Origin of the sequence: Burkholderia sp. HI2761 (assembly GCF_002223355.1) — a bacterium.
In the GTDB taxonomy this organism is placed as follows: Bacteria; Pseudomonadota; Gammaproteobacteria; order Burkholderiales; family Burkholderiaceae; genus Burkholderia.
In genome coordinates this window covers 171,280-227,458 of sequence record NZ_NKFN01000002.1, presented here as the reverse complement: position 1 = coordinate 227,458, position 56,179 = coordinate 171,280, and the positions used below count along the sequence as shown (strand labels likewise).

56 protein-coding genes, 1 tRNA gene and 1 riboswitch (2 of these 58 running past the window's edge) are annotated in these 56,179 nt (G+C 67.9%); of the genes, 16 read left to right on the top strand and 41 right to left on the bottom strand.

From position 1 onward, the window contains the following. A protein-coding gene (locus tag CFB46_RS05230; protein ID WP_089499436.1) for a carotenoid oxygenase family protein crosses the window boundary here: on the bottom strand, positions 1-1,213 show its 5' portion. 119 nt of this gene lie to the left of the window's left edge; the window shows 1,213 of its 1,332 coding nt (coding positions 1-1,213); its start codon is at positions 1,211-1,213; its stop codon lies beyond the left edge, outside the window. Positions 1,214-1,228: 15 nt separating this feature from the next. Beyond that, positions 1,229-1,855, bottom strand: a complete 627-nt coding sequence (locus CFB46_RS05225) for a DUF2239 family protein (protein ID WP_089499435.1) — start codon at positions 1,853-1,855, stop codon at positions 1,229-1,231. 172 nt (positions 1,856-2,027) lie between these two features. On the opposite strand from CFB46_RS05225, the gene CFB46_RS35820 reads away from it, so the two are divergent. From CFB46_RS35820 to CFB46_RS05205, 4 genes are all read left to right on the top strand, one after another. Next, a complete protein-coding gene (locus CFB46_RS35820) occupies positions 2,028-2,213 on the top strand; it encodes a hypothetical protein (RefSeq protein WP_179235042.1) in 186 nt (61 codons plus the stop codon). A gap of 214 nt (positions 2,214-2,427) precedes the next feature. Then, complete coding sequence (locus CFB46_RS05215; protein WP_089499434.1) at positions 2,428-3,768, top strand: MFS transporter; 1,341 nt, start codon at positions 2,428-2,430, stop codon at positions 3,766-3,768. Between the two features lie 62 nt (positions 3,769-3,830). Then, a complete protein-coding gene (locus CFB46_RS05210) occupies positions 3,831-5,222 on the top strand; it encodes an enolase C-terminal domain-like protein (RefSeq protein ID WP_089499464.1) in 1,392 nt (463 codons plus the stop codon). 20 nt (positions 5,223-5,242) lie between these two features. Beyond that, positions 5,243-5,653 carry a hypothetical protein gene (locus CFB46_RS05205; RefSeq protein WP_227789683.1) on the top strand — a complete coding sequence of 137 codons (411 nt, stop codon included), beginning with the start codon at positions 5,243-5,245 and terminating at the stop codon, positions 5,651-5,653. Positions 5,654-5,771: 118 nt separating this feature from the next. Here the strand turns inward: CFB46_RS05205 and CFB46_RS05200 are convergent. The 5 genes from CFB46_RS05200 to CFB46_RS05180 form a co-directional block, all read right to left on the bottom strand. Continuing rightward, a tRNA-Ala gene (locus CFB46_RS05200) sits at positions 5,772-5,847 on the bottom strand. A 64-nt stretch (positions 5,848-5,911) separates the two neighbouring features. Beyond that, on the bottom strand, positions 5,912-6,274 hold the full coding sequence (locus CFB46_RS05195) for a c-type cytochrome (RefSeq protein ID WP_089499432.1): 363 nt from the start codon (positions 6,272-6,274) through the stop codon (positions 5,912-5,914). Continuing rightward, positions 6,271-7,071 (bottom strand): BON domain-containing protein, encoded by an 801-nt coding sequence (locus CFB46_RS05190; RefSeq protein ID WP_027783263.1) that lies wholly within the window; start codon positions 7,069-7,071, stop codon positions 6,271-6,273. The genes CFB46_RS05195 and CFB46_RS05190 overlap by 4 nt, the downstream gene beginning before the upstream one ends. Before the next feature lie 17 nt (positions 7,072-7,088). Beyond that, entirely contained in the window at positions 7,089-7,673 is a 585-nt protein-coding gene (locus tag CFB46_RS05185) for an SIS domain-containing protein (protein WP_027783262.1), read from the bottom strand. Between the two features lie 126 nt (positions 7,674-7,799). After that, positions 7,800-8,228, bottom strand: coding sequence for a YraN family protein (locus CFB46_RS05180; RefSeq protein WP_027783261.1), 429 nt, complete (start codon positions 8,226-8,228; stop codon positions 7,800-7,802). A gap of 46 nt (positions 8,229-8,274) precedes the next feature. Between CFB46_RS05180 and rsmI the strand changes: the two genes are divergently transcribed. Further along, complete coding sequence (rsmI, locus tag CFB46_RS05175) at positions 8,275-9,153, top strand: 16S rRNA (cytidine(1402)-2'-O)-methyltransferase (protein WP_089499431.1); 879 nt, start codon at positions 8,275-8,277, stop codon at positions 9,151-9,153. Between the two features lie 78 nt (positions 9,154-9,231). Here the strand turns inward: rsmI and CFB46_RS05170 are convergent, their stop codons facing one another. Continuing rightward, entirely contained in the window at positions 9,232-9,843 is a 612-nt protein-coding gene (locus CFB46_RS05170; RefSeq protein ID WP_027783259.1) for a septal ring lytic transglycosylase RlpA family protein, read from the bottom strand. Between the two features lie 655 nt (positions 9,844-10,498). On the opposite strand from CFB46_RS05170, the gene CFB46_RS05165 reads away from it, so the two are divergent. From CFB46_RS05165 to CFB46_RS05155, 3 genes are all read left to right on the top strand, one after another. Then, positions 10,499-11,143 (top strand): MBL fold metallo-hydrolase, encoded by a 645-nt coding sequence (locus CFB46_RS05165; RefSeq protein WP_089499430.1) that lies wholly within the window; start codon positions 10,499-10,501, stop codon positions 11,141-11,143. Continuing rightward, entirely contained in the window at positions 11,140-11,799 is a 660-nt protein-coding gene (locus CFB46_RS05160; protein ID WP_027783257.1) for an exonuclease, read from the top strand. The genes CFB46_RS05165 and CFB46_RS05160 overlap by 4 nt, the downstream gene beginning before the upstream one ends. A 79-nt stretch (positions 11,800-11,878) precedes the next feature. Next, a complete protein-coding gene (locus tag CFB46_RS05155) occupies positions 11,879-12,349 on the top strand; it encodes an Lrp/AsnC family transcriptional regulator (protein WP_006477376.1) in 471 nt (156 codons plus the stop codon). Between the two features lie 66 nt (positions 12,350-12,415). Here the strand turns inward: CFB46_RS05155 and CFB46_RS05150 are convergent, their stop codons facing one another. From CFB46_RS05150 to CFB46_RS05140, 3 genes are all read right to left on the bottom strand, one after another. Beyond that, positions 12,416-13,573 carry a cation diffusion facilitator family transporter gene (locus CFB46_RS05150; protein WP_089499429.1) on the bottom strand — a complete coding sequence of 386 codons (1,158 nt, stop codon included), beginning with the start codon at positions 13,571-13,573 and terminating at the stop codon, positions 12,416-12,418. Positions 13,574-13,815: 242 nt separating this feature from the next. After that, positions 13,816-14,109, bottom strand: a complete 294-nt coding sequence (locus tag CFB46_RS05145; protein WP_006491875.1) for an H-NS histone family protein — start codon at positions 14,107-14,109, stop codon at positions 13,816-13,818. 358 nt (positions 14,110-14,467) lie between these two features. After that, complete coding sequence (locus CFB46_RS05140) at positions 14,468-15,127, bottom strand: HugZ family pyridoxamine 5'-phosphate oxidase (RefSeq protein ID WP_089499428.1); 660 nt, start codon at positions 15,125-15,127, stop codon at positions 14,468-14,470. Positions 15,128-15,368: 241 nt separating this feature from the next. On the opposite strand from CFB46_RS05140, the gene CFB46_RS05135 reads away from it, so the two are divergent. Further along, positions 15,369-16,586, top strand: a complete 1,218-nt coding sequence (locus CFB46_RS05135; protein ID WP_089499463.1) for an MFS transporter — start codon at positions 15,369-15,371, stop codon at positions 16,584-16,586. 88 nt (positions 16,587-16,674) lie between these two features. Here CFB46_RS05135 and CFB46_RS05130 read toward each other — a convergent pair whose 3' ends face one another. Continuing rightward, positions 16,675-17,817 carry a branched-chain amino acid ABC transporter substrate-binding protein gene (locus CFB46_RS05130; RefSeq protein WP_027783253.1) on the bottom strand — a complete coding sequence of 381 codons (1,143 nt, stop codon included), beginning with the start codon at positions 17,815-17,817 and terminating at the stop codon, positions 16,675-16,677. Positions 17,818-18,254: 437 nt separating this feature from the next. Continuing rightward, the gene (locus tag CFB46_RS05125) at positions 18,255-19,334 is read right to left on the bottom strand and encodes an NAD(P)H-dependent flavin oxidoreductase (RefSeq protein WP_089499427.1); all 1,080 of its coding nucleotides are present in this window, start codon (positions 19,332-19,334) and stop codon (positions 18,255-18,257) included. Between the two features lie 223 nt (positions 19,335-19,557). Between CFB46_RS05125 and CFB46_RS05120 the strand changes: the two genes are divergently transcribed. Both CFB46_RS05120 and CFB46_RS05115 read left to right on the top strand, forming a co-directional pair. Next, complete coding sequence (locus CFB46_RS05120) at positions 19,558-20,250, top strand: dienelactone hydrolase family protein (RefSeq protein WP_089499426.1); 693 nt, start codon at positions 19,558-19,560, stop codon at positions 20,248-20,250. An 80-nt stretch (positions 20,251-20,330) separates the two neighbouring features. Further along, a complete protein-coding gene (locus tag CFB46_RS05115; protein ID WP_089499462.1) occupies positions 20,331-21,809 on the top strand; it encodes an amidase in 1,479 nt (492 codons plus the stop codon). A gap of 97 nt (positions 21,810-21,906) precedes the next feature. Here CFB46_RS05115 and metF read toward each other — a convergent pair whose 3' ends face one another. From metF to flhD, 24 genes are all read right to left on the bottom strand, one after another. Beyond that, positions 21,907-22,737 carry a methylenetetrahydrofolate reductase [NAD(P)H] gene (metF, locus tag CFB46_RS05110; protein ID WP_027783249.1) on the bottom strand — a complete coding sequence of 277 codons (831 nt, stop codon included), beginning with the start codon at positions 22,735-22,737 and terminating at the stop codon, positions 21,907-21,909. Between the two features lie 34 nt (positions 22,738-22,771). Then, a complete protein-coding gene (locus CFB46_RS05105) occupies positions 22,772-23,125 on the bottom strand; it encodes a phage holin family protein (protein ID WP_027783248.1) in 354 nt (117 codons plus the stop codon). Between the two features lie 96 nt (positions 23,126-23,221). Continuing rightward, the gene (gene ahcY, locus CFB46_RS05100) at positions 23,222-24,640 is read right to left on the bottom strand and encodes an adenosylhomocysteinase (protein ID WP_027783247.1); all 1,419 of its coding nucleotides are present in this window, start codon (positions 24,638-24,640) and stop codon (positions 23,222-23,224) included. 32 nt (positions 24,641-24,672) lie between these two features. Further along, positions 24,673-24,791, bottom strand: a riboswitch (S-adenosyl-L-homocysteine riboswitch). Positions 24,792-24,888: 97 nt separating this feature from the next. Further along, positions 24,889-25,623, bottom strand: coding sequence for an RNA polymerase sigma factor FliA (locus CFB46_RS05095; RefSeq protein ID WP_027783246.1), 735 nt, complete (start codon positions 25,621-25,623; stop codon positions 24,889-24,891). A 22-nt stretch (positions 25,624-25,645) separates the two neighbouring features. Next, a complete protein-coding gene (locus CFB46_RS05090; RefSeq protein ID WP_027783245.1) occupies positions 25,646-26,464 on the bottom strand; it encodes a nucleotide-binding protein in 819 nt (272 codons plus the stop codon). Further along, positions 26,457-28,238: a flagellar biosynthesis protein FlhF gene (flhF, locus tag CFB46_RS05085; protein WP_089499425.1), complete on the bottom strand. Its 1,782-nt coding sequence runs from the start codon at positions 28,236-28,238 to the stop codon at positions 26,457-26,459. Before flhF ends, CFB46_RS05090 begins: the two co-directional genes overlap by 8 nt. Continuing rightward, on the bottom strand, positions 28,235-30,334 hold the full coding sequence (gene flhA / locus CFB46_RS05080; protein WP_089499424.1) for a flagellar biosynthesis protein FlhA: 2,100 nt from the start codon (positions 30,332-30,334) through the stop codon (positions 28,235-28,237). The genes flhF and flhA overlap by 4 nt, the downstream gene beginning before the upstream one ends. Next, on the bottom strand, positions 30,331-31,530 hold the full coding sequence (gene flhB, locus CFB46_RS05075) for a flagellar biosynthesis protein FlhB (protein WP_089499423.1): 1,200 nt from the start codon (positions 31,528-31,530) through the stop codon (positions 30,331-30,333). Before flhB ends, flhA begins: the two co-directional genes overlap by 4 nt. Positions 31,531-32,268: 738 nt before the next feature. Next, positions 32,269-32,775 (bottom strand): VOC family protein, encoded by a 507-nt coding sequence (locus tag CFB46_RS05065; RefSeq protein ID WP_089499422.1) that lies wholly within the window; start codon positions 32,773-32,775, stop codon positions 32,269-32,271. Positions 32,776-32,937: 162 nt separating this feature from the next. Beyond that, the gene (locus CFB46_RS05060; protein WP_089499421.1) at positions 32,938-34,173 is read right to left on the bottom strand and encodes a DUF3443 family protein; all 1,236 of its coding nucleotides are present in this window, start codon (positions 34,171-34,173) and stop codon (positions 32,938-32,940) included. A gap of 16 nt (positions 34,174-34,189) precedes the next feature. Then, entirely contained in the window at positions 34,190-34,693 is a 504-nt protein-coding gene (locus CFB46_RS05055; RefSeq protein ID WP_027783238.1) for a DUF2844 domain-containing protein, read from the bottom strand. A 258-nt stretch (positions 34,694-34,951) separates the two neighbouring features. Further along, positions 34,952-35,683 (bottom strand): protein phosphatase CheZ, encoded by a 732-nt coding sequence (gene cheZ, locus CFB46_RS05050; protein ID WP_089499420.1) that lies wholly within the window; start codon positions 35,681-35,683, stop codon positions 34,952-34,954. Position 35,684: 1 nt separating this feature from the next. Next, entirely contained in the window at positions 35,685-36,080 is a 396-nt protein-coding gene (gene cheY, locus CFB46_RS05045; RefSeq protein WP_027783236.1) for a chemotaxis response regulator CheY, read from the bottom strand. A 67-nt stretch (positions 36,081-36,147) separates the two neighbouring features. Beyond that, positions 36,148-37,239, bottom strand: coding sequence for a protein-glutamate methylesterase/protein-glutamine glutaminase (locus CFB46_RS05040; protein WP_089499419.1), 1,092 nt, complete (start codon positions 37,237-37,239; stop codon positions 36,148-36,150). Further along, a complete protein-coding gene (gene cheD / locus CFB46_RS05035) occupies positions 37,236-38,027 on the bottom strand; it encodes a chemoreceptor glutamine deamidase CheD (RefSeq protein WP_089499418.1) in 792 nt (263 codons plus the stop codon). Before cheD ends, CFB46_RS05040 begins: the two co-directional genes overlap by 4 nt. Further along, positions 38,024-39,007, bottom strand: coding sequence for a CheR family methyltransferase (locus CFB46_RS05030; protein WP_027783233.1), 984 nt, complete (start codon positions 39,005-39,007; stop codon positions 38,024-38,026). Before CFB46_RS05030 ends, cheD begins: the two co-directional genes overlap by 4 nt. A gap of 3 nt (positions 39,008-39,010) precedes the next feature. Beyond that, positions 39,011-40,969, bottom strand: a complete 1,959-nt coding sequence (locus CFB46_RS05025) for a methyl-accepting chemotaxis protein (protein WP_089499417.1) — start codon at positions 40,967-40,969, stop codon at positions 39,011-39,013. Positions 40,970-41,006: 37 nt separating this feature from the next. Then, on the bottom strand, positions 41,007-41,522 hold the full coding sequence (gene cheW, locus CFB46_RS05020; protein WP_027783231.1) for a chemotaxis protein CheW: 516 nt from the start codon (positions 41,520-41,522) through the stop codon (positions 41,007-41,009). 48 nt (positions 41,523-41,570) lie between these two features. Continuing rightward, the gene (gene cheA, locus CFB46_RS05015; protein WP_089499416.1) at positions 41,571-43,838 is read right to left on the bottom strand and encodes a chemotaxis protein CheA; all 2,268 of its coding nucleotides are present in this window, start codon (positions 43,836-43,838) and stop codon (positions 41,571-41,573) included. A 33-nt stretch (positions 43,839-43,871) separates the two neighbouring features. Beyond that, entirely contained in the window at positions 43,872-44,249 is a 378-nt protein-coding gene (locus CFB46_RS05010) for a response regulator (RefSeq protein ID WP_027783229.1), read from the bottom strand. A 16-nt stretch (positions 44,250-44,265) separates the two neighbouring features. Beyond that, positions 44,266-45,285, bottom strand: coding sequence for a flagellar motor protein MotB (gene motB / locus CFB46_RS05005; RefSeq protein WP_027783228.1), 1,020 nt, complete (start codon positions 45,283-45,285; stop codon positions 44,266-44,268). Between the two features lie 13 nt (positions 45,286-45,298). Beyond that, the gene (gene motA, locus CFB46_RS05000) at positions 45,299-46,159 is read right to left on the bottom strand and encodes a flagellar motor stator protein MotA (protein ID WP_027783227.1); all 861 of its coding nucleotides are present in this window, start codon (positions 46,157-46,159) and stop codon (positions 45,299-45,301) included. Between the two features lie 181 nt (positions 46,160-46,340). Further along, positions 46,341-46,895, bottom strand: a complete 555-nt coding sequence (flhC, locus tag CFB46_RS04995; RefSeq protein ID WP_011350591.1) for a flagellar transcriptional regulator FlhC — start codon at positions 46,893-46,895, stop codon at positions 46,341-46,343. Positions 46,896-46,985: 90 nt separating this feature from the next. Next, the gene (gene flhD / locus CFB46_RS04990; RefSeq protein WP_027783226.1) at positions 46,986-47,306 is read right to left on the bottom strand and encodes a flagellar transcriptional regulator FlhD; all 321 of its coding nucleotides are present in this window, start codon (positions 47,304-47,306) and stop codon (positions 46,986-46,988) included. Positions 47,307-47,970: 664 nt separating this feature from the next. On the opposite strand from flhD, the gene CFB46_RS04980 reads away from it, so the two are divergent. Next, positions 47,971-49,035: a glycosyltransferase family 4 protein gene (locus tag CFB46_RS04980; RefSeq protein WP_089499414.1), complete on the top strand. Its 1,065-nt coding sequence runs from the start codon at positions 47,971-47,973 to the stop codon at positions 49,033-49,035. 104 nt (positions 49,036-49,139) lie between these two features. Here the strand turns inward: CFB46_RS04980 and CFB46_RS04975 are convergent, their stop codons facing one another. After that, complete coding sequence (locus CFB46_RS04975; RefSeq protein WP_027783224.1) at positions 49,140-49,436, bottom strand: H-NS histone family protein; 297 nt, start codon at positions 49,434-49,436, stop codon at positions 49,140-49,142. Between the two features lie 298 nt (positions 49,437-49,734). On the opposite strand from CFB46_RS04975, the gene aqpZ reads away from it, so the two are divergent. Beyond that, positions 49,735-50,475 (top strand): aquaporin Z, encoded by a 741-nt coding sequence (gene aqpZ, locus CFB46_RS04970; protein ID WP_089499413.1) that lies wholly within the window; start codon positions 49,735-49,737, stop codon positions 50,473-50,475. Between the two features lie 131 nt (positions 50,476-50,606). Here aqpZ and CFB46_RS04965 read toward each other — a convergent pair whose 3' ends face one another. Further along, positions 50,607-51,431, bottom strand: coding sequence for a Cof-type HAD-IIB family hydrolase (locus CFB46_RS04965; protein ID WP_027783222.1), 825 nt, complete (start codon positions 51,429-51,431; stop codon positions 50,607-50,609). Between the two features lie 258 nt (positions 51,432-51,689). After that, on the bottom strand, positions 51,690-52,571 hold the full coding sequence (locus tag CFB46_RS04960; RefSeq protein WP_089499412.1) for a BadF/BadG/BcrA/BcrD ATPase family protein: 882 nt from the start codon (positions 52,569-52,571) through the stop codon (positions 51,690-51,692). 142 nt (positions 52,572-52,713) lie between these two features. Here CFB46_RS04960 and CFB46_RS04955 point away from each other — a divergent pair, with 142 nt between their 5' ends. Continuing rightward, positions 52,714-53,316: a DNA-3-methyladenine glycosylase I gene (locus CFB46_RS04955; RefSeq protein WP_089499411.1), complete on the top strand. Its 603-nt coding sequence runs from the start codon at positions 52,714-52,716 to the stop codon at positions 53,314-53,316. Positions 53,317-53,559: 243 nt separating this feature from the next. Here the strand turns inward: CFB46_RS04955 and rpsU are convergent, their stop codons facing one another. Then, positions 53,560-53,772: a 30S ribosomal protein S21 gene (rpsU, locus tag CFB46_RS04950; RefSeq protein WP_006401410.1), complete on the bottom strand. Its 213-nt coding sequence runs from the start codon at positions 53,770-53,772 to the stop codon at positions 53,560-53,562. Positions 53,773-54,293: 521 nt separating this feature from the next. Here rpsU and CFB46_RS04945 point away from each other — a divergent pair. Both CFB46_RS04945 and fliD read left to right on the top strand, forming a co-directional pair. Then, positions 54,294-55,112, top strand: a complete 819-nt coding sequence (locus CFB46_RS04945; protein WP_027783219.1) for a flagellin domain-containing protein — start codon at positions 54,294-54,296, stop codon at positions 55,110-55,112. Between the two features lie 193 nt (positions 55,113-55,305). Then, positions 55,306-56,179, top strand: the 5' portion of a protein-coding gene (gene fliD, locus CFB46_RS04940; protein WP_089499410.1) for a flagellar filament capping protein FliD. The gene runs 542 nt beyond the window's last position; only the first 874 of its 1,416 coding nucleotides appear in the window; it begins with the start codon at positions 55,306-55,308; the stop codon falls past the right edge of the window.

Below are 56,179 nucleotides of genomic sequence, written 5' to 3'. Positions count from 1 at the left end.
AATCCGTCGCCGCGCGGTAGACCATCACCAGCAGCCAGCCGTCGTCCTCGTCGGTGCCGCCCGGACGCGGCACGAACACCGGCTCGCCGTTCTGGTCGCCGGCCGGCACCGCGTAGTGCATCGTCGTGCCGCGCACGTGATCGAAACGCATCACGCCGCGCATTTCCGCGGGGTTCGGCTGCTCGGCCGCATACAGGTAGCGGTAGCTGCGCCCGGTCCGGCTTTCGTTGATGCGCGGCAACTCGATGCCGCCGTCGGCGAGCGGCCCTTCGTCGATCAGCCCGTTCGCCATATCGATCACGTAGCGCCACGGCTCGCCGACCGGGTTGTCGGCGAAGCGGCCCGTGCGCGCGTCGAGCCGCAGGAACGACGGATAGCGCACCGCGTCGAGCACGATGCACGACGCGTCGCAGTCGTACGCGTTCACGACGTGCTGGATGAAGCACGGCTCGACGTCGAACCAGCGCACGGCGCCGCCGTGGCGCGCGATCACGCCGATGCGCGCGGGCCGGTCGTCGTGCCAGCGCAGCGGCATCCGGTGGCCCTGCTTCAGCAGCGAGAAGTCGTAGCCGACGTTCAGGTCGAGCAGCAGGCTGCGGGTTTCGGTGATCGCGAAGTCGTGCATCATCGACGGCGCGTTCAGCTCGATCTCGAGATCGACGCGCGGCACGCCTTGCGCATCCGCGACGCCGTAGCGCAGCCACGGCGCACGCCAGTCCGCGCGGAACATGATCAGCTCGCCGGTCACCGGATCGACTTTCGGATGCGCGGTCATCCCGCCGTCGAAGCCCGCGTGCCGCGTCGGCATGCCGAACGAATCGAGCGCGGCGGCGATCGCGAGCGGCGCGCCGCCCTCGGCCAGCGCGAGCAATTCGCCCGCATGCTGCAACACGTTCACGTTCGGATTGGTGTCGGGCAGATGCGGCACTTGCCCGGGTGCGTGCACGGCGGCCCAGCGCTGCGTGCGCGCCCAGCGGTTCCGGTAGCCGGCCGCGCGGCCGTCGTCGAACGCGATCGCATGCAGCATCGCGGCCTCCGGCCACCACGACAGCATGTCGTTGCCTTCGAAGCGGCCGCCCGGCGGGTTCGGGCCGTTGCGCAGCAACGTGCCGTCCAGTTCGCGCGGAATGGCGCCCGTCACGCGCAGGTCGACGATGTCGACTTCGTCGGCGACCGGCGCGATCGCGCCGCGGTTCAGGTCGAATACGGTCATCGCGTCGGCGCTCCGTCAGCAGCCTTCGGCGGACGGCGGCAGGTCGCCGCGCGCCAGTGCGAGCGCATGGTCGCGCACGTCGGCCGGCCAGCCGGCAACCTGTTCGGCCAGCCGCGCCGGATCGTTCGCATACAGCGCCCGCGCGGCTTCCTCGAAACCGGGCAGGTCGCCTGCCATCGCCGACATGAAGTGGTAGGCGCGGGCCTGAGCGTCGCGGTGCAGGTCGGCCGCCGCATGCGTGCGCCGCGCGTCCTCGACGAGCTTGCGCAGCGCGACCGACGCGCCGCCCGGCTGCGCGCCGAGCCACTCCCAGTGACGCGGCAGCAGCGTGACCTCGCGCGACACGACGCCGAGCTTCGGCCGGCCCCGGCCGCGCTGTTCGCCCGCGCCTGCCGGCTCGCCGCCGCCGCCGGATGCATCGCCCGACGGCACCGCATAGCGCGCGCGAATGTCGTCCGCCGTGCCGCGCAGGTCGAGGTCGATAGAGCGGCCCGTCGCGTCGTCGAAGACCAGAATCGAACCGGGCATCGCGTCGCCGGCCGCCTGCCGGACCGCCAGCGCGACCGTCGCGAGCGGGCCCGACGCGAGCCGCCGGTGGCCGTCGAAGGCCGTGTACGAAGGAAGGAGCGTGGAAGTCGTCATGGGGGTCGCCCGCAGGCTGGAATCGGAATGACGCTATTTTTATCCGGGTATTAATTGGATGTCAATATTATCCGGGTAAAAATATTGCAGATGGATTCCACTCTGTCGGGCGACCGGCGTGCGCCGGCGCCACGATGCCGCGCGCGCTCGCCGGCACGTAGTCGAGCGATATATGCCCTTCGAACGCCGACGACGCCCGCCGCGGCAGCTTCTCCTCGATCGCATGCGCGAACTGCACGGCGGCATGGTCGGCGAGCCGCGTGCGCAGTGCGGCGATACTCCCAGTGCCGCCATCGCGTTTCTCGCGCGGCACGTGGCGCGCCACCCCGGCGGCGACACGGACGACGCGCGCGCATGACCATGCACCGGTTCGATCGATTCAAATACTGAATCGATCAAGTCAGCAATTGGCATGAAAGCGCAAATTTCGACATGACAGAATGGGCCGGGACGCTCCGCCTGCATCGGCGTCCGGTGCCCGGCCTCCCGCCGGCGGCATCTACACACACAACGCGCGCACCCGACGCGCCTGCCGCACGACGGCACCTTCCGCCCTTCGGAGGAGACAAGTCATGAATCCGCTTCACGCGCTGCCGGCGTCCGCGTCGGCAACGGCCCGGCGCACCCGCGTACGCTGGCTGGTGCTGGCCGTCCTGTTCGCGATCACGACGATCAATTACGCGGATCGCGCCGCGATCGCGATCGCGGGCCCGGCGCTCGCCCGCTCGATGCACTTGAGCCACGTGCAGATGGGCTTCATCTTTTCCGCGTTCGGCTGGTCGTACGTGATCGCGCAACTGCCGGGCGGCTGGCTGCTCGACCGCTACGGCTCGCGCATCGTCTACGCATTCAGCATCTTCTTCTGGTCGCTGTTCACGCTGCTGCAAGGCGGGATCGGCTTCTTCGGCGGTGCGGCCGCGTTCGCGCTGCTGTTCGGGCTGCGCTTCCTGGTCGGCGCGGCCGAGGCGCCGTCGTTCCCCGCCAACAGCCGGATCGTGTCCGCGTGGTTCCCGGCGCCCGAGCGCGGCACCGCGTCGGCGATCTTCAACGCCGCGCAGTATGCGGCGACCGTCGTGTTCGCGCCGCTGATGGGCTGGCTCGTGCACGCGTTCGGCTGGCAGTCGGTGTTCGCGGTGATGGGCGTGCTGGGCTTCGCGTTCGTGCTGGTGTGGAACCGCACGATGTACGACCCGAAGGACCACCCGAACATCAACCGCGCGGAACTCGACTACCTCGCCGAAGGCGGTGCGCTCGTCAACATCGACCAGGCGACGGGCGCGCGCGACGGCGGCCCGTCGATGCGCCACGTGAAGGCGCTGCTGAGAAACCGGATGCTGGTCGGCGTGTACGTCGCGCAGTACTGCATCAACGCGCTCACCTACTTCTTCATCACGTGGTTCCCCGTCTATCTCGTGCAGGCGCGCGGGATGTCGATCCTCAACGCGGGACTCGTCGCGTCGATCCCCGCCGTATGCGGGTTCCTCGGCGGGATTCTCGGCGGCGTCGTGTCCGATGCGCTGCTCAAGCAGGGGCGGTCGCTGTCGGTCGCGCGCAAGGTGCCGATCGTGATCGGCATGCTGCTGTCGATGTCGATGATCGTCTGCAATTACACCGATTCGCACGTGCTCGTCGTGGTGTCCATGGCGCTGTCGTTCTTCGGCAAGGGGCTCGGCGCGCTCGGCTGGGCCGTCAACGCCGATACCGCGCCGCGCCAGATCGCGGGCCTGAGCGGCGCGCTGCTCAACACGTGCGGCAATCTTTCCAGCATCACGACGCCGATCGCGATCGGCTATATCGTCGACCGCAGCGGCTCGTTCAACGGCGCGCTCGTGTATGTCGTCGCGCATGCGCTCGTCGCCGTGATCTGCTACCTGTTCGTCGTCGGCGAGATCCGCCGCGTCGAGCTTCAATGAACGGCGCGGGCCGCGCCGGCGCGTCCGGCGGCCCGCACGCCACCGGAACCAGGAGCGAACCGATGTCCGAACCCAGCCGTGCCGGCACCCCGCGCGTCACGCGCATGCAGGTGATTCCCGTCGCCGGCCGCGACAGCATGCTGCTCAACCTGTGCGGCGCGCACGCGCCGTACTTCACGCGCAACCTCGTGATCCTCGACGACAGCAGCGGGCATACGGGCGTCGGCGAAGTGCCGGGCGGCGAAGGCATCCGCCAGGCGCTCGAGCGCATGACGGATCTCGTGGTCGGGCAGTCGATCGGACGCTATCAGGCAACGCTCAACGCGGTGCGCGCGGGGCTGTCGGGCGCGGGCGCCGGGCGCACGATCCGCCACGAAGTGACCTCGGCCGGCGAGGCCGCGGTGCTGCGCCAGCCGCACGAGATCAACCTGCGGCTCGACAACGTGATCACCGCGATCGAGGCCGCGCTGCTCGATCTGCTCGGCCAGCACCTCGACGTGCCGGTCGCGGCGCTGCTCGGCGAAGGCCAGCAGCGCGACGCGGTGCCGATGCTCGCGTATTTGTTCTATATCGGCGACCAGCGCCGCACCGATCTGCCGTATCGCGACGAAGCCTCTGCGTCGGACGCCTGGTTCCGGCTGCGCAACGAAGCGGCGATGACGCCGGCCGCGATCGCGCGGCAGGCCGAAGCCGCCGTCGAGCGCTACGGTTTCGCCGATTTCAAGCTGAAGGGCGGCGTGATGGCCGGCGCCGACGAGATGGAAGCGATCGCGGCAATCAAGGCGCGCTTTCCCGACGCGCGTGCGACGCTCGACCCGAACGGCGCGTGGTCGCTCGACGAAGCCGTCGCGCTGTGCCGCGGGCAAGGCCACCTGCTCGCGTATGCGGAAGATCCGTGCGGGCCGGAAGGCGGCTATTCGGGCCGCGAGACGATGGCCGAATTCCGCCGCGCGACGGGGATCCCGACCGCGACCAACATGATCGCGACCGACTGGCGGCAGATGGATCATGCGGTGCGGCTGCAGGCGGTCGACATCCCGCTCGCCGATCCGCATTTCTGGACGATGCAGGGCTCGGTGCGGCTCGCGCAGCTGTGCCGCGACTGGGGGCTCACGTGGGGTTCGCACTCGAACAACCACTTCGACGTGTCGCTCGCGATGTTCACGCATGCGGCGGCGGCCGCCCCCGGCACGATCACCGCGATCGATACGCACTGGATCTGGCAGGAAGGCGATGCGCGGCTTACGCGCGAGCCGCTCAGGATCGTCGGCGGCAAGGTGGCCGTGCCGGAACGGCCGGGGCTCGGGATCGAGCTGGACATGGCGCAGGTCGAGGCCGCGCATGCGCTGTACAAAGAGGTGGGCGGCACGGCGCGCGATGACGCGGTCGCGATGCGCTATCTGGTGCCGGGGTGGACGTACGATCCGAAGCGGCCGAGTTTCGGGAGGGTTTAGGGCGGGGTGACGGGAGGCGGTTGTCAAACGCGGAAAACGGCCGCATCCTGCCGGCTGCCCGGATCGGTCCGCGCGGCGGACGGTCGGGCGCCGTCGCCCACCCGCAAAGAACGCTCTCCATGACGTCATCCGATCCGACACCGCGGCAAGTCATCGTCTTCGTGCTGTATTCGGTGCTCTGTCTGCCCGCGAGCATGACCGTCGCCGGCTATGTCGCGACCCGGATCACGCGGAACGTATCGAATTTCGAAGGCGGTGCGGGTTATACGACGCTCTGGTGGCTGATCCTGCTGACCGGCGCGTTTTGCGCGCTGTCGATCGTCGTCTGCGCGCTGCTGCGGAGGAGAACGGCGGTTCTCGCGGCCATCACGGTGGGGCTCGCCGCGCTGTCGGTGCCGACGTTCAGGTTTGTGCAGGGGCTGGTGACGTAGTCACCGTCGATCGTCGCGCCGTGCCGTGCCGAGCGCAGTGTGCAGGCGCTGCCTGTCGTCACAGATTCCGCAAAAAACAAAAGGGCCCGATCTTGCGATCGAGCCCTTCGAATTCCGTTGGTGGAGCGGAGGAGGATCGAACTCCCGACCTTCGCATTGCGAACGCGACGCTCTCCCAGCTGAGCTACCGCCCCAACAGTCGACCATCATACACACGCATTTCCACGCCTGGCAATAGGGTTCCCCCTAGCTCACGCATCACTTCGACGGCGCCCCCGCCAGCACCCATTCGACCACCGAACGGACGTCGGCGTCGCTCATGCGCGGATGCGCAGGCATCGGAATCGCGCCCCAGACACCCGAGCCGCCGTCCTTCACCTTCTTCGACAGCTTCGCGACGGCCTGCGGATCCGACTTGTAGCGCGCGGCGATATCCTTGAACGACGGGCCGACGAGCTTGCGGTCGACCGCGTGGCAGCCCATGCACGCGTTGCTGCGGGCCACCTTCAGGCCGTCGCCGACGTCCGCGTGCGCGACACCCAGCGTGCCGGCCACGAGCGCCGCAGCCGCGGCGCCCCGCACCGTCCATCGTTTCATCTGCTTCGTCTGCATGCCCGTCATTGCGCCTTCGCCTTCGGATTGCCCGGATGCACGTTCGACGAATTCGAGATCGGCGCGGGCGGCTGCAGCGGCGCGGACTGCACCGACGCGTCAGGCACCGCGCCGACCGTCGCGCTGTCCGACGGTGCGGCGGCCGCCTGCGCGGCGGATGCGCCGCTCGCGGGCGACGCGTCCTGCAGCGCCTGCGCGTCCTGCGGCTTCACGTACTGGAACACCTTCACGACCTTCTCGACGCCCGGCACCTGGCTCGCGGCTTCCGCACCGCGATTGCCTTCATCCACCGTCACGAGGCCCATCAGATAAAGATTGCCGCGTTCGCTGACGACCTTGTAGTAGTTCGCCGAGATGCCCTTCGTCGCGATCAGCTCCGACTTCACGCGCCCTTCGAGGTACGAATCGTTCGCACGCGACGACAGCGACGACGCCGGCTCGACCGACAGCTCGTTGACGATGCCGTTCACGTTGTTGATGCCGCGCACGATTTCCTCGGCGCGCTGCTTCGACGCATCGTTCGGCACTTCACCCGTCAGCAGCACGCGACGATTGAACACCGTCACGTTCACGTGCGACTGGTCCGGCAGCCCGTTGTTGATCTGCGTGAGCGACTTGACCTGGATCTCGCGATCCTCGGTCTGCGCGCCGAGCGTACGGCGATCGGTCGCGATCAGCGCGCCGCCGCCGGCCGCTGCGCCCACGACCCCGAGCACACAACCCTGCAGCGACACGGCGAGGCCCGCCGTCAGCGCGGCGAGCAGCGTGGTTCTGACGAGCGTCTGTTTGACGCGGCTTTGATTCATCGACGGCTCTCCTTCGTTCAATCCTCACCCAGCAGCATCGCGTCGATGCCGTCGCACAGGCAGTGGATGGTCAGCAGATGGACTTCGTGGATACGCGCCGCGCGAACGGCGGGCACGCTGATCGGAATATCGGTGTCGGACAGCGCGGCCGCGACCGTGTGGTCGCTGCCGCCCGTCAAGGCGACGACGGTCATCTCGCGCTCGTGCGCCTCGTCGATCGCGGCGAGCACGCGCGGCGACGCGCCGCCCGCGTCGAGCACCAGCAGGATGTCGCCCGTCTGGCCCAGCACGCGCACCTGCTGCGCGAACAACTGCTCGACGGCTGCCGCGCCCGCGAGGCCGGCCTGCGACGCGTCGGTGGCCAGCGCGATCGCGGGCAGGCCCGGACGCTCGCGCTCGAAACCGCCGACCAGCGACGCGGCGAGATACTGCGCGGCGGCGGCCGATGGGCCGTCACCGCACGCGATGATCTTGTTGCCGTTCGCCAGTGCGGCGAACATCGCATCGACCGCGGCTGCGATCGGCAGCGACAGCGCGTCGGCCGCTTCGGCATGAAGCGCGGCGCTGTCGCGGAATTGTTGCTGAATACGTTCGACTGACATCGATTCCTGGTGAACTGGGCGCGCGGCACAACTCGCGCGACATCGTGGGTGCGGCGAGTTTACCGTACTCCGGCGCCCTCTCCGGGGGTCCGGCAAGAACTCTTTACATCTCGTCACAGCTCGCGGCTACGCATCGTCGGTACGAAATGCGTCACGCAGCCACGCAAGCCGCCCGGCCTCGAACGCGACGACGTCGAAACGGCACGCGGCGCCGGCGCCGTGTCGCGCCCAGAACTGCAACGCGGCCGCGACCAGACGGCGCCGCTTGCGCCAGCCGACGCTCGCGGCCGCGCCGCCATGCCGGGTGCTGCGCCGTGCGCGCACCTCGACGAAGACGAGCATGCCGTCGGGCTCGCGCATCACGAGATCGAGCTCGCCGCCGCGCATCGTCACGTTCGCGGCGACGAACCCGAGGCCACGGCGCTCGAGAAACTGCCGCGCGCGCTGCTCGAACGCCGCGCCGACCGGTTTGGATCGCGCCGCGCCCGAAAAGTTGTCGCCCGAACGCAGCCGGCCGCGCGCGCCATCCGGCCGGGCCGGCGCCGCGTGGCACAATGCCGTCCTTGTTCCGTTCGTGCCGCGATTGCGTGCATTGCCTGCCATGACTGCCCTCCTCGAACTCGCGCATACGCAGCACTACCCGGACGCCGCGCTCTACGTGGTCGCCACGCCGATCGGCAATACGGCCGACATCACGCTGCGCGCGCTGCACGTGCTCGGCCTCGCCGACCGCATCGCGGCCGAAGACACCCGCAACACGGGCCAGCTGCTCGCCCGCTACGGGATCTCGAAACCGCTCGTCGCCGTGCACGAGCACAACGAACGCGAAGCCGCGCAGCGCGTGATCGAACTGCTGCGCGGAGGCGAACGCGTGGCCTACGTGTCGGACGCCGGCACGCCCGGCATCTCGGACCCCGGCGCACGGCTCGTCGACGCCGTGCGTGCCGCCGGCTTCACGGTGGTTCCGCTGCCGGGCCCGAGCGCGGCCGTGACCGCGCTGAGCGTGGCCGGCGACTGGGCCGGCGCGTTCACGTTCGCGGGCTTCCTGCCGCCGAAGGCGAAGCAGCGCGCGACCGCGCTGCAGGCGCTGGCGTCGCACCCGTACGCGCTGGTGTTCTACGAAGCGCCGCACCGGATCACCGAAACCGTCACCGCACTCGCCGACGCGTTCGGCCCCGCGCGCCGGCTGCTGATCGCGCGCGAGCTCACCAAGCTACACGAGCAGTTGTTCCAGGGCACCCTGGCCGAAGGACAGAGTTGGCTCGCCGGCGATCCGAACCGGCAGCGCGGCGAGTTCGTGCTGGTCGTCGAAGGCGCGCCGGCGGCAAGCGGCGAAGCCGACGACACCGCGCACGACGCGCTGCTCAGGCTGCTGCTGGGGGAAGTGCCGGTGAAGAGTGCGGCCAAGCTCGCGGCCGCGCTGACGGGCGCGTCGCGCAACACGCTGTATGCACGTGCGCTCGCGCTGAAGGAAGGCTGACGCGCGCCGCCGGCGCGCGAAAACGACAAAGGGCTGCCGGAAGGCAGCCCTTTGTGCACGAGCGGACGATCCGCCGCGTTACTTCGCCGAGATCGACGCGAACATTTCGTCGCGCGCCTCGCGCGCTTCCTGCGGCGACAGCCCTTCGATCTTCACGCGGCCCGTGCCGGCGTGCACGAGGCCGATCACCTTGGCCGCCGCATACGACAGGTCGAGCACGCGGCCGCGCTTGAACGGCCCGCGATCGTTGACCTTCACGACGACCCACTTGCCGGTCGATGCGTTCGTCACCTTGATGTACGACGACAGCGGCAGCGTGCGGTGCGCGGCGGTGAACGCGTTCATGTTGAAGCGCTCGCCGTTCGCGGTGCGGCGGCCGTGGAAATCCCGCCCGTACCACGATGCGCGGCCGGTCTGGCGGAAATCGGACACATCCTTGCCGTCGATCGGCTCGGCGTCCGCCAGCGACGACTTCTTCGCGTCCTTGCTGTCGGCAGCCGGCATCGATGCCAGCGCGGAATCGAAGCTGAGCGGCTGCTTGTCGTCGTCCGCCTTCGCGGCAGCGGCCGTCTTGTCGACCGCCTTCTTCTGGCTCACGCTGCCGGTGGTCTGGCTGGGTGGCACCGCACAGCCCGTCAGCGCAAAAAACAATGCAATGGTTCCGAATCGGCTCGGAAAACGTAAATTCATCGACGTGTCGCCTTCTGGTTCGGGCCGCATCGATACAACGCTGCTTCACAACGCAGAGATGCGCCCCGGACGGCAAATGCGTGCACGCCCGGCTCGAGTGCGAGCAGGCGGCTAGCATGGGCGCGGCATTCGTCTAGGCCGCAACCGTCCTGATTAGCTTTCACGTCTGGCGCAACCTGTCCCCAACAGCCTGACCAGACCCCACATGCCGCCATCGAACATGGCTTCACGTTCGCGCGCGTCGATACGACCAACGCACAGGAACGGCGGCACAGGCCTCATCCGGCGGCGCGGCAGCAGGGCCGCAGGCGGGCGCGCAGCGCCCGGCCGGACAAGACGTGAGCACCGAATGCTCGGTGCTGGATACACCGCCGGACTTCCCGGCGGCCGATGCTTGACGGTGAATCGGATGCCTCGTTTAACGGGGCCGAAACACCAGCGAATTGCGTGAAATTCACGCGCAATGGGGCGCATTATACATAAACCAAAACCTTGTCTCGAAAAGCGCCCCCGGCGGACCATTGATTCTCGCTATGGCTGTAACAATCGGCATGCTCGGGGAAAGCCCTCATCGGCGCGCCGCGCCATGCATCGCACGCACGGCAGGCCGCGCGCTCGACCGGTACAATCGCTCCTTTTAGCCGCCGGTGCTCCCATGAAAGTCACGCTCATTCCGGTCACGCCGTTCCAGCAGAACTGCTCGCTGCTCGTCTGCGAGAAGACGGGCCGCGCCGCCGTCGTCGATCCGGGCGGCGATCTCGACCGGATCGAACAGGAAGTCGTGCGGCAGAACGTGCAGGTCGAGAAGGTGCTGCTCACGCATGGGCACATCGATCACTGCGCGGGCGCGAAGACGCTCGCGACGCGCTACGGCGTGCCGATCGAGGGGCCTCAGGAAGAGGAACGCTTCTGGATCGAGAAACTGCCGACGCAGAGCGAACGCTTCGGCTTTCCGGCCGCCGACATCTTCGAGCCCGACCAGTGGCTGAACGACGGCGACACCGTGCAGTTCGGCGACGAGACGCTCGAGGTCTATCACTGCCCGGGCCACACGCCCGGCCACGTCGTGTTCTTCAGCCGTGCACATCGCGTCGCGATCGTCGGCGACGTCCTGTTCGCGGGCTCCATCGGCCGGACCGATTTCCCGCGCGGCAATCACGAGGATCTCGTCCGTTCGATCAAGGAAAAACTGTGGCCGCTCGGCGACGACGTCACGTTCGTGCCCGGTCACGGTCCGGTATCGACGTTCGGCGACGAGCGCCGCACGAACCCGTTCGTGTCCGACAAGGTATTTGGATGAACCAGACCGCCATCCCCGAAATCTACGTCAGCACCGACGTCGAGGCCGATGGCCCGATTCCCGGCCCGCACTCGATGCTGAGCTTCGCCTCGGCCGCCTATACCGAGGACAAGCAACTGATCGCGACGTTTTCGGCAAACCTCGAGACCCTGCCCGGCGCGCACGCGCACCCGGTGCAGGAAGCCTGGTGGAAGACCGAACCCGAAGCCTGGGCCGCATGCCGGCGCGACCTGCAGACGCCCGAGGCGGCGCTGGTCGCCTACGTCGAATGGGTCGAGGCGCTGCCCGGCAAGCCGGTGTTCGTCGCGATGCCGGCCGGCTTCGATTTCACGTTCATGTTCTGGTACATGATGCATTTCGCGGGGCGCTGCCCGTTCTCGTGGTCGGCGCTCGACATCAAGACGCTCGCGTTCGCGATGACGGGCCTGCCGTACCGCAAGGCGATCAAGCCGCGCTTTCCGAAGCATTGGTTCGACGACCATCCGCACACGCACGTCGCACTCGACGATGCGATCGAGCAAGGCGCGCTGTTCTGCAACATGCTCGCCGACCTGCGCCGTCAGCAGGCCGCGCTCGCGGGCCTGGCCGTGTCGGATACCGATCGGTCGGAAAGCGCGGGGGCGGGACAAAATCCCACGGATCCGCGAGCAAATTAGCGAATCCCGCTCAACAGCGCGTCGCCAGATTGCCTTTCCTTCCCCGGCCCTCTAACATTCAGCGTGTTGTAGCTGCCGCATGGAGGCGCAGGTGACGCTCGATTCCTTTTCGCAAAAAATCCTTCGCCTGTTGCAGCTCGACGCGCGCCGTTCCGTTCAGGAAATCTCCGACCAGGTCGGGCTGTCGAGCACACCGTGCTGGCGCCGCATCAAGGACATGGAACAGTCAGGCGTGATCCAGCGCTACACGGCGCTGCTCGATCGCGAGAAGCTCGGCCTGCACGTCTGCGCGCTCGCGCACGTGCACCTGACGCGTCACAACGAAGGCGGCGTCGAGCAGTTCGAGCGCGAGATCGCGACCTGCCCGGAAGTCACCGAGTGCTACAGCACGACCGGCGAAGCCGATTACATCCTCAAGATCGTCGCGCCGGACATCAAGGCCTACGACGTGTTCCTGCACGAACGCATCTTCAAGATCCCGGCCGTGTCGCAGGTGCGCACGAGCGTCGTGCTGCGCGAAATCAAGTTCGACACGCAACTGCCGCTGTAACGCGCGGGCCTGCCGCCTGAGGCCGACCGCGCTCGCGGTTGTCGGCTGCCGGCCGCCGGCCGCCGGTCACGTCTGCACGGGCAACGTGCGCGTGAAGCCGATCCGGCGCGCGCCGAACTCGCGCTTCAGCGTCTCGACGTCGAGCCGGCCGGCCAGCGCCGCATCGGTGTCGCGCGGGTCGCTGTCGAGCGTCACGTCGACCTCGAGGCCCGTACTCAGGTAATGCAGATTGATCGCCGCGGCGCGCAGCCCGCGCTGCGCGAGCGCGGCCTCGAGCCGGGCCACGAGTTCGTCGCGCGGCGGCAGCGCGAGCGCCGGACGGCGCGCCGCGTCGTTCTCCGGGTCGACATGGATCAGCGCATCGAGCACGCGCGGGTCGGACAGCACGCGCGCCCGCGCGGTCTCGGCGATGTAATGCCCTTCGGAGACGGAGATCTTCGGATCGACGATGATGTGCGCATCGACGAGCGCGGCATCGCCCATCTTGCGCGTGCGCAGGTCGTGCACGTCGCGTACGCCGGGCGTCGCGGCGAGCAGCGCGCGGATCTCGGCCGTGTCGGCCGTATCGAGCGCGCGGTCGGAGAGGTCCTGCAACGCGTCATAGCCGAACGTCCAGCCCATGCGCGCGACCATGAAGCCGACGATCGCCGCGGCGATCGGATCGAGCAGCCGCACACCGGCCAGGCTGCCGACGATGCCGATCGCGACGACGAGCGACGACGCGGCATCCGAACGCGCATGCCACGCGTTGGCGACGAGCATCGCCGAGCGCACGCGCCGCGCTTCGCGCAGCATGTAGCGAAACAGCGCTTCCTTCGACACGAGCACCGTCAGCGCAACGATCAGCGCGGAAAAATGCACGGCCGGAATGTTTTCGAGATTAACGAGGCGGTCGCCGGCGCGCCAGAGCATGCCGATACCGACCGCAATCAGGATCGCGCCGAGAAACAGCGACGCGACCGTCTCGTAGCGGCTATGGCCGTAATTGTGGTCGGCGTCCGGCGATGCGCCGCTATGCCGATTCGCAACCAGCACGACAAAATCCGAGATCAAATCGGAAATCGAATGCACACCGTCAGCAATCAATGCCTGCGAATGCGCAATCACGCCGACGGCGATCTGAAATGTCGCAAGCACGACATTCAGGACAATACTGACGAGCGTGCTCTTGCGCGCAACTGCGTGCTTATCTGCGCTCTGCGCGTCGGCGGAAAACGTGGACATGAAATATGAGATATCGGTGTGCGGGACGTAATTCTATCAAAGGCGCCCCGCGAGCCCTTCCAGTACCCACAAATTTCTCATTTAAATCAATCGCTTATGCGAACGTGTCGCATTTTCATTCACATGACACACTTACATTTTCATGACGGCACAGCGGCCTTGCCGGCGTCCGGAAAACAAAAAAGCCGCGCTCCTCGACGGACACGCGGCTCTTCTGAAGAGCGGGCAACCTAAACGAACGTTTAAATCGCAAACTGTTCGCGGTTCTTGCCGGCGATCCAGCGCGGCGGCTTGCCACGACCCGACCACGTCGCGCCCGTTTCCGGATCGCGGTATTTTGCCGCCACGCCTGCGCGCGGGCGACCGACCTTGCCGGCCTTCGCGCGGCTGAGACCGAGTTCGGCGAGCGAAAAGCCGTAGTCGGCAATTTTCTGCTTCACGTCATTCAGCACTTCAGCGTATTCACGCGACTTCGCTTCTTCGATTTGCTTCTCCAGCTTCTCCCGCTGGGCCAGCAGGTCCTTGTAAGAAGACATAGTTTCCCTTTCTATCTATCTGACCAATGGCGCCGGTCTGAGCCAGCTCACCATTCATGAAATATATGTGCCTCGGATTTTCGAAGGCAGAGATTAGCACAAAAAAGATTTGATAGAAGCGAGATTCACGAAAATCCCGAGACCAATTGTAATTCGCACATGTCATTTTGACCGGCCGCGGCCTTTTCTCAAATTTTTACGCTCCTGCATAGAGATTAGGACATTAGCGATTGGCTATTAGGTCTATCAATATACGCAATTACCCTGCTTTCAAAAAATCAAAGCTTTCATCGGACGACAGTTTTGCGAAAACCACATGACGCGGTTTGCTAAACGGACAAATCACTGAACCGCGACGTCACGTCACATTCTTCGCGCAGGCGATCAGCCGCTCGCGCAGCACACCGATATCGGCCGACGGCGACTCGAACGGCGTGCGCACGCGGCGCCCGTCGCATCGCCAGTCCGCGCCATGGCGATCGACGCCGAGCAGGTCGAGCCCGTCGCGGTGTGCGTGGCCCGCTTCGTAGGCACGCCACAGCGCCTGTTCGTCGTCGAACGCGAGCGGCGGCAGCGCATCGAGATGCGTGCCGTCGACCCAGCCCATCCGTCCGAACCCGCCGATATAGCGCAGCCGCTCGATCTCGAGCGCCCAGAACGCGAAATCGCCGAGCGCGAGATAGCGCGCGGCGTCCGGTTCGTAGCGCAGGTAACGCGCGGTAACGTGCGGATCGTCGCCGAGCGGCACGAACCGGCCCAGCAGCGTCGCGCGCTCGGCGTTCAGGACATCGCCGTCATTGGCATCGACGACGAGGAAACCCGCATGCGGATCGGCGGCGAGATTGCGCGTGTGCTCGGCCAGGCCGCTCACCAGGATCACGGGCCGATGGCTTGCATCCGGTGCAAACGGCACGACCGTCGGATACGGGAACCCCTGCGGTTCGCGCGCATGGGTGGCGAGCGTGCCGAGCGCGCAGCGGTGCAGCAGATGCAGGGCGAAGGCGGGATCGATGTTCAAGAGGAACTCCTGCGGTCGAAAGGCGGTGCCTCGGGCATGGCTTCGATGTTACCCGCGCTCGCCGCACGCGTCGCATCGGCCGAACGGCCAATGCGACACCGGGCCGCCGCCGCGGGATGGCTCGACCGCCCGAGCATCGACCGAACGGCCATCGCCCGGCAGAAACGTAAGCGGTTCGATAGAATCGGACAAATCCGCCGGGCGCCGTGTGCGCCCGCGCATTTTCCCGACGAGCCTTCCCGTGTCCGAATCCTCCTCCCCCGAATCGTCGTCCCCGTTCGCCGCGCCGCCCGACGCGCATCGCGTGCTGCCGCTGCCGGCCCGCCAGCGTGCGCGCACGGCGTCGATGGCGCTGTTCTTCGTCGCCGGCATGATGTACGCGTCGTGGGGCGTGCACGTGCCGACCGTGCGCGACAAGTTCGCGCTGAGCCCCGGGCTGCTGTCGATCGCGCTGTTCGCGGTCGCCGGCGGGTCGATCGCCGCGATGCTGACCATCGCGCGCTGGATCGCGCGCGTCGGCTCGCGCACCGCTTGCCTCGTCGGCGGGCTCGTGATGTCCGCGTGCGCGGCGCTGATCCTCGTCGTGCCCGACTACTGGATGCTGCTCGCGGTGCTCGCGCTGTTCGGCTTCTCGATGGCGACGCTCGACGTCGCGATGAACGCCGAGGCCAGCGCGGTCGAAATCGCGCTCGGCAAGCCGATCATGTCGTCGCTGCACGGCATGTTCAGCATCGGCGGGATGGCCGGCGCGGCGGCCGGCGGCGCACTGCTGTCGGCCGGCATGGCGCCGGTCGCGCATCTCGCGCTCGCGGCGGCGGTGTGCGCCACGGTGCTCGTGGTCGCGAGCCCGGCCGTGCTGCCGCACGTGCCGCATCACGAACAGGCGCACGGCGGCGGCAACCGCTGGCGCTCGCCCGCGTTGTGGATGCTCGGCGGCATCGCGCTCGTCGCGCTGATCGCCGAAGGCGCGATGTACGACTGGGCGACGGTCTACATGCGCGACGTCGTCGCGGCGAGCCCGGCGCTCGCGAGCGCCGCGTACGCGGCGTTCTCGGGCGGGATGGCCATCGCGCGCTTCGCGGGCGACGCCGTGCGCGCCCGCTTCGGCGCGCCGCAGCTCGTGTTCGCGAGCGCGTCGCTCGCGTGCGCGGGGATGATCGGCGCGCTGCTGCTGCCGAATCCGGTCGCGGTGCTGACCGGTTTCACGCTGATGGGCCTCGGGCTGGCCAACATGATGCCCGTGCTGTTCGCGGCCGCCGCGCGCGTGAAAGGCATCCATGCGGCCGAAGGGCTCGCGCACGTGGCCGGGCTCGCGTATTTCGGACTGCTGTTCGGTCCGGTCGTGATCGGCGCGGTCGCGCAGGCCGCGAACCTGACGATCGGCCTGTCGGTCGTCGCCCTGTGCGCGGCGCTCGTCGCGTTCGTCGCACCGAAGGTGCTCGCGCACCTGAAGATCTGACGGCGCGGCGGCGCACGCCGGCCCAAAAAGAAAGCGCGCATGCGTTGCCGCATGCGCGCTTTCACCCTCCTGTCGACCGCTCGTTGCGTTACATCTTCACTTCGTCGAGCAGCGACTTCTTGCCGCTCTTGTAGTTGTACAGCGAAATCACGCCGTGCTGCAGGTCGCCCTTCGAATCGAAGGTCGTCGTGCCGATCACGCCCGTGTATTTCGTCGCCGGCATCGCCGCGAGGATCTTCGCCGGGTCCGTCGAGTTCGCGCGCTTCATCGCGTCGGCGATGATGTACACGGCGTCATACGTGAACGGCGCGTAGATCTGGATCGGCTGGCCGAAGCGCTTCTCGTACTTCGCCTTGAACGCGCTGCCGCCCGGCATCTTCTCGAGCGAAGCACCGGCTTCCGAGCACACGATGTTGTCGGTCGCGTCGCCGGCCAGATCGGCCAGTTTCTCCGTGCACACGCCGTCGCCCGCGAAGATCTTCGCGCGCAGGCCGAGCTGCTTCGCCTGCTTCGCGAACGGGCCGCCGGTGGCGTCCATGCCGCCGTACATGATCGCGTCCGGGTTCTCGCCCTTGATCTTCGTCAGAATCGCGCGGAAGTCGACCGCCTTGTCGTTCGTCGCGTCATGCGACATCACCTTCAGGCCGAGCGCCTTCGCCTTCTTCTCGAATTCGTTCGCGAGACCCTGGCCGTAAGCGGTCGAATCGTCGACCACCGCCACGCTCTTGATGCCCTTCGAATGCGCATAGTTCGCCAGTGCCGGGCCCTGCTGCGCATCGGTCGCCACCACGCGGTACGTGGTCTTGAAGCCTTGCTGCGTGTACACCGGGTTGGTCGCCGACGGCGAAATCTGCACGATGCCCGCATCGCTGTAGATCTTCGAGGCCGGGATCGACGTGCCCGAGTTCAGGTGGCCGACCACCGCGACGACCTTGTCGTCGACGAGCTTCTGCGCAACCTGCGTCGCCTGCCGCGGGTCGGCGGCGTCATCCTGCGGGTCGAGTTGCAGCGTGATCTTCTGGCCGCCGATCGTGAGACCCTTCGCGTTGATTTCCTCGACCGCGAGACGTGCGCCGTTTTCGTTGTCCTTGCCCAGGTGTGCAATGCCGCCCGTCAACGGCGCGACGTGGCCGATCTTGACGACTTGATCGGCGGACGCGTTGCTTGCAGCTGCAGCACACAGCATCGCCGCTGCGGTGATCGGCAACAGCTTTTGCATCTTGATATTCATGTAAGTCTCCAGTTCGGTCCCAAAAAACGCCATCGCCCGGTGCCCCGCTGCCATCCCCGTGTTTGCCATCACTGGACGATTCGCCGGTTGCATCGTTCATGCACTTGGCCTCAAGTACGTGAAAACCGCCGCTTTTAGCAGCTGCCCGCCCGTACTTGCGCGCAAGTGTAGGTGATCAAATTAATTTGTGGGACTTTTTTGGGGTAGTGGTAACACTACCGATATGCATGCTTTGGAAGGATGACTCGAATAACGCTGCAAGCCCCGGCGGATAAGGGTTTCCGCTAATTCCCGGCATACTTTCGAAAGGTCGTTTCGACCTATTCACGGGGCATTTCGATTCGGTATTTTATGCCCGTGATCATTGAATGAAACGCGCGTGACACCACGCGCGTTTCGCCGCCCGATATCGACGGTTGCGGCGGATGAAGCAGCGTTCAGGCGGCCGATGCACGCCATTCCGCGTCGAGCGCGGCGACCAGCTGCGACGTCGTCAGCGCATCGCCGCGCCGCCGCGCGAGCGGCGCGCCCTGTCCGGCCCACAGCGACAGGTAGTCGCCGTCGTTCGCGCGCGCGGCGGCCTGGCGCAGCGGCTGGGTCAGCGCATTCTGCACCGGATACGGTGCGGCGTCGGCCACGTGCTCGCCGAGCCGCGCCATCAGCGTGTTGCGCAGCCCGCGTGCATGACGGCCGGTGATCGCGCGCGTGACCTGCGTCGACGTATCGGCGCTCGCGAGCAGCCGCGCCTTCCAGTCCGCCGCGATCGCGCTTTCCGCGCACGTGAGGAACGCGGTGCCGAGTTGCGCGCCCTGCGCGCCGAGCGCGAGCGCGGCCGCGATGCCGCGGCCGTCCATGATCCCGCCCGCGGCAAGCACGGGCAGGCCCGTCGCGTCGGCGAGCTGCGGGACGAGCGCGAACGTGCCGATCAGCGCATCGTCGGCGCAACCGATGAAGGTGCCGCGATGGCCGCCCGCCTCGGCGCCCTGCGCGGACAGCGCGTCGGCGCCGGCCGCCTGCCACGCGAGCCCTTCGGCCACGTGCGTCGCCGTGCCGATCACATACGTGCCGACGGCTTTCAGGCGCGCGACGTCGGCCGCGTCGAGCACGCCGAACGTGAAGCTCGCGACCGGCACGCGCAGCGCGACGAGCGCATCGAGCTGCGCGCGGAAATCGGGTGCGTAGCGCGCCGGCGCCGTGCCCGGCGGCAAGCCGAGCGTCGCGTTCAGCGGGTCGATCGCCGCCAGTGCGCGCGCGAGCGTCGCCGCATCGGGCGCGACGTCGGGCAGCACGAACAGGTTGATCGCGAACGGGCGATCGGTCGCCGCGCGGATCGCGGCGACTTCGGCCGCGAGGCGCTCGGGCGCGAGCGCGCCGGCGCCGAGGCTGCCGAGCGCACCGGCATTCGACGCGGCCGCGACCATCGCGGTCGTGGTCGCGCCGACCATCGGCGCCTGCACGAGCGGCAGGCGCAAGCCGAAGCGTTCGGAAAAGGGCGTGGAAAACGAGCGGGAAGACATGGCGAATCCTTCGATGACGATGCGCGAAAGCGCTTTGTAAAGGCCGACACATCGACTCTATCGAAGCGGCGCGGCGCCGAAAAATGAATAATCGAGATCGAAACGATCGCTGCGCGAGAAGCGGCCGCGCGCGCTGCAGCACAGCACGATTGGTGGCACACTAGGCCGCCCTCTTTTTACCCCCGGGGCGCCTCGCGCACCCCGCACGCCAGGAGTTCAGAACGTGACTGCCCAATGGATCGACATCCCGACCGGTAACGACAGCTTCGGCGGCTATCTCGCACTGCCCAAGCGCGGCAAGGGCCCTGCCGTCATCATCATCCAGGAGATCTTCGGCGTGAACTCGCACATCCGTGCGGTCGCCGACCAGTACGCGGCCGACGGCTTCGTCGCGCTCGCGCCGGACGTGTTCTGGCGCACGCAGCCGCGCGTCGAGCTGACCTACGAGGGCGCGGATCGCGACAAGGGCATCGAGCTGATGAAGAAGACCGACGTGGGTCTCGCGGTCGCGGACATCGGCGCGGCGGCCGACGCGTTGCGCGCACGCCCCGAAGTGAGCGGCAAGCTCGCCGCGATCGGCTACTGCTTCGGCGGCCAGATCGCGTACCGCGCGGCGGCGACCGGCAAGCTCGACGCGGCGGTCGCCTATTACGGCGGCGGCATCCAGAACGCGCTCGATCTCGCCGGCCAGGTCACGCAGCCGATCCTGTTCCACTACGCGGAAAACGACCACGGCATTCCGCTCACCGCCGTCGACCAGGTGAAGGCCGCGTTCGCCGGCCACGGCGATGCGTCGTTCCACGTCTACCCGGGCGCCGAGCACGGCTTCAACTGCACGGACCGCGCCTCGTACAACCAGCGCGCGGCGGCGCTCGCGCACGGCCGCACGTTGACCTTCCTCGCCGAGCACCTTTAAAAAGGCACGGCCGCGGGCTCGCCACGCCGGGCCCGCGTTATGCTCGCACCATCGCCACGAGTCACACGGGGGTGACCGCGATGCACTCGGACTATCTCGCGCACGACGCAATCGGCCTCGCCGCGCTCGTGCGCGACCGCCACGCCAGCCCGCGCGAACTGCTCGACGCCGCGATCGGTCAGGCCGAAGCGGTCAACGGCGCGATCAACGCGATCGTGCTGCAGGACTACGAAGCCGCGCGCGAGCGTGCGGCGGCCGCGCCCGAGCCGGGCGCCGACGCGCCGTTCGCGGGCGTCCCGTATCTCGTCAAGGATCTCGGCGCGGCGGTCGCCGGGCTGCCGCTGTCGATGGGCAGCCGGCACTACCGTTACTTCGTGCCGGCCGACGATTCTCCGGTGATCGCGCGCAGCCGCGCGGCGGGCCTCAACGTGTTCGGCAAAACCAACACGTCCGAGATCGGCCAGATGCCGTACACGGAACCGGAACTGTTCGGTGCGTGCCGCAACCCGTGGAACCTCGATCACACGCCCGGCGGTTCGAGCGGGGGCGCGGCGGCCGCCGTCGCGGCCGGCATCGTGCCGCTCGCGCATGCGTCCGACGGCGGCGGCTCGATCCGCATTCCGGCGTCGTGCTGCGGGCTGTTCGGCCTGAAGCCGAGCCGCAACTCGGTGCTCGTCGACCTGCCGTCGAACGGCGAACTCGTCGTCCAGCACGCGGTGTCGCGCAGCGTGCGCGACAGTGCGCTGCTGCTCGACGTGACGACCGGTCAGACCCTGCCGCCCGGCGCGCCCGGCACCTTCCTCGGCGCGCTCGACACACCGCCCGGCCCGCTGCGGATCGGCCTCGTCGTCGATCCGATGCTCGCGCCGGCGCTCGCCGACGATACGCGCGCGGCGCTCGACGACGCAGCCGCGCTGCTCGAATCGCTCGGCCATCACGTCGAGCCGGCGACGCTGCAAATCGACTACGCGCGCGCGGCCGAAACCTTCCTGACGCTGTGGGCGACGATCGCCGAGGAAATGGTGCTGGGCGCGCGCGAACTGACCGGCCGCACGCCGCGGCGCGGCGAATTCGAGGCCGCGACGTGGGCGATGGCCGTGGTCGGCCGCCGCCTTGCGCGCACGCGGCTGCCCGACGTGCTCGAATGGCAGCGCCAGCTCACCGTGCAGGTCGCCGGTCTCGTGTCGCGCTACGACGCGATCCTGTGCGCGTCGCTCGCCGGGCCGCCGGTGAAGATCGGCGAATTGCAGCCGACGCCGTTCGAATCCGCGCAGATGAAGCTGCTCGCCGCGCTGCCGGTGAAGCCGTTGCTGAAGGAAATGCTCGCGAAGTCGTCGGAGAAGGCGTTCGCCTGGGCCGGCTGCACCGAGCTGTTCAACCTGACCGGCCAGCCGGCGATGTCGGTGCCGCTGTACTGGAATGCGCGCGGGCTGCCGATCGGCGTGCAGTTCGCCGCGCGCCACGCCGACGAAGCGTTGCTGCTCAAGCTTGCGCGGCAGCTCGAACAGGCGCGGCCGTGGTTCGACCGCCGCCCGCCGCTGATGCAGGCGCAGCGCTGACGCGCGCACGTTTTCGCCGCGCGTCACGCTTCACGATAAAAAAGCCCCACCGGCACGAACCGGCGGGGCTTTTAAGCATGCAACCGCGTGACGGCGCTTACACCGCGAGCCGTTCGCAGATCGTGCGCGTCGCGACCGCTGCGTTCAGCGTGTAGAAGTGCAGCCCCGGCACGCCCGCGTCGATCAGGCGCTGGCACAGGCTCGTGACGACGTCCGCGCCGAACGCACGGATCGACTCGCGATCGTCGCCGAAGCTCTCGAGCCGGCGCGCGACCCAGCGCGGCACTTCGGCGCCGCACATCTCGGAGAAGCGCATCAGCTGCGAGAAGTTCGTGATCGGCATGATGCCCGGCACGATCGGCACGTCCACACCCAGCTTGCGCGCATCGTCGACGAAGCGGAAATACGCGTCCGCGTTGAAGAAGTACTGCGTGATCGCGGAATTCGCGCCGGCTTTCACCTTGCGCGCGAAATTCTCGAGATCGGCTTTCGGCGAGCGCGATTGCGGGTGGTACTCCGGGTAGCCCGCGACCTCGATGTGGAACCAGTCGCCATGCTCGGCGCGGATGAAGCTGACGAGCTCGGACGCATAGCGCAGCTCGCCGACCGCGCCCATCCCCGACGGCAGGTCGCCGCGCAGCGCGACGATGTGCCGGATGCCGTGCGAACGGTACTGGTCGAGAATCGCGCGCAGGCTGTCGCGCGACGAGCCGATGCACGACAGGTGCGGGGCGGCCTCGAGGCCGTCCTTCTGCATGTCGAGCACGGTGTCGAGCGTGCCCTGCTGCGTCGATCCGCCGGCGCCGAACGTCACGGAGACGAATTTCGGCTTCAGCGGCAGCAGCTGCGCGCGCGTGGCGCGCAGCTTTTCGACGCCGTCCGCCGTCTTCGGCGGGAAGAATTCAAACGAGAGTTCGATCGGTTTCATGATTCGATGGGGTTGGGCCTCAACCCGCCCGCCCTCAGCCGATGTCGCGCTGGCCGAAGATCAGGGCGGACAGCAGCCACGACACGATGCTGTACAGGATCGAACCGAAGAACGCGGACCAGAACCCCGACACCTCGAAGCCCTTCAGCAGCGACGACGCGAACCAGAAGCACAGCGCGTTCACGACGAGGATGAACACCCCGAGCGTGACGATCGTGACGGGCAGCGTCAGCAGGATCAGCACCGGCCGGATCACCGTGTTGATCAGCCCGAGCACGACCGCGATGATCAGCGCGGTGCCGAAGCTCTTGATGTGGATCGACGGCACGAGGTACGTGATGATCAGCAACGCGAGCGCGTTGATGACCCAGGTGAGGATGAGGCTCATGGAGGGCTCCGGTTCGGTTGTCGATCGGTACGATCGGGGAGCGCCGCCGCGCCGTGCGCCCGCCACGGGCGCGCACGACACGGCGGCGGCCGCGCATCAGTAGCGGTAGTGGTTCGGCTTGAACGGGCCGTCCTTCTGCACGCCGATGTACGAAGCCTGCTCGTCCGACAGCACCGACAGGTTCGCGCCGATGCGCGCGAGGTGCAGGCGCGCGACCTTTTCATCGAGATGCTTCGGCAGCACGTACACCTTGTTCTCGTACTCGTTGCCGCGCACGAACAGCTCGATCTGCGCGAGCGTCTGGTTCGCGAACGAGTTCGACATCACGAACGACGGGTGGCCGGTCGCGCAGCCGAGGTTCACGAGGCGGCCTTCCGCCAGCAGGATCACGCGCTTGCCGTCCGGGAAGATGATGTGGTCAACCTGCGGCTTGATGTTTTCCCACTGGTACTGGCGGGTCGACGCGACGTCGATTTCCGAGTCGAAGTGGCCGATGTTGCAGACGATCGCGTTGTGACGCATCGCCTTCATGTGATCGTGGTTGATCACGTGGTAGTTGCCGGTCGCCGTCACGAAGATGTCGGCCTTGTCCGCCGCGTATTCCATCGTCACGACGCGGTAGCCTTCCATCGCCGCCTGCAGCGCGCAGATCGGATCGATTTCGGTGACCCACACGGTCGCGCCCAGGCCGCGCAGCGACTGCGCGCAACCCTTGCCCACGTCGCCGTAGCCCGCGACGACCGCGACCTTGCCCGCGATCATCACGTCGGTCGCGCGCTTGATGCCGTCGACGAGCGACTCGCGGCAGCCGTACAGGTTGTCGAACTTCGACTTCGTGACCGAATCGTTCACGTTGAACGCCGGGAACGGCAGGCGGCCGTCCTTTTCCATCTGGTACAGGCGGTGCACGCCGGTCGTGGTTTCTTCGGTCACGCCCTTGATGTGCGCGAGGCGCTTCGAGTACCAGTTCGCGTCGACGTCGAGGTGCGCCGCGATCGACTTGTACAGCGCGACTTCTTCCTCGTTGGTCGGCTTCGCGATCACCGAACGGTCCTGCTCGGCCTTCGAGCCGAGGATCAGCAGCAGCGTTGCGTCGCCGCCGTCGTCGAGGATCATGTTCGCGAATTCGCCGTTCGGCCATTCGAAGATGCGGTGCGAGAACTCCCAGTATTCGTCGAGCGATTCGCCCTTGAACGCGAACACCGGCGTGCCGGCTTCGACGATCGCGGCCGCGGCGTGATCCTGGGTCGAGAAGATGTTGCACGACGCCCAGCGGACGTCCGCGCCGAGCGCCTTCAGCGTCTCGATCAGCACGCCCGTCTGGATCGTCATGTGCAGCGAGCCGGCGATGCGCGCGCCCTTCAGCGGCTGCTGCGCCTTGTATTCGTCGCGGATCTGCACGAGACCCGGCATTTCGGTCTCGGCGATGTTCAGTTCCTTGCGGCCCCAGCCGGCCAGCGCCATGTCGGCGACGACGTAATCGTGGGAAGCCTTGGAATCGATAATGGCGTTCATCACGCCCTCCTTTCTAAAAAGTTTCTAGATTGGTGACGTGAGCGCCGTTCAGGAAGCGGGGCCGGCGCGAAAAAACCGCTGCACGGCTGCTTGGTGAAGCCTTCCGAGCCTGGCGGACGCTGGATGGTCCGTCGCAACGCTCCTCGGAAAACGGAGGGGATTGTAGCAAATCGGCGCGCGAAATGCGCAAGCGCCGCGCAACCGCGGCACGGGCGCGCGGCGTCGGCGCGCGCGGCCGCGGTAAAGGGTCAGGACTCGGCGCCGACCCACGCCTGTTCGCGCAGCCGCGCACGCAGGCGCGCGACGGCCTGGCTGTGCAACTGGCACACGCGCGATTCGCTCACCTCGAGCACCGCGCCGATCTCGCGCAGATTCAGACCCCGTTCGTAGTACAGCGACATCAGCAGCTTCTCGCGCTCCGGCAGCCGCTCGATCGCCTCGACGAGCGCCTCGCGCAGATGGTCGTCGAGCAGCGCCGACAGCGGATCGGCATGATCGACGCGATAACGGTCGAGGAACGGCTCGTCGTCGGCCGCGCGGTCGAAATCCTCGTAGTAGATGAGCTGGCTGCCGTGCAGGTCCTGCAGCATCCCCTGGTATTCGTCGAGCGGCATGTTCAGGTGCTGCGCGATCTCGGTCTCGCTCGCCGAGCGGCCGAGGTGCTGCTCGACCTGGTGCACCGCGTGCTCGACCTCGCGCGACGTCTTGCGCAGGCTGCGCGGCAGCCAGTCGTTGCTGCGCAGCTCGTCGAGCATCGCGCCGCGGATGCGCTGCGTCGCGTAGGTCTCGAACTGCGCGCCCTGGTCTTCCTTGTAGCGGCCGGCCGCATCCATCAGTCCGATCATGCCGGCCTGGATCAGGTCGTCGAGATCGACGCTCGCCGGCATCTTCGCGACGAGCTGCAGCCCGAGGCGACGCACGAGCGGCGCGTATTGCGCGAGCACGTCGGCCTGGGACATCTTTCCTTGAGCGTTGTACATCATGGCTCCCTCCTTCGGGTGGCGCTCACGCGGCGTGTGCCGCGCCCGCCTCATACGACGGCTTGCCGCCGGCGTGGACCGCGCGGCCCGCACCCGAACGCGGGCGCATCGGCCAGTACAACAGGTCGGCGGCAATCTGCCGGTAATCGCGCGCGGCAGCCGACGACGGAAACGCGTCGACCACCGCATGCATCAGTTCTCGGGCGTGCTCGACGAGCGGATCGGCGCTCACGCAGCCCGCGTCGGCGATCGACACGGTCAGGTAGCGGCTCGCGACGCCCGCGAGGTTGTCGAAGGCCGTCTTCGCGTCCGCGTGGCTGCCGACCTGATTGGTCAGCACGCGGAACTGCGCGAGCGCGTGCGCGAAATGCAGCCGCTTCATGCACGCATACGCCTCGGTGATCGCCTGCGCGGCGACTCGCGTGACGATCAGCACGTCGTGGGCTTCGCGCGCGAGCGCCGAGAACGACCCGTCGGCGCCGAGCTGCGCGTCGACGAGCACGATGTCGGCCGGGCCGTCGATGAAGTCGCTCAGTTGCGCGTCGCTGTAGCCGGCGCGCGCGAGCCGCGCGGCGCCGCACAGGCCGAAGCCGGCCGCCACCCGCGTGCGTTCGCCGTCGCGCAGCCACGCGCCGGCGAGCGTCGCGCTGGCCGAATGCACGTCGGCGCGTTCGTCGACGACGAGCACGTCCTTGCCGAGCGACGCGAGCGCCGCCGCGAGGTTCACCACGGTGGACGTGCAGCCGACGCCCACCGGGCCGCCCGTCACCGCGACGATGCGCGACGCGCGCCCGGCCAGCAGGCGTCGCAGCCCTTCGGCCTGGTCGATGATCCGTTTATCCAAATCGCACCTCGTGCAGCTCGGCGGTGGAACGTGCGGTCAGGGCGGAAAGCAGCGTCGGCATGTCCTCGTCTTGCGGCACGAAGGGCGAGCCGTCGCGCGGCACACAGAACGCGCTCTTCAGCAGGAATTTGGTCGATGCGACGTACAGGTTCTCCGGCACCTTCTGGCCGGTCGACACGTAGTGGACCGGCAGCTTGTAGCGGATCACCGTGTCGAGCACGCCGCCGAGGTGAGTTGCCTCGTCGAGCTTGGTGAGGATGCAGCCGGCCAGATCAGGATGCTCGCCCGCGCTGCGGTACGCCTGCACGACTTCGTTCAGCGTGTCGCCGTGGCTCGTCGCGTTGAGCAGCAGCAGGCGCTGCACCGGCGCGTTCGCGCCGTGCAGCATCGCGATCTGGTCGGACACCGCGCGGTCGCGCTGGCTCATGCCGATCGTGTCGATCAGCACGATGTGCTTGTTGCGCAGCTCGGACAGCGCGAGCGCGAGGTCGCCCGCATCCTTCACGGCGTGAACCGGCACGCCGAGAATCTTGCCGAAGATGCGCAGTTGCTCGTGGCCGCCGATCCGGTAGCTGTCGGTGGTCAGCAGCGCGACCTTGCTCGCGCCGAAGCGCATCACGCAGCGCGCCGCCAGCTTCGCGGTGGTGGTCGTCTTGCCGACGCCGGTCGGCCCCATCAGCGCGAACACGCCGCCGCGCTCCATCAGCGCGTCCTCGCTGTCGAGCACCGGCAGGTTCGACGCGAGCACCGACTGCGCCCATTCGGCGGCCTGCTCGAAGGTCTGCGCGCCGTCGCCGGACGGCAGGTTGTCGACCAGCATCCGCACGAGCTGCGCGGAGAAGCCGGCCGAGAACAGGTGCTTCGTCAGCGCACCGTGGACGGCGCTGCGACGCTGGCGATCGTGCCACATCAGGCTGTCGAACTGCTCTTCCATCATCCCGCGCAGCTCGCCGAGCTCCTGCATCACGGTATCGTTGACGATCCGCTCGATGCGCGACTTCACCGCATCGGCCACCGCGGCGGCCGTGTCGGCGGACAGGCGCGTGCGCTCCGTCGCCTTGGCGGCGTACGCGGCGCCCGTCTCGGGGGCGCGGTTCGCGGCGGCCGGCGATCCGGCGGCCGGCATCCGGCGTTCGGCGTCGCGCACGATGTCGCGCGCCCAGTCGGGCGGCGGCGCTCCGGCCGCGGCTTGCGGCGCGGGCGCGCTCGCCCGCGGCTCGGCAGATGCCTGCGCACGGGCCATCAGCGCGTCGCGCTGCTGCATCAGGCGTTTCGCGTGCTCGACCAGCCACGGCGCGGGTTCGGAAGGGGCGGCCGGCGTACCGGCGGCCGGCGTACCAGCGGCAGGCGCGCCTGCGGCCGCCGCGGCGATCGACGACGCTGCTGCCGGCTCGTCCGCATCGATCGACGAAGCATGCACGTCGAGCTCTTGCGCGTCGGCGCTCGCGCCGAACACGGACGAGAACACGTCCGGCAGGCCGCCCGCGCCCGCCGCATACGGATTGACGGCCGGGCGCGGCGCACTGCCCGGGCGCGACACGATGCCCTGCACGGCGGCCGCCGGCACGGATTCCGGCAGACGCGACGTCGCGAGACGCGGACGCGCGGCCGGCGGCGCCACCGCGGCGAGATCCGAATCGGCGAGTGCAACGATTTCCACACTGCCGTCATCGAGCGTGCGGTTCGACAGCACGACCGCGTCGGCGCCGAGCGCCTCGCGCACGAGACGAAGTGCGTCGCGGCTCGTTGCGCCGGTGAATTTGCGAATGTTCAAGCGGAACCCCCGATGACGTTAACGACTTTGATCGTGCGTGTGTCCGGCACTTCGGCATACGACAGCACTTTCAATTGCGGCAGGCTGCGGCGCAGGAAACGCGCGAGCATCGCGCGCAGCGCGTGCTGCACGAGCAGCACGGGCGGCAGCCCGAGATTCTGTTGACGCAGCATCGCTTGCTGCGTGCCGGTCAGAAGGTTGTGCGCGAGGCCAGGCTCGAGGCCCGGGTTCGCGCCGGTGGCGAGCGCCTGCGACAGCACGCGCTCCAGATTCGCGTCGAGGCCCATCACCTGCATTTCGCCGGCGCCCGGATACCACTGCTGCGTGATCGCGCGGCCGAGCGAGAGCCGCACCGCGGCCGTGATCTCGTACGCGTCGCCGCGGCCCGCATGCTCGGACACGGCCTCGAGGATCGTGCGCATGTCGCGGATCGGCACGCCTTCCTCGAGCAGGTTCTGCAGCACTTTCTGCAGCGTGGTGAGCGAGATCGTCTTCGGCACGAGGTCCTCGACGAGCGACGGCGCGTCCTTGCCGGTGCGCTCGACGAGCGCCTGCACTTCCTGGCGGCCGAGCAGCTCGGCCGCGTGCTGGACGACCAGATGGTTCAGGTGCGTCGCGACGACCGTGCTCGCGTCGACCACCGTGTAGCCGTACACCTGCGCCTGCTCGCGCATCGCGACGTCGATCCACACGGCCGGCAGCCCGAACGCGGGATCCTGCGTGACGGCGCCCGGCAGCGCGGCCGTGACCTGGCCCGGGTTGATCGCGAGCCACTGGCCCGGGAACACTTCGCCGACGCCGATCTCGACGCCCTTCAGCGCGATCCGGTACGCGTTCGGACGCAGTTCGAGGTTGTCGCGGATATGGATCACCGGCGGCAGGAAGCCGATTTCCTGCGCGAATTTCTTGCGGATGCTCTTGATGCGCTTGAGCAGCTCGCCGTCGCTGTTCTTGTCGACGAGCGGAATCAGCCGGTAGCCGACTTCGAGGCCGAGCGGGTCGATCAGCTGCACGTCGTCCCAGGTCGCTTCGTGGCTGTCGGCCGGCAGCACGGCGGGCGGGGCGATGTCGGTCACGTCGCCGGCCGCCTTGCGGGCCGCCGCGCGCTTGGTCAGCGTGCGCGCCAGCCAGATCGCGCCGCCGCCGAGCGCGAGGAACGCGAAGTGCGGCATCCCGGGGATCAGTCCCATCAGCACGATGATCGCGCCGGTGATGTTCAGCACGCGCGGGTTCGTGAACAACTGGCCGGTGATCTGCGTGCCGATGTCCTCGTCGGTCGCGACGCGCGACACGATCACGCCGGCCGCGGTCGAGATCACGAGCGACGGGATCTGCGCGACGAGGCCGTCGCCGATCGTCAGCAGCGTGTAGTTGGTGCCGGCCGCCGCGAAGCTCATGTCGTGCTGGACCATCCCGACGATCAGCCCGCCGATCACGTTGATCGCCATGATGATCAGGCCGGCGATCGCGTCGCCGCGCACGAACTTCGACGCGCCGTCCATCGACCCGTAGAACTCGGCTTCCTGCGATACCGCAAGGCGCCGCTTGCGCGCCTGTTCCTCGTTGATGAGGCCCGCGTTCAGGTCGGCGTCGATCGCCATCTGTTTGCCGGGCATCGCGTCGAGCGTGAAGCGCGCGGATACTTCGGCGATCCGCCCCGCGCCCTTCGTGATCACCATGAAGTTGATGATCATCAGGATCACGAACACCACGATGCCGACCGCGAAGTTGCCGCCGACGAGGAAGTGGCCGAACGCCTCGATCACCTGGCCGGCCGCGTCCGGGCCGGTGTGCCCTTCGAGCAGCACGACGCGCGTCGACGCGACGTTCAGCGACAGGCGCAACAGCGTCGAGAACAGCAGCACGCTCGGGAACGCCGCGAAATCGAGCGGCTTCATCGTGTACATGCTGACGAGCAGCACCATCACGGACAGCGCGATGTTGAACGTGAACAGCAGATCCAGCAGCATCGGCGGCAGCGGCAGGATCATCATCCCCAGGATCATGCAGATGAGGATCGGGCCCGCGAGCGCGCGCAGATTCGTGCCCGCGAACGGGTTCGGGCGCTTCGCGAACAGGCCGGTCGGGGTGCTCATGCGGAAGCTCCTTGCGTGCCGAGCGTGTCCTCGGCTTCCTCGCGTTCATCGTCGGCGGGCACCGACGTGCCCTTGTCGAGTTCGGCCGGCACGTCGAGATCGACCGGCACCGCGGGGAACGCGCCGCCTTCCGAACGGAAGCGCTTGAGCTGGTACACCCATGCGAGCACTTCGGCGACGGCCGAGTACAGCGAGCCGGGAATCTCGCGTTCGATTTCGACGTTGTGATACAGCGCACGCGCGAGCGGCGGCGCCTCGAGCAGCGGCACGTTGTGCTCGGCCGCGAGTTCGCGGATGCGCGCGGCGACGAGGTTCACGCCCTTCGCGACGACCTTCGGCGCGCGCATCTCGCCGTCCGTGTATTGCAGCGCAACCGCGAAGTGCGTCGGGTTCGTGACGACCACGTCGGCCTTCGGCACGGCCGCCATCATCCGGCGGCGCGCGATCGCGCGCTGCTGCTGGCGGATTCGTCCCTTCACGTGCGGATCGCCTTCGTTCTCGCGATGCTCGCGCTTCACTTCTTCCTTCGTCATGCGCAACTTCTTGTTGTACTGCCAGAGTTGGTAAGGCACGTCGAGCCCGGCGACCACCAGCATCCCGGCGACCGTCGTGCCGCAGCACACGGCGACCAGATGCAGCGCATCGGGCAGCGCGGCGCCGAGCGGCTGCGTCGCGAGACCGAGCAGTTCGTCCTTGCTGCGCCAGATCGCGATGCCGCCGATCCCGCCGACGACCAGCGTCTTCGCGACCGACATCCCGAGCTGGATCGGCCCCTGGATCGAGAAGATCCGGCCGAGGCCCGAGATCGGGTTCAGGCGGTCGAACTTCAGCTCGAACGTCTTTTGCGAAATCAGCCAGCCGCCGAGCGCCATCGGCGCGAGCAGCGCGGCGACGCCGGTGAGCGCGAGCAGCGGCAGCAGCGCGGCGAAGCCTTCGAGGCTCGCGCTGCCGGCCGCCGACAGCATCCGGTTGGTGTCGAACGCGGTCGCGCGATCGAACGTGAACGCGCCGCGCAGCATCGCCTGCAGATGCCCGCCCGACGGGCCCGCGAGCAGCCATGCGCCGTAGAACCCCGCCGCGAGCAGTGCGAACGAAGCCAGTTCGCGCGAACGCGCGACCTGCCCCTCCTCGCGCGCCTTTTCGCGACGCCTGGGAGTGGCGGCTTCGGTCTTGTCGAGATCGCTCTCGTCTGCCACGGGGCCTCCGGTCGGGTACGGCGGAATGCCGCTTTCCAGTGACACCGATTATTCATGGAGGCGTCAAACGCCGATCGGTCGAGCAAAGCCGGGAAAGGGGGGTATTTCGGAGAATCGGGCGAGCGCCGCAAACCAAGCCGGATCGGGGCGCGGAACGATGCGCGGCGCGGCGAAAAAACGGTCCGGGCGGCGCATGCGCGAAGCGGCGGCTCCAAGCGGGACGGCAGCGATGTGATGCCGGGGGAACGGTGAAACGACGGGCGGGGAAGACGCGGGAAATCGGCCCGACGCAACGGCGTCGTGCGTCGTGCGTCGTGCGTCGTGCGTCGTGTGGCGAGCGGCGGGCGTCGTGCCGCAGGTGGCGGATGGTGGGTGGCGGGCGTCGTGCCGCAGGTGGCGGGTGGCGGGTGGCGGGCGGTGGGCGGTGGGCGGTGGGCGGTGGGCGGTGGGCGGGGGCGGTCTCGGGTCTCGGGTCTCGGGTCTCGGGTCTCGGGTCTCGGGTCTCGGGTCTCGGGTCTCGGGTCTCGGGTCTCGGGTCTCCGGCTTCGGGCTTCGGGCTTCGGGCTTCGGGCTTCGGGCTTCGGGGCTTCGGGCCCCGCGCGTCGCGCGGCGGGCGGCGGGCGGCGGGCGGCGGGCGGCGGGCAGCGGGCAGCGGGTGGCGGGCGTCGTGCCGCAGGCGACGGGTGGCGGGACGGGCCGGCCGCCGCCGGCCTGAGCCACCTATATGACCTACGCGACCTAAGCGGATTCGCCTGCCGCCGCCCGCTGCAGCGCGCCGAGATCGAGCTTCTTCATCGTCATCACCTTCGCCATCACGCGCTCGGCGCGGGCCGCATCGCCCGTCATCAGTTCGGCCATCTGCACGGGCACGACCTGCCACGACACGCCGAAGCGGTCGCGCAGCCAGCCGCATTGCTGCGCGCGCTCGTCGCCGCCTTCGGACAGGCGCGCCCAGTAATGGTCGATCTCGTCCTGGTCGCGGCAATTGACGACGAACGACACGGCCGGCGTCATCTGGAACACGGGGCCGCCGTTCAGCGCGACGAACGCCTGCCCGTCGAGCTCGAACGCGACGGTCATCACCGCGCCCTCGGCGTTGCCGGACGCGTGCGCGCCGGCCTTGCCGTAGCGTGCGACGTGCACGATGCGCGCGTTGTCGAACACCGATACGTAGAAACCGGCCGCCGCCTCGGCGTCGCGGTCGAACCACAGGAACGGCGTGATGCGCTGGATACGCGAGTTCATGGCGTTGTCTCCTCGATGTCGTGCCGGCACCGTTGCCGGTCTTACATCGTAGGCGCTATGCCGGCGCCCGGCAGCGATCCGGTCCGTAGCGCACGCCCGGCGCACCGGAATAAAAAGGGGGCGATCGCTCGCCCCCTCGTTCCTGCGTCCGGCCGTGCCGCGTCAGAACGCGACGAACGGCTGCGCGCCGCCGCTTGCGGTCTTGTCCATCCCGAAGTAGATCGTCTTGCCGTAGAAGTGCGGCATGCCGATGTCGAGCCAATTGGACGAGCCGAACGGACCCGCGATGTCGTTGAACGCGAACGTCGACGAGTTCGAGAACAGCGCATCCGCGTTCGCGACCGGCATCGACACGGCGCCCGACGCGCCGTTCTGGCCGGTCAGCGTGGCCGAATAGGCGGTCGTGGCCGATGGGCAGTAGAACTCCGTATTCCTCGAGCAGACCGTCTGCGCCGAATCGTTGAAGAAATACGCGTTCGAGCCCGTATCGAAGAACGCGGTCACGTTGCGCCCCTGGAACGTCGCGCTGACGTCGCCGGTCGTGGTCGACGTCAGCACCGTCTTGCCGCTCAGGTTCGGCAGGCCGAACGTCAGCGTGCCGGTCGCGCTCCCCTGCCCGTTGCTCGAGATGTCGGGCATCTGCACGCTCACGCCGTCGTTGTTCACGAAACGATGCACCGGGTTCGCCACCTGCTGCGCGAGCGGCACCAGCGCGACCGTGCAGCTCGCGTTGTCGCCGTTCGGGCACGCATAGTAGTTGTTGCTCGTCGAGGTCGACGTCGCGCAGGTCGTGCCGCAGTCGTACGGCGCCGGCCCGATGCCGAGGATCCCGTTCGCGCCGAGCGCGCCGGTCGAGTTGGCCGACGCGCCGCCGTTCGTGCACGAGCTCGGCACGTTCGTCGTGCCGAGGTCGCCGATGATCTGCACGGGCAGCGAACTCGCCTGCTCGGTGCCGATCGACAGGTCGACGGTGCGCACCGACCCCCACGTGTAGCTCGACACGAACTTGCCGCATTCGGCGACCGGCGCGCCGCCGCTCGTCACCTGCGGCAGGCTGTCGTGCACGCCCGCCACCGCGCTGCCGACGAGCCGCAGCCCGTAGGACGCGGTATCGACGAGCACGTTGTTGACGATCTGGCAGTTCGACGTGCCGGGCACGCAGACCTTCACGCTGATCGTCGGGATGTTGATCACGTTCGCGGCGCCCGCGCCGACCGTGATGACGGCCGTGTTGCCGCTGTTGCCGTCGGACCCGCCCGAGCCGTTGCCGCCCGTGTTGCCGTTGTTGGCCGAACCGCCGCCGCCATCGCCGCCGCCGCATGCGGTCACGAGCACGGCCGTTGCGGCCAGGAGGCCCAGCACGCCGAGCCAGCGCTTGAATGTACGAGGAATGCTCAAGATCGCTCTCCCGCTGTCACTGGATATCGGTGCCGGCCACGCCGGCAGGCAGCGCCGACGGCAGCCATGCCTGGCCGGAGAAGGCGCCCATGTGGCCGCCCGTCCGGATCACGAGGCCGCTCGTCTCGACGGCCACCGGCGCGCGCCAGCCGCGCGCCTGGTGCGCCGCCTGGACGCCGGCCGTGTACTGCGGGAAATAGCTGCCGAGCAGCGACGCGAGATCCGGCATCGTCGGCCCGTGCCACGCGAGGCCGAACACGCTGCCGGCGGCCGACGTGTATTCGTGGATGACGGTGCCCGATCCGAGCGTGATCTCGCGCACGGTATAGGCGGCCGTGCTCGGCTGCACGCCGTCCGCCGAGCGCATCGCGCGCTGCAGCGCGCGCACGGTGGCGGCCTGATCGTCCGCTGGCGGCGACATCGGCGCGCCGCCCAGTTCCGCGTGTGCGTGGACGGCCCACAGCACACCCATTGCAGCCGTCGCATGCGCGACGGTCCCGCCCAAGCGTTTCAGCTTCACGTTCCCCCCCATGGGACTGGCTTCGTTGCCGACGGCGCCGCCCTCGGCCCGCGCCGCCTGCCAACTTATGAATCTTACGAATGACGCTACGTTGCTGCTGACGCGTAGTATGCCTGCGGAGTGTGGCGAAGTGTCAATTCGACGCAGGATCACGCCGCGCCGCGCAGGGGCGGCGCGCACGGGAAAACGAGGCGGGGACAGGGAATGCGCGCCTCGGGCGGCCCCGCGGAACGGGGCGCCCGGATGCGCCGCGGCAGGTCAGAAGCCGAGGCTCGCGAGCAGGTCGTCGACCTGCCCCTGGTCCTGAACGACGTCGGATTTGCCTTCCGGCGCGATCTGCGGGCCGTTCAGCAGCGATTCGGGGCTGCCGGTCGCGCTGATCTGCTCGGCCGCGAGCGCGGCCGCGGTGGCCGCGAACTGTTCGCGCCGCTCCGGCGCGATGTTCTCGACGAGCACGGTGAGGAGCTGCTGCTCGATCAGGTAGACCATGTCCATGATCTTCTTGATCACCTGCCCGGTCAGATCCTGGAAATCCTGCGCGAGCATGATCTCGAGCAGTTGCGCGCGGGTCGCCGACGTCGACTCCGGCAGCGTGCGCAGGAACGCGCGCGTATCGTCCATCAGCTCGCGCACTTCCGCGTGCTCGATCGGCGCCGCGTACCACTGCGCCCAGCGCGCGTCGAGCGCCTCGGCCTCGTTCTCGATGCGCTCCTGCATCGGCTTCGCGATCTCGATCGCATTCAGCACGCGCACCGCGGCCTGCTCGGTCATCGTCGCGACGTAGCGCAGCCGGTCGCGCGCATCGGGCACGGCTTCCGCCGCACGCTCGACATGCTTGTCGAGCCCGAGCTCGCGCATCGAATCGCGCAGCGTGCGCGTGACGTGGCCGATGCGCGCGAGAATGCGGTCGCTCGGGAAGTCGGCGCCTTCGGGGTGGCTGTCGGCGCTGAACCCCGCGCCGGCGAGCGCCGCATGGATCGGCTCGTTCACGTCAGCTCCCGGCCTTCGCCATCTTGTCGATGATCTTGTTCAGCTTCTCGTCGAGCGTCGCGGCCGTGAACGGTTTCACGACGTAGCCGCTCGCGCCGGCCTGCGCGGCCGCGATGATGTTCTCCTTCTTCGACTCGGCCGTGACCATCAGCACCGGCAGGTGCGTGAGCGTCGCGTCCGCGCGGATTTCCTTCAGCATCGCGAGGCCGTCGAGGTTCGGCATGTTCCAGTCCGAGATCACGAATTCGAAGCCGCCGCCGCGCAGCCGGGCGAGGCCGGCCGCGCCGTCCTCGGCTTCGTCGACGTTCGTGTAGCCCAGTTCCTTGAGCAGGTTGCGGACGATCCGGCGCATCGTCGGGAAATCGTCCACCACCAGGATTTTCATGCTCTTGTCCATCGTCGTTCCTTTCCAGATTCGTTTCGGTCGGGACGCGTATCGTGGCACGCGCCCCGTGACATTCCCTTCACACGCGCTGCACGCGGTCGCCCATCGTCGCCAGGCGCGCCATCACGCGGCGGCTCATGTCGGCGAGCGGCGCGATCTCGTCCGCGCCGCCGAGCGCGATCGCCTCGCGCGGCATCCCGAACACGATGCAGCTCGCTTCGTCCTGCGCGAACGTGTGAGCGCCCGCGCGTTTCATTTCCAGCAGCCCGGCCGCGCCGTCGCGGCCCATCCCGGTGAGGATCACGCCGATCGCGTTCTTGCCCGCGTGCGTCGCCGCCGAGCGGAACAGCACGTCGACCGACGGGCGGTGCCGGTTCACCGGCGGCTCGTCCGACAGTTGCGCAATATAGTTCGCGCCGCTTCTCGCGAGCAACAGGTGCGCGTGGCCCGGCGCGATGTACGCATGGCCCGGCAGCACGCGCTCGCCGTGCTCGGCTTCCTTCACCGCGATCCGGCACAGGCCGTTCAGCCGCTGCGCGAACGACTTCGTGAAGCCCGGCGGCATGTGCTGCGCGATCAGCACGGCCGGCGCATCGGGCGGCAGCGGCGTCAGCACTTCGCGGATCGCCTCGGTGCCGCCCGTCGACGCGCCGATGATGATCAGCTTCTCGGTACTGACGAGCGGGTTGTTGATCATCGGCGCGGCCGCGGCGCTGTCCGCCGTGCGCGCGGCGGCCTGCGGCTGCGGCGCCTGGCGCACGCGCGCCCGCGACGCCGCGCGGATCTTGTCGGCGAGCTTTTCCGCGTAGTCGAGCATCCCGTCGCGAATCCCGACGCGCGGCTTCGTGACGAAATCCACCGCGCCGAGTTCGAGCGCGCGCAGCGTGATTTCCGAGCCGCGCTCGGTCAGCGACGACACCATCACGACCGGCATCGGCCGCAGGCGCATCAGCTTCTCGAGGAAGTCGAGCCCGTCCATGCGCGGCATTTCGACGTCGAGCGTGAGCACGTCGGGGTTGTGCTGCTTGATGAGATCGCGCGCGACGAGCGGATCGGGCGCGGTCGCGCACACCTCCATGTCGGGCTGGCTGTTGATGATCTCGGTCATCAGGCTGCGGATCAGCGCCGAATCGTCGACGCACAACACTTTGATCTTCTGCACTGCGGTCATGCCTCCTGCTTTCTTGATAGGGTCGCCGCGTACGGGGCGGCCGGGCTCCCGGCATGCGGGTTCGCCGTCCGCGCGCCGCCGGCGGCACCGGCCGCGCCGCCGCTGCCGGCCGGCGCGGCGCCGCGCGCACCGAACAGCTCGATGCGCGGGCGCGCCGGTTGCGGCGCCGCAGGCCGCTTCGCGGCGAACAGCTCGACGTGCGCGCGCGTGCGCGCGGCGCGGGCGCGATCGGCCTCGCGCGCGAGCGCGGCTTCGCGCTCGGTCACGCCCGGCACCTGCAGCCGCAGCTTCTTCACCATCGCGCGCCCGCTGTGCGGCATGAACGCGACCTTGCGCGGATGCACGCCCTGCAGGTCTTCCGCGGTGATGCGGATGCGCTCGAGCGCCAGATAGCGGCGCACGAAATCCGCGTTGCGATCGCCGATGTTGATCGTCGTCATCCCGGCCAGCACGGCCGCGCCGCCGAACACCTTCGCCTCGATGCGCTCGCGGCGCCCGCCGGCCTTGATCAGCTCGTTGATCAGCACTTCCATCGCATACGCGCCGTAGCGCATCGATTCCGACGCGGCCGCGCCCGGATCGGCGCCGTCGTCCGGCAGCATGAAGTGGTTCATCCCGCCGATGCCCGCGTACGGATCGTGCAGGCACGCGGCGACGCACGAGCCGAGCACGGTCATCAGCACCATGTCCTCGGACGTCGTGTAGAACTCGTTCGGCAACAGCTTCACGCCGGGGCGCTCGAAGTGGTTGTCGAAGTAGCGATTGGTCGCGATCGGCAGTGCGCTCATCCGCGCTCTCCATGGGCGGGCACGCCGCCCGCGGCCCGCGCGCGCACGGGCGACGGCATCGCGGCCGCCGGCGTGCCGCGCGGCCGTGCACCCTGCGCGGCGTCGCGCGTCAGTTCGTACACCGTCTGCCCGCGCAGCCGGAACGCCGGCGTCACATACGTGAAGTTCTCCGAATGGCCGGCGAACAGCAGCCCGCCCGGCTTCACGAGCGGCTCGAAGCGCGACAGCACCTGCCCCTGCGTCGGCTTGTCGAAATAGATCATCACGTTGCGGCAGAAGATCGCATCGAACGGCTTCGGGATCCCGTAGTCCGCATCGGTCAGGTTCAGCTGCTCGAAGCGGATCATCGCGCGCAGCTCGGGGCGCACCTTCACGCGGCCGGCCTGCGCGCCCGTGCCCTTCAGGAAGAAACGCTTCAGCCGCTCCGGCGACAGGTGCTTGACCTGGTCGTACGTGTAGATGCCGGCTTCGGCCTTCGCGAGCACCTGCGTGTCGAGATCGGTCGCGAGGATCGACGCGCTGCGCGCGGCCGTGTCGCCGAGCGCCTCGATCAGCGTGATCGCGATCGAGTACGGCTCCTCTCCGGTCGACGCCGCCGAGCACCAGACCGATACCGGCGCCGGCCGCGATTTCACGAACTCCGACAGGATCGGGAAATGGTGCGACTCGCGGAAAAACGCCGTCAGGTTGGTCGTCAGCGCGTTGGTGAACGCTTCCCACTCGAGCGGATCGTCTTCCTGCTCGAGCAGGTCGAGGTAGTCGCGGAACGTGTCGAGGCCGCGCGCCCGCAGCCGTCGCGCGAGACGGCTGTAGGCCATGTCGCGCTTGTGCTCGGACAGCGAGATGCCCGCGCGTTGGTGAATCAGCGCACGGATGCGGGCGAAATCCGCGCCGGTGAACGCGAAGTCGCGCCCCGGCTCGCCCGCGCGAGGCGAGGCATCCGGTGCATCGGGTCGAAACGGCGCGCGCGCGTGCGACATGGTTTAGAAGGTCTCCCAGTCGTCATCGGACGCACCGGCGGCCGCCAGCGCCGGCTTCTCGCCGTTCAGCGCCGGGCGCACGAGCGCGGGCTTCGCGCCCGGCTTGTCCGCCGGTGCGGCCGTCTTCGCGAGACGCGGGCCGTAGCCGCCCGCGGCGGCACCGCCACGGGGAGCCGGTGCATCCTTCGGCGTACGCGCGGCGGCATCGGCCGCACGCTTCGGTTCGGGAGCGGCGCCCGCGGCAGCCGCGCGCGACGCCGGCGCGGCGCGCCGTGCCGCCGGTTGGGCCGCGGCCTGCGGCGCCGGCAGCGCGGCAACCGGCGCAGGGTGACGCGATTCCGACGGCAGCGCCGCCGGTTCGTGCGCGACCGGCCGCGCGGCGCCGCGCGCCGGCGCGAGCGCGATGCCGCCCGTGACGCGCCAGCCCGACACGATCGCCTTCATCTGGCGCGTCTGCTCCTCGAGCGACGCGGCCGCGGCGGCCGCCTGCTCGACGAGCGCCGCGTTCTGCTGCGTGACCGCATCCATCTGGCCGACCGCGCGGTTGACCTGCTCGATGCCGGTCGACTGCTCGTCGGACGCGGCGCTGATCTCGCCCATGATGTCGGTCACGCGGCGCACGGCCTGCACGATCTCGTCCATCGTCGAGCCGGCGCGCGCGACGAGCGCCGAGCCGCTGTCGACCTTCTCGGTCGAATCGCCGATCAACTGCTTGATTTCCTTCGCGGCGCTCGCGCTGCGCTGCGCGAGCGAGCGCACCTCGCCCGCGACCACCGCGAAGCCGCGGCCCTGCTCGCCGGCCCGCGCCGCTTCGACGGCCGCGTTCAGCGCGAGGATGTTGGTCTGGAACGCGATGCCTTCGATCGTGCCGATGATGTCGACGACCTTGCCCGAGCTCGCCGCGATGTCCTGCATCGTCGCCACGACCTGGCCGACCACGTCGCCGCCCTGCGTCGCGATGTCCGATGCGTTCACCGCGAGCTGGCTCGCCTGCCGCGCGTTTTCCGCGTTCTGCCGCACGGTGCCCGTCAGTTGCTCCATGCTCGACGCGGTTTCCTGCAGCGACGCGGCCTGCTCCTCGGTGCGCTGCGACAGATCGGTGTTGCCGGTCGCGATCTCGCGCGCGCCGACGTCGATCGACTCGGTGCCGCGATGCACGGCCTGCACCATCGTCGTGACGGCGTCCTGCATCCGCTTGATGCCGCCGAACAGGCGGCCGATCTCGTTGGTGCTGAACACGCCCACCGGCTGCGTGAGATCGCCGCCGGCGATGCGCTCGAAGTGCGCGATCGCGTCTTCCAGCGGCTTGATGATCAGCCCGCGCAGCGCGAAGCGGATCGCGATCACGACGACGAACGCGATCGCGATGCCGGCCGCGATCAGCGCGATCATCATCGAGATCCGCGACTGCGTCTCGGCCTGACGTTCTTCCGCGCGCTTCTGCAGCGCCGCGATCACGGCCGCCGCCGTCTGGTCGAACGCGACGAACATCGGGCTGATCTTCGTGTCGGCGATCGCGTGGTACGCCGCCATGTCGCCCGCGCGCGCCGCGGCGACTTCGGGCTCGACGCCTTCCTTCACGATCGTCGTGTACCGTGCGCTGAGCTCGTCGACGAGCGCCTGCTCGATACCGGGCTTCGGCGTCGACTGGAACGCCTGCCAGTTCTGGTTCGACTTCGCATACAGCTCCTGCGCGCGGTCGAGCACCTTTGTCGCCTCGGCCGCATTGCCGGCTTCGGTCAGCGTACGGAAGCGATCGAGCGCCACGCGCGAGCGCAGCAGGTGCGCGGCCGTGTCGTCGAGCGTGTGGATCGCCGGCAAGTCGACGTGCGCGATCTCGTCGAGCGAGCGGCTCGCGTGATCGAGCGCGTAGAGGCCGAGCCCGCCGACCGCGGCGGTCAGGCACACGAGGATGAGTCCGACCGCCGTGAGCGTCGTGCGGATCGACCAGTTATGCAACATTGCAGATTCTCCCGAAATTGCTGCGCGCGCGGCGCGCTTACCCGCCGAGCGTCTCGATCAGCGCCATTTCACGGCTCGACATCAGCTTCTCGATGTCCATCAGGATCAGCATCCGGCCGTCGACCGTGCCGAGGCCCGTCAGGTACTCGGTCGTCAGCGTCGCGCCGAATTCCGGCGCCGGCATGATCTGGTCGGTCTGCAGCGTCAGCACGTCCGACACGCCGTCGACCACCATCCCGACCACGCGGTTCGACACGTTCAGGATGATCACGACGGTCTGGTGGTCGTACTCGACGCGGCCGAGATGGAACTTGATCCGCATGTCGACGATCGGCACGATGATCCCGCGCAGGTTGATCACGCCCTTGATGAACTCGGGCGCGTTCGCGATGCGCGTGACGCTGTCGTAGCCGCGGATTTCCTGCACTTTCAGGATGTCGATCCCGTATTCCTCGTCGCCGAGCGTGAACACGAGGAATTCCTGGCCCGTTGCGTCGCCGTGTTCCGCAGCGCGGCGGCTGGTTGCCGCGTTCGCCGCGGCCGGATTGATCATTTGGACTTCAGCAGACACGTTTGCCCCCAAATCGGTTGATGGCGAGAGTCAGAACATCGCGAGCTCGGCGCCGGCACGGGCGCCGTGCATCGCACGGGTTTCTCGGTTCAGCGCCGCGACGTCGACGATCAGTGCGACGCTGCCGTCGCCGAGGATGGTCGCCGCCGAGATGCCGTGCACCTTGCGGTAGTTGGTTTCGAGGTTCTTCACGACCACCTGCTGCTGGCCGACCAGCTCGTCGATCAGCATCGCGAAGCGGCGCCCCTCGGTTTCCATGATCGTGACGATCCCCTGCGTCGGGTCGGTGCGCGCTTCCTGGACCGAGAACACCTCGTGCAGCGCGACCAGCGGCAGGTATTCGCCGCGCACGCGCACCACGCGCTCGCCGTTGCCGACCGTGTAAATGTCGTCGTTCGACGGCTGCAGCGACTCCATCACGAAGTTCAGCGGCAGGATGAAGATCTCGCTGCCGACCTTGACCGACATCCCGTCGAGGATCGCGAGCGTGAGCGGCAGCACGATCCGCGTGGTCGTGCCGCGGCCGGCCAGCGACGTGATCTCGACGTGGCCGCCCATCGACTGGATGTTGCGCTTCACCACGTCCATCCCGACGCCGCGGCCCGACACGTCGGTCACCGTCTCGGCGGTCGAGAAGCCCGGCGCGAAGATCAGCTGCCACACTTCGTCGTCGCTGATGTTCTCGGAGATCTGCATACCCTGCTTCGCGGCCTTCGCGAGGATCCGCTCGCGGTTCAGGCCCGCGCCGTCGTCGCTCACCTCGATCACGATGTTGCCGCCGTGATGCGCGGCCGACAGCACGAGCTGGCCGACCGCGTCCTTGCCGGCGGCGACGCGCCGGTCGACGGTTTCGATCCCGTGGTCGAGGCTGTTGCGCACCAGGTGCGTGAGCGGATCGATGATCCGTTCGATCAGGCTCTTGTCGAGCTCGGTCGCCTGGCCGAACGTGACCAGTTCGACCTGCTTGCCGAGCTTGCCGGCGAGGTCGCGCACGAGCCGCGGGAAGCGGCTGAACACGTAGTCCATCGGCATCATGCGGATCGACATCACCGCTTCCTGCAGGTCGCGCGCGTTGCGCTCGAGCTGCGCCATCCCGTTGAACAGGCGGTCGTGCAGCGCCGGATCGAACGCGGTCGCCGTCTCGGCCAGCATCGCCTGCGTGATCACCAGTTCGCCGACGAGGTTGATCAGCTGATCGACCTTCTCGACGCCGACGCGGATCGAGCTGCCTTCGGCGCCGGCCGCGGCCGCCGCGGCCGGGCGTGCGCGCTTGTCGTCGTGATGCGCGGCGACCGGCGCCGCGGGTTCGGCCGGTTGCGGTTGAGCGTGTTGTTGCGGCTGCGGCTGCTGCGCGACCGCGGCCGGCTCGGCCGGCGCCGGTGCCGGAGCAGCCGGTTGCGGTGCGGCAGCCGGCGGTGCGAATACCTCGACGCGTGCGGGCTGCGGGGCGGCCGGCGCTTCAGCCGCGTCGGCAGCCACGGCGGGGGCGCCCTGCGCGACGGCCGGTGCCGCCTGCGCGGCCGGCGCCGTGCCGCGCGCGACGCGGATCTGGCTTTCGTCGATCACGAAGCAGCACACCGCGACGATATCGTCGGACGGCACGTCCGATTCGACCCACAGCGACAGGTCGGCGCCCGCTTCCTCGCGACCGACGATCCGGCCGAGGTTGCCGAGTTCTTCGGTGAGCAGCGCCTGATCCTTCGCGTCGACGCCGACCAGCGTGATCTTCAGGTGCGGGCCGCCGGCGCCGGCGTCGGCCACCGGATGCGCGGCCGCGACGGCCTGCTCGACCACATGGTCGGGTGCGCGGTCGCCGCCGGCGGCGAGCTCGGCGGCCGGCGCCACGGCTGCGGCAACCGGAGCGGCCGGGGCAATCGGCGCCGGCTCGGCTGCGGCAGCAGGCGCACCGCTTTCGGCCTTCAGCCGTTCGAGCTTCGCGCAGATCGTCGCGGCGGCCGCCGCGTCGGGTTCGGCGCTCGCGCGGTAGTCGACGAGCTGGTCGGACAGCACGTCCTTGGTCTCGAGGAACGCATCGACCATGTCCTTGGTCAGCGTCAGCTCATGGTTGCGTGCGCGGTCGAGCAGCGATTCGAGGATGTGGGTCGTATCGGTCAGCGCGGAAAAGCCGAACGTCGCCGCGCCGCCCTTGATCGAATGCGCGGCGCGGAAGATCGCCGCCAGATCCTCGGGATCGGGCGAATCGACGTCGAGATTCAGCAGCAACTGCTCCATCTGCGCGAGCAGCTCGTCCGCTTCGTCGAAAAAGGTCTGGTAGAACTGAGTGATGTCGAGAGTCATGCCCGGTCACCGGTTGAATTCGTCGCGTTCATGTCAGGAGGCAGCCGGCTCGGACAGCGTGGCGACCAGGTCGACCAGCACGCCCGGGTCGATCGGCTTTTCGATCCAGCCGGTCGCACCCGCGTCGCGTGCGGCGTCCTTGAACGCGTCGCTGCCCTCGGTCGTCAGGATGAGGATCGGCGTGTCCGCGTACGCGGTCAGCTTGCGCAGCGCGGCGATCACCTCGAGCCCGCTCTTGCGCGGCATGTTCTGGTCGGTCAGGACCAGGTCGTACGGCGCCGTCGCCGCCATGTCGAAGCCGGCTTCGCCGTCCGGCGCCACCGTCACGTCGTAGCCGGCCTGCGCCAGCGTGGCCTGCAGCAGCGCACGCATGGTCGCGGAGTCGTCGATGGCGAGAATGGTTCGGATCATGTCTGTCTCGGGAACGTCAGGGTTTCGGCGCCACGGCGACGGCGCTCGCCACGACCGGACGCACCGCCGGCGTCCGGCCGCCGAGCTGCTGCGCGAGCAGCTTCGAACCGGCCGCGTCGGCGGACAGCGTCGTCGTCGTCGCGTCGTCGCGCATCAGCGCTTCTTCGGATTTGCGATTCAGCACGATCACGCTGATCCGGCGGTTTTCCGGATCGAGCGGATCGGCCTTGTTCAGGTTCTGCGTCGACGCGAGGCCCAGCACGCGCAGCACTTTCGCCTCGTCCATGCCGCCGGAGATCAGCTCGCGGCGCGACGCGTTCGCGCGATCGGCCGACAGCTCCCAGTTGCTGTAGCCGCCCTCGCCGCCTGCATACGGCACGGCGTCGGTGTGGCCCTGGACGATGATCCGGTTCGGCACGTCGTTCAGCGTCTTGCCGATCTCGCGCAGGATGTCGCGCATGTACGGCTCGACGTGGTCGCTCGACATCGCGAACATCGGCCGCTTCTGCGTATCGACGATCTCGATGCGCAGCCCCATCAGCGTCGAATCGATGCGGATCTGCTGCTTGAACTGGCGCAGCGTCGGATTGGCCTCGATCGCGGCCATCAGCTTGATCTGCAGGTCGTGCAGGCGCGCCTGCTCGAGCCGCTCGAGCGCGCCCTGCGCCTGCGCTTGCGCATGCTCGTCGACCGGCTTCGCGACGCGCTCGGCGAGCGACGTCGTGCCGTCGGTGCGGCGCAGCGTGCCGGCGTCGACGCTCGACAGGTCGCGGCCGCCACCGTTGATGATGCTCGAGTCCTGCGAGCTGCGGTCGCCGCTGCCGAGAATCGCGGCCTTCAGCGGCATGTTGAAGTATTCGGCGATTCCCTTCAGTTGCACCGGCGTGACCGAACTCAGCAGCCACATCAGCAGGAAGAACGCCATCATCGCGGTCATGAAGTCCGCGTACGCGAGCTTCCATGCGCCGCCGTGGTGGCCCTTCTTCGCCGGGGCCACCCGCTTGACGACGATCGCGCGATCCTTGCTCTTGCTCATCGGTCGCTCCGCGTCACTTCGCCTTCACGCGGCGCACATGTTCTTCGAGCTCGGAGAACGACGGGCGCTCGGTCGAGAACAGCACCTTGCGGCCGAACTCGACCGCGATCGCCGGCGCATAGCCGTTCAGCGTCGCGAGAATCGTCACCTTGATGCACTGGAACATCTTGGTCGACTCGGCCACGCGCTGCTCCGCGAGGCTCGCGAGCGGCCCGATCAACCCGTACGACAGCAGGATCCCGAGGAACGTGCCGACCAGCGCCTGCGCGATCATCGCGCCGAGCACCGCGGGCGGCTTGTCGGCCGACGCCATCGTGTGCACGACGCCCATCACCGCCGCGACGATGCCGAACGCCGGCATCGCGTCGCCGACGCGCATCAGCGCATGCGCCGGGCCTTCGCCTTCCGTGTGGTGCGTCTCGATCTCCTCGTCCATCAGGCTCTCGATCTCGAACGCGTTCATGTTGCCGCCCACCATCAGGCGCAGGTAGTCGGTCAGGAATTCGACGATGTGGTGATCGGCGAGGATCTTCGGGTATTGCGTGAAGATCGGGCTCTTTTGCGGATCGTCGATGTCGGCCTCGAGCGTCAGCGTGCCTTCCTTGCGTGCCTTCGCGAGCAGCACGTAAAGAAGCGCCATCAGCTCCATGTAGACGTCCTTCGTGTATTTCGAGCCCTTGAAGAGCGTCGGCAGCACGCGCAGCGTGGCCTTGATGGTCTTGCCGCCGTTGCCGAGGATGAACGCACCGACGCCGGCGCCCACGATCATCAGGATCTCGACCGGCTGGATCAAGGCGCCCAGATGCCCGCCTGCCAGCGCATAACCGCCGAAGACGGACAACAGCGTCACGAGTGTTCCCACGATAATCAGCACTGCCTGTCCCTCACGAAAGACCGGCGGGGAGACCGCCGTTAAACAGGTTTACGGCAGTCGGCAGGAAAACTTTCGCGGCCGCCCGGCGGCGGCCCGACGGTGTTTACCAGCAATGCGCGGACGATTCGCGCGGCCCGCGGGCGTCGCCCGTGCGCCGCTCGCGCCCCGTCCGGCGCGGCGCTCAGGCCGCGGCGGCGGCCAGTTCGGCGCGCGCGGCGGCGGCCTTGCGGGTCTTGCCGGCGCGCGACGGCGGCTGGCAGAGACCGCACACGAAACCTTGATGCGGATCATGCGCATGCGCGACGAAATGGCCGCCGCAGCGCGTGCAGGGCGTCATCTGCAGCATCCCCGAATCGAAGAAGCGCACCAGCGTCCATGCCCGCGTGAGGCTCAGCGCGGCCTCGTCGCCGGACAGGTTCACGTGCTCCTGATAGAGCCGGTACGCCTTCACGATCGACTGGATCGGCTCGCAGCGACCGTGGTCCTGCATGAACCGGTAGATGTTGTAGAACAGCGACGAGTGGATGTTCGGCTGCCACGTCATGAACCAGTCGGTCGAGAACGGCAGCATCCCCTTCGGCGGCGATACGCCCTTCAGTTCCTTGTACAGCTTGATCAGACGGTCCCGCGACAGGCTCGTCTCCGCCTCCAGCAGCTGCAGCCGGGCGCCCAGTTCGATCAGTTCGATGGCGAGGGTGATTTCCTTCACCTCGATCACGACGCTTTTGCTTGCCATGGTGATAACCGTCCGCTTGACGTTACTCGAATGAATGGCCAATACGCTGCCGGCCGGCGGCACGCCGGGACAGACGCAAGGCAGGATGGATCAGCGGACGCCTTCGACCTGCTGCCCGGCCATCAGGATGGCCGAGTGGGCGTGCGCGACGATATCGCTGCGGCCCTTGTCGGCGAGCGACGACAGCAGCGCGTGATCATCGAAGCGGAAGCGGCACAGCATCTGGTTCGACGCGGCCAGCTTCACGGTCTGGGCGAGCGTGAGGTTGGCGAGCACGTCGGCGAGTTCCTGGGAAATGCCCATGCGGAACATGCCCATCGCTTTGTCTTCCCGCAGCAGTCGCTGCGCGAGGAGAAGGTACGACAGGTTGACCTCTTTGATCTCACTGAGCATTTCGCTGGTGGCGCTCATGATTCCCCCGTTAAAAAGCTTTGCTTTGGCCATACGTGTTATGACAACGTTTGCTCGATCAGTGCGCACTGGGCGCTCGGTCGGCTCGTTTATAGTCTTACAGGGCGAATTTTGGCCAAACGGGATTTATGTCGGTATCAGCGAAGTGGCGTATGCCGTGCAGGATTTGTCTGTAAACCGTGTAGGAATTTTTCCGACAAGGCGAATTGAAAGGGACAGTCGGAAAAACGGGTTGCAACGCGAATTCGGCTGCGAGGGGGTCCGATGGCTGCCGCGCGCGTGGCGCAAGGCTTGCCGGCAGGGATGCCGACAATCGGATCGGTAAAAATTATAGTGGTTTTTCACGATAGCGCAACAATAGTTATGGCTGTCGCGATTCACGATTCCCTGCCCTTTTTCTCGGGGTTTTCGCGTATTTCATCGTGTAACAAGCCTTAAGTGTTTGAAAAAACACTCGAACCCCGCAGGGCGATATCGATAATGGAATCCAATGGGCGGCGGCGCGAGCCGTGCCGGCCCGCCCCGCAGCTTGCCGACCGGCGCCCCGCGCACCCCGCCCAAGGCCCGGCCACGTACCGCGAACCGCGTGCGTCGGCAAGTTCCGCAACCTTGTACGGGATCCGCATCGGCGCCGTCGCCGTCGGATCGACACAGGAGATCACCCATGCGAATTGCCCAGATCGCGCCGCTTTACGAAGCCGTTCCGCCGAAACTCTACGGCGGCACCGAGCGAGTCGTGTCCTACCTCACCGAGGCGCTCGTCGAACTCGGCCACGACGTGACGCTGTTCGCCAGCGGTGACTCGGTCACGTCGGCGCGTCTCGAGGCGGCGTGGCCGCGTGCGCTGCGGCTCGACCCGTCGGTCCGCGATTCGATGGCGCCCCATATGCGGCTCCTCGAGCAGGTCGCCCGGGTCGCGCACCAGTTCGACGTGCTGCACTTTCACCTCGACTACCTGCCGTTCCCGCTGATGTCGCGCCTCGACACGCCGTACGTGACGACGCTGCACGGCCGCCTCGACCTGCCGGAACTGCAGCCGGTGTTCGACGCGTTTCCGGATTCGCCGGTCGTGTCGATCTCGAACAACCAGCGCAAGCCGCTGCCGCAGGCCGCGTGGGCCGGCACCGTGTACCACGGGCTGCCCGAGACGCTGCTCACGCCGCAGCCGGACGTGAAGCCCGAATATCTCGCGTTCCTCGGCCGGATCTGTCCCGAAAAGCGTGTCGACACCGCGATCCGCATCGCCGCCCAAAGCGGGCTGCCGCTGAAGATTGCCGCGAAGGTCGACAAGGCCGACGCGGACTACTTCAAGGAAGTGATCGAGCCGCTGCTCGGCGAGGCGCATGTCGAATTCATCGGTGAGATCAACGAAGCGCAAAAGCCGGCGTTCCTGTCCGGGGCGAAGGCGCTGCTGTTCCCGATCGACTGGCCGGAGCCGTTCGGCCTGGTGATGATCGAGGCGATGGCCTGCGGCACGCCGGTCGTCGCGTTCAACCGCGGCTCGGTGCCGGAAGTGATCGAGGACGGCGTGACCGGCTTCATCGTCGAAGACGTGCAGGGCGCGGTCGGTGCGCTGCACCGGATCGACAGCCTGTCGCGCCCCGCGATCCGCGCGCGTTTCGACACGCGTTTCAGCTCGAAGGCCATGGCGCAGCGTTACGTCGAAACTTACGAATCGCTTTGCGCGGCAACCAAGCAACCGGCATTGCGCCGTGTCGCGGGCGCCTGACACGGAAATCCGCACGGAAAATATTCCGGAAAATCCGCGCCGAAATCGGCGCGCAAAACAAAAGAGCCGCATCGTCGATGCGGCTTTTTCTATTCGGCTTTCGGTCACTCGATCAGGAAACGATCGCGGTTTTTACCGACGATCCAATTCGGCGGCTTGCCGCGCCCGCTCCAGGTTGCACCCGACTTCGGATCGCGGTATTTCGGCGGCAGCGGCGCCTTCTTCGGCGGACGCCCGCGCCGTGCCCGCTCCGCGAAGCCCAGATCCTGGGCCGTCAGGCCATACTCGGCAATCAATCGCTGGACATCGGCGATCACGGCTGCCACTTCCTGGCGGCGCACGTCGTCCGCCTGGGCTTGCAGATCGGCGATCTGCGCCTTGAGTTTTGCGTATTGAGACATTTTTCGACTCCCCTTTTCGTTGATGCGGCCCCGGCGAATCCGGCCGGGACACCAACATCCGTTACGTCATCCGCACTGCCGCCCTGCCCTTCGAATAAATGCTGCCATCTTTAACCGGATCGCCTATATCGAGAATGCGGACTTATTCTAATAAAAGGCATTCGTCAGCCATTCAAATTTAACAATCGTTTACCCTCCCGGGCCCGATTCATTTCCTATAATCCAGACCAATTCCAGACGACGGAATAAATCCGTTGCGTCGTCCGGGGTCTTCAACCCACTTGAACGAGGTCCTTACATGAATCTTTCTCAGCGTCTGGCTGCAGAGGTATTCGGCACGTTCTGGCTGGTGCTCGGCGGGTGCGGAAGCGCCGTGCTGGCCGCCGCCTTTCCGGGCCTCGGCATCGGCTTTGCCGGCGTCGCACTCGCCTTCGGCCTGACCGTACTGACGATGGCATTCGCAATCGGCCACATCTCGGGTTGCCACCTGAATCCGGCGGTGAGCGTCGGCCTGACGGTCGCCGGCCGCTTCCCGGCACGCGATCTCGCGCCGTACATCGTCGCGCAGGTCGTGGGCGCCACGCTCGGCGCGTTCGTGCTGTACCTGATCGCAACCGGCAAGCCGGGTTTCGACCTGGTCGGCAGCGGCTTTGCGACGAACGGCTTCGGCGATCGCTCGCCCGGCCATTACTCGCTCGGCGCGGCATTCATCTGCGAAGTCGTGATGACGGGCTTCTTCCTGTTCGTCATCCTTGGGGCGACCGACAAGCGCGCGCCGGCCGGCTTCGCGCCAATCGCGATCGGCCTGTGCCTGACGTTGATTCACCTGATCTCGATCCCGGTCACCAACACGTCGGTGAACCCGGCTCGCTCGACCGGCCCCGCGCTGTTCGTGGGCGGCGACGCGATCGGCCAGCTCTGGCTGTTCTGGGCGGCGCCGCTGATCGGCGCGGTACTCGCAGGGATCATCTACCCGCTGGTCGCCGGACGTGACAACGCCGTCGACCTGCTGCCCGCATCAGCTCGCACCATCGAATAAAACACTACGGGGTCACGCGAGCAGAGCAGCGAGCCTCACGCTGTCGAAGAACATCGAGGCAGGCAATTTCGACGGGCGCCCCTGGCGCCCGTTTTTCATTTCCGCGCGGAAAACGCGCCCGAGGTGGGCGTTCAGGACGCGACGACGTCGTCTTCGAGCGAGAACAGCGTGCGCAGGTGGCGGGCGACGCCCGCGTCGAAGTTGTTGCCGATCCGCGGGATGTGCGGCAGCCGCGCCATCAGGTCGGGGTTCGCGTTGTTCATCATGAATGCATGACCGGCGGTTTCGAGCAGGTCGATGTCGTTCATGTTGTCGCCGAATGCGATGCAGTGGCCGGTGTCGACGCCGAGCCGCGCGAGCACCGTGCGCAACGCGCGCCCTTTCGACACGTTCGCGGTCATCACTTCGAGGCAATCGGGCAGCGAGTACGTGACGTACAGCGTATCGCCGAACTGCACGCGCATCTGCTCGGCAACGACCGCCAGATCGGCCGGTTCGCCGATATACAGCACCTTCGCGATGGCCGCGCCGTCGTGCGCGGCCATGTCGATCACGTCGTACCGGAAGCCCGAATCCCGGTGGAATTCGAGCAGGTGCGGCGCTTCGCGGTCGATCAGCCAGCCGTCGTTGGTGAACAGGTTGACGATCACGCGGCCGTGCGCGCCGACGACTTCCGGCTGCACCAGGCTGCGAACGACCGCTGCGTCGATGTCCTGCGCGTGGATCGTCGTGTCGTCCGGCGCATGCACGCGCGCGCCGTTCGACGTGATCAGGTACGGCCGGATGCCGAGGACATCGCGAATGCCGGCGACGTCCGCGTAATGGCGCCCCGTGGCGATCACGAATTGCACGCCGTCGCGGTCGAGCCGGCGAACGGTGTCGATCGTGTACGGGTCGAGCTGGTGGTCGCTGTTGAGCAGCGTACCGTCGAGATCGGTGGCGATGACTTTGTACATGGGGCTGGAAAGTGGCGCTCGCGGCACGGAGGAAGCGTCATTTTAACGTCGCGCCCGATCGCGCGCCGGGCGGTTCGCGGGGTGGGGCGCCGGGGTGGGTCGCGGGGTGGGTCGCGGGGTGGGTCGCGGGGTGGGTCGCGGGGTGGGTCGCGGGGTGGGTCGCGGGGTGGGTCGCCGGGTGGGTCGCGGGGCGGTTGCCGGCCACGCGCCGCCCGAGGTGTTGCTGCGACGCGGTATCTACCGCGCCCCGCTCTCACCTCAGCGGCTCTCCGCCGCCCGCAACGCCTCCAGCGCGAGCCGCAGCGCACCATGCGCCGAATCGTCGAGCGGCGCGCGCAGCCGTGCGGCGTGCCGCGCCGGCACGGCCGGCGCGAGCGCGTCCGCCAGCCCGCCGCACAGCGCGACCGGCAGCGCCTGCTGCGGATCGAGCGCGTCGATCATCTTGCCGATCTCGTCGCCGGCTTGCGCGATCAACGCGCTCGCGACCGGGTGCGCGCGATGCGCGAACACGATCGGCGCGAGACGCGCGTAGACCGTCTGGTTCGCATCGCACGACCACTGGACGAGCGCGTCGCGATTCTGCGCGCCCGTTTCCGCAAGGAGCGCCGTGGCGAAGGCGTCGCACGGCACGCGGCCGTCGAGCGCCTGTTGCGCATAGGCGAGCGCGCGCACGCCGAGCCACGCGCCGCTCGCCTCGTCACCGGACGGAAAGCCGAAGCCGCCCGCGATCCGGCACGCGCCGGCCGCATCGAGCGCCGCCGCGATGCTGCCGGTGCCGAGCGCGACGATGAGCCCCGGCGCGCCGCCGTGCGCGCCGACGACGGTCGTGTACGCATCGCTCTCGACCGCGAGCGCGCCGAGCGGCGCCTGCGCGCGGAACGCGGCGAGCCACGCCGCGTTGTTGACGCCGGCGAGCCCGCAGCCGAGCGCGCACTGCGACCACTCGAACGCGAAACCGGCCTGCGTGAACGCGTCCGCGCAGGCCGCGCCGATCGACGCCCATGCGCGCTCGATACCGAGACCGAGCCCTGACGGGCCGCCGCGCCCCTGCGCCAGCTCGCGCCCGTGCCGGTCGGCCAGCACCGCGCGCGTGCCCGTGCCGCCGCCGTCGATGCCGATCGCAAAAAGTAATGCCGCCATGCCTTCATCCCGCTGATTCGAACAGGCGCCAAGCTTAACCGGATCGGCGCCGCGCGCCCATCTGCCGTTCGGCCGGCTATCCCGCTCAAAGGGCTTCCGCTATGCTGGCGCGATCGAATCGACACTGAAAACGAGGCAGACGATGTCGCAGCGGTGCAACTGGGTGAAGACGGAAGCGGACGCTCACTATCACGATACCGAGTGGGGCGTGCCGTCGCACGACGATCGCCACCTGTTCGAAATGCTGATCCTGGAAGGCGCGCAGGCCGGGCTGTCGTGGTCGACGATCCTGAACAAGCGCGCGGGCTACCGCGAAGCGTTCGCCGATTTCGACGTCGACGCCGTCGCGCGCTTCACGCCCAAGCGCATCGAGACATTGCTGGAGAACCCGGGCATCGTGCGCAACCGCGCGAAGGTCGAATCGGCGGTGACCAACGCGCGCGCGGTGCAGCGCATCCGCGAAGAGCACGGGTCGCTCGCCGCGTTCCTGTGGTCGTTCGTCGGCGATACGCCGGTCCAGAACGCGTGGCAGTCGTACCGCGACGCTCCCGCGTCGACCGAGCAGTCCGACGCACTCAGCAAGGCGCTGAAGGCGTACGGCTGCAAGTTCGTCGGCTCGACAATCTGCTATGCGCTGATGCAGGCGACCGGCATGGTCAACGATCACGAAGCCGGTTGCCCGTGCCACGCGCAATGCGCGGCGCTCGGCGGCAAGCAGCCGGCACGCCGGCGCAAGACAGGCTGACAACGCAGGGGGCCACTCGGCGCGGGCGTAGGCGCGCGCCGGCGCCGCGTGGCCGCCGCTCTCGCGTGCCTAGCCGCCTCGTTCGCGCATGCGGACGATTCGCCCGCTCACCGCCCGCCCACCGCCGGGCCTCGGCAGTCGGCGGGAACACCCCCGGGATTTTCCCGGCCTGCAAAAGCAAAACGGCGGAGTGGCCTCTTCCGAGGCACACTCCGCCGTTTCGCGGCGAACCGGCAGACGCTCTTAGTGGAGCTTCTTCGGCAGCATCTGGCTGCGCAGACGCTTGTGCAGGCGCTTGACGGCTGCTGCCTTCTTGCGCTTGCGGACTGCGGTCGGCTTTTCGTAAGACTGGCGCTCACGCAGTTCAGCGATCAGGCCATTTTTTTCGATAGCGCGACGAAAGCGGCGAATCGCCACTTCGAACGGCTCGTTTTCTTTCAGAAGAATCGTCGTCATGTCGTTCCTAAATTGCTTAAACGGTCAAAAACGTAGCGGCCAAGCGCCACGCACCGGCCATCCGAGCGTCCCCCACAACAGGCGAAACGAGCGGAAATACGGCCTCGGAGGCCGGAAAAGAGAGGCGGAAAGCACCGCGAGTACGCTTCACAACCGCGTGCAGCGCCGCGTTTGACTGTCAGCAGACATGCCGAAACCGGCAAAGGCGTGACAGAAAATCTCAATTCAGCCCGCCATCATAGCAGGGAATCACAGATAAAACCACCCTTTTGTCGGTCGCGGGCAAACGTTCCGCCCAACCGCGCGATTCTCGCGCCACGGCCGCCACGCCGCCCGCCATGCCCCGTGCGCCTTCCCGGCGAAACCGGCCCTTCGGTCCCGAATTTCCTCAAACATCCCTCTAAAGTTTTCGCCGGGTGCCGCCGTCAACCAGGAAAGGCGGGCAGCGCCAGACGCAAAAAGCGCCACGCCGAAATCAGAACCTGTCTGTATCTCAGGCATTTTCCAAAACGAGGAAGCAAATGCTGAACATCAACACCAACATCCTTTCGCTGACGACGCAGACGAATCTGTCGGGCTCGCAAAGCGCACTGTCGCAAGCAATCAACCGCCTGTCGTCGGGCAAGCGCATCAACACCGCTGCTGACGATGCAGCAGGCCTGGCGATCTCGACGTCGCAAACGGCGGCAATCAATGCGCTGACGCAAGGTGTTGCAAACGCGAACAACGGCATCTCGATGATCCAGACCGCCAACGGCGCGCTGCAATCGACGGTCGACAACCTGCAGCGTATCCGTACGCTGGCGCAACAAGCGGGCGACGGCTCGCTGGATTCGAGCGCTCGCGCGAACCTGCAAGCTGAAGTGACGACGCGTCTCAGCGAAATCGACCGTGTCGCATCGCAAACGACGTTCAACAGCCAGACCATCCTGGGCGGCGCCGGCAGCGTCACGTTCCAGATCGGCGCAGCAGCGAACCAGGTCGTTACCGTCGACTTCGGCACGGCGAACTGGAACAGCACGGGCATGAGCGTGAACAGCCTGAGCGTCGCCACCCAGTCGGGCGCGCAATCGGCGATCACGGCGATCGACGCGGCACTGAAGCAAGTCAACACGTTCCAGGCAACGCTGGGCGCAGCACAGAACACGTTCCAGGCTGCGATCTCGACGACGCAAACCCAGGCAACCAACATGACCGCCGCTCGCTCGCAGATCACCGACGCGGACTTCGCGACGGAAACGGCGAACCTGAGCAAGGCTCAAGTGCTGCAACAAGCTGGTATCTCGGTTCTGGCGCAAGCGAACTCGCTGCCGCAGCAAGTCCTGAAGCTCCTCGGCTAATCGAGCAGCACCCGCGGCGGGCCACGTGCCCGCCCGCCTCCGGGCACGGCGGCGTCGCCATGCGACGCATCGCGACGCCGCCGAAACCGCCCAGACCGGAATTCTCCAGGGAGGCACGCCTCCCTCTTTGCATTGAACCGCGGCGCCCCGCCGCATCGCGCACGTTGATTGCGCGGACGACCGGAGCAACGGCATGGCCACCACCCCCGTCAGCAGCACGGACATCAGCACCATCCTGGCGAATGCAGGTCAATCGATCATCAGCGGCGCGACCAATTCGACGCTCGACGTCAATACGCTCGTCACGACGCTGGTGAACGCGAAGACGGCCGGGCAATTGCAGGCCCTGCAGACCCGACAGACGAACGACAATACGCAGCTGTCCGCGATCGGCCAGCTGAAGGGCGCGCTGTCCGCGCTGCAGACCGCGCTCACCGGCCTCTCGGACGGCACCGCGCTCGGCAGCCTCGCCGCGACGGCGAGCGGCACGGGCATCGCGACGACGATCAAGAGCGGCAGCGGCGCGGTGGCCGGTTCGTATTCGGTCAATGTCACGCAGCTCGCGACCGCCAACAAGCTGTCGTCGGCCGGCGTGACGTCGGCGGACACGATCTCGGCCGGTTCGCTGAGCATCACCTTCGGCAGCAACCCCGCGTTCAACGTCAACGTGGCGGCCGGCGCATCGCTGTCCGACATCGCGTCGTCGATCAACTCCGCGTCCGGCAATGCCGGCGTCACCGCGTCGGTCATCACCGGTTCGGACGGCCAGCATCTCGTGATGCAGTCGAACGTCACCGGTGCAGCCAACACGATCTCGATCACGGGCACCGGCGTCAACTCGAAACTGACGTCGGGGTACACGACGGTCACGTCGGCCGCCGACGCGAAGCTGACGATCGACGGCACGCCGGTGTCGAGCGCGTCGAACAACGTGTCGGGCGCGCTGACGGGTGTCACGCTGGCGCTGTCGCAGGCCGCGGTCGGCACGACGCAAACCATCACGCTGTCGCAGGACACGGCCGCGGCGACGACCGCGATCAACAATTTCGCGACCGCGTATACCAACT

Excerpts from the sequence above, each read along its gene's own strand:
- CFB46_RS05210 (WP_089499464.1), top strand. The coding sequence starts at position 3,831 with ATGTCCGAACCCAGCCGTGCCGGCACCCCGCGCGTCACGCGCATGCAG.
- CFB46_RS04965 (WP_027783222.1), bottom strand. The coding sequence starts at position 51,431 with ATGTACAAAGTCATCGCCACCGATCTCGACGGTACGCTGCTCAACAGC.
- CFB46_RS05040 (WP_089499419.1), bottom strand. The coding sequence starts at position 37,239 with ATGACCGCAGTGCAGAAGATCAAAGTGTTGTGCGTCGACGATTCGGCG.
- CFB46_RS05225 (WP_089499435.1), bottom strand. The coding sequence starts at position 1,855 with ATGACGACTTCCACGCTCCTTCCTTCGTACACGGCCTTCGACGGCCAC.
- CFB46_RS05155 (WP_006477376.1), top strand. The coding sequence starts at position 11,879 with ATGGAGGCGCAGGTGACGCTCGATTCCTTTTCGCAAAAAATCCTTCGC.
- motB (WP_027783228.1), bottom strand. The coding sequence starts at position 45,285 with ATGAGCAAGAGCAAGGATCGCGCGATCGTCGTCAAGCGGGTGGCCCCG.
- CFB46_RS05125 (WP_089499427.1), bottom strand. The coding sequence starts at position 19,334 with ATGTCTTCCCGCTCGTTTTCCACGCCCTTTTCCGAACGCTTCGGCTTG.
- cheY (WP_027783236.1), bottom strand. The coding sequence starts at position 36,080 with ATGGACAAGAGCATGAAAATCCTGGTGGTGGACGATTTCCCGACGATG.
- CFB46_RS05130 (WP_027783253.1), bottom strand. The coding sequence starts at position 17,817 with ATGAATATCAAGATGCAAAAGCTGTTGCCGATCACCGCAGCGGCGATG.
- CFB46_RS05115 (WP_089499462.1), top strand. The coding sequence starts at position 20,331 with ATGCACTCGGACTATCTCGCGCACGACGCAATCGGCCTCGCCGCGCTC.
- CFB46_RS05065 (WP_089499422.1), bottom strand. The coding sequence starts at position 32,775 with ATGAACTCGCGTATCCAGCGCATCACGCCGTTCCTGTGGTTCGACCGC.
- CFB46_RS05160 (WP_027783257.1), top strand. The coding sequence starts at position 11,140 with ATGAACCAGACCGCCATCCCCGAAATCTACGTCAGCACCGACGTCGAG.
- CFB46_RS05195 (WP_089499432.1), bottom strand. The coding sequence starts at position 6,274 with ATGACGGGCATGCAGACGAAGCAGATGAAACGATGGACGGTGCGGGGC.
- CFB46_RS05145 (WP_006491875.1), bottom strand. The coding sequence starts at position 14,109 with ATGTCTTCTTACAAGGACCTGCTGGCCCAGCGGGAGAAGCTGGAGAAG.
- CFB46_RS04945 (WP_027783219.1), top strand. The coding sequence starts at position 54,294 with ATGCTGAACATCAACACCAACATCCTTTCGCTGACGACGCAGACGAAT.
- aqpZ (WP_089499413.1), top strand. The coding sequence starts at position 49,735 with ATGAATCTTTCTCAGCGTCTGGCTGCAGAGGTATTCGGCACGTTCTGG.
- metF (WP_027783249.1), bottom strand. The coding sequence starts at position 22,737 with ATGAAACCGATCGAACTCTCGTTTGAATTCTTCCCGCCGAAGACGGCG.
- CFB46_RS05215 (WP_089499434.1), top strand. The coding sequence starts at position 2,428 with ATGAATCCGCTTCACGCGCTGCCGGCGTCCGCGTCGGCAACGGCCCGG.
- cheW (WP_027783231.1), bottom strand. The coding sequence starts at position 41,522 with ATGATCAATCCGGCCGCGGCGAACGCGGCAACCAGCCGCCGCGCTGCG.
- flhC (WP_011350591.1), bottom strand. The coding sequence starts at position 46,895 with ATGGCAAGCAAAAGCGTCGTGATCGAGGTGAAGGAAATCACCCTCGCC.
- CFB46_RS04975 (WP_027783224.1), bottom strand. The coding sequence starts at position 49,436 with ATGTCTCAATACGCAAAACTCAAGGCGCAGATCGCCGATCTGCAAGCC.
- CFB46_RS35820 (WP_179235042.1), top strand. The coding sequence starts at position 2,028 with ATGCCCTTCGAACGCCGACGACGCCCGCCGCGGCAGCTTCTCCTCGAT.
- CFB46_RS05165 (WP_089499430.1), top strand. The coding sequence starts at position 10,499 with ATGAAAGTCACGCTCATTCCGGTCACGCCGTTCCAGCAGAACTGCTCG.
- CFB46_RS05010 (WP_027783229.1), bottom strand. The coding sequence starts at position 44,249 with ATGATCCGAACCATTCTCGCCATCGACGACTCCGCGACCATGCGTGCG.
- flhD (WP_027783226.1), bottom strand. The coding sequence starts at position 47,306 with ATGAGCGCCACCAGCGAAATGCTCAGTGAGATCAAAGAGGTCAACCTG.
- cheD (WP_089499418.1), bottom strand. The coding sequence starts at position 38,027 with ATGAGCGCACTGCCGATCGCGACCAATCGCTACTTCGACAACCACTTC.
- CFB46_RS05105 (WP_027783248.1), bottom strand. The coding sequence starts at position 23,125 with ATGAGCCTCATCCTCACCTGGGTCATCAACGCGCTCGCGTTGCTGATC.
- ahcY (WP_027783247.1), bottom strand. The coding sequence starts at position 24,640 with ATGAACGCCATTATCGATTCCAAGGCTTCCCACGATTACGTCGTCGCC.
- cheA (WP_089499416.1), bottom strand. The coding sequence starts at position 43,838 with ATGACTCTCGACATCACTCAGTTCTACCAGACCTTTTTCGACGAAGCG.
- CFB46_RS05025 (WP_089499417.1), bottom strand. The coding sequence starts at position 40,969 with ATGTTGCATAACTGGTCGATCCGCACGACGCTCACGGCGGTCGGACTC.
- CFB46_RS05030 (WP_027783233.1), bottom strand. The coding sequence starts at position 39,007 with ATGTCGCACGCGCGCGCGCCGTTTCGACCCGATGCACCGGATGCCTCG.
- CFB46_RS05190 (WP_027783263.1), bottom strand. The coding sequence starts at position 7,071 with ATGAATCAAAGCCGCGTCAAACAGACGCTCGTCAGAACCACGCTGCTC.
- CFB46_RS05185 (WP_027783262.1), bottom strand. The coding sequence starts at position 7,673 with ATGTCAGTCGAACGTATTCAGCAACAATTCCGCGACAGCGCCGCGCTT.
- rpsU (WP_006401410.1), bottom strand. The coding sequence starts at position 53,772 with ATGACGACGATTCTTCTGAAAGAAAACGAGCCGTTCGAAGTGGCGATT.
- CFB46_RS04955 (WP_089499411.1), top strand. The coding sequence starts at position 52,714 with ATGTCGCAGCGGTGCAACTGGGTGAAGACGGAAGCGGACGCTCACTAT.
- CFB46_RS05150 (WP_089499429.1), bottom strand. The coding sequence starts at position 13,573 with ATGTCCACGTTTTCCGCCGACGCGCAGAGCGCAGATAAGCACGCAGTT.
- flhA (WP_089499424.1), bottom strand. The coding sequence starts at position 30,334 with ATGAGCACCCCGACCGGCCTGTTCGCGAAGCGCCCGAACCCGTTCGCG.
- CFB46_RS04980 (WP_089499414.1), top strand. The coding sequence starts at position 47,971 with ATGCGAATTGCCCAGATCGCGCCGCTTTACGAAGCCGTTCCGCCGAAA.
- rsmI (WP_089499431.1), top strand. The coding sequence starts at position 8,275 with ATGACTGCCCTCCTCGAACTCGCGCATACGCAGCACTACCCGGACGCC.
- CFB46_RS05095 (WP_027783246.1), bottom strand. The coding sequence starts at position 25,623 with ATGATGTACAACGCTCAAGGAAAGATGTCCCAGGCCGACGTGCTCGCG.
- CFB46_RS04960 (WP_089499412.1), bottom strand. The coding sequence starts at position 52,571 with ATGGCGGCATTACTTTTTGCGATCGGCATCGACGGCGGCGGCACGGGC.
- CFB46_RS05170 (WP_027783259.1), bottom strand. The coding sequence starts at position 9,843 with ATGAATTTACGTTTTCCGAGCCGATTCGGAACCATTGCATTGTTTTTT.